Consider the following 54,017-nt stretch of genomic DNA (forward strand, 5'->3'; position numbering starts at 1 on the left):
GCCACTTCCCGACCAGGGTCAGGCTCGGGTCCACCTTGTCGGTGGCCTGGTAGCGCCTGCCGTCGCCGGAGTGCAGCCACACGTCGGACGAGCCCAACTGCAGGGGTTCCTTGTCCACGGTGCCCGACACGTCCAGGACCAGGAACACGTGGCTGGTCTGCACCTTGGCCGTCTTGCCGGTCGAGTCCCTGGTGTCCACCGCCTTGGCGGCGGTCACCTTGCTCACCCGGGCGTTGAACCGGTCGGCGGACACGATCTGGCCGACGCTCCCGTGGCGGGTCAGGAACGATCCCTTCTGCTCGAACGGCATGGCCAGGCTCTGCGCATACACGGCAGCCGCGGCGAGGGCTACCCCGAGGACGAACCGGCCGGTCCTGGTCAGGAAGGGGGCCTTCGCGGGAGCGGATTCGACGGCCGCGGCGGGCCGGACCTCGGTGGTCACCATCAGCCCTCCTCCGGGCGGACCGGCAGGGTCACCTGGGCGATCACGGCCGGTTCGACCGGGTCGCCCTCCTGACCGGCGCCCTGCGGCAGCTCGCCCTTGGGCTTGATCTGCCAGAGCTCGCGCTGGTCTCGGCGGCTGACCGTGTCCAGCACGAAGCCGCCCACGTCGATGGTGATCTGCGCGGGCGGCGCGGTGCCCGGCTTGAGGTCGTAGCGGACCACCACGGTGTGGGTGATGCCGGGGTGCAGCTGGCCGCTCTGCACGCCGTACCCGAGGACGTAGGCCTGGGGCGCGTTGTCGGCCTCGATCGGCGGGGTGACCCGGAGCAGGGTGGTGGCGAAGCCGCCGTGCCTGCTGACCTTGGGGCCGGGTTCGGGGACGAGGCCGACGATCTTGGTCAGCTCGCCCATGTTGCGCACCTTGAGGATGAGTTCCAGGACCCGGGCCCCGTTTTCGGTCTTATCGACGGCCTTGAGAAACTGGGTCCGGAACAGCGTCTGATCGACCACCACGCCCTGCGCGACGGCTGGTGGCCGTTCCTTGGGCACCTCGGTGAAACCGCCGAAGCCCGCCGTCGCCCCCAGGCCCGACACCGAGATCAAGGCCGCGACCGGGACCAGGACCGGGCGCCGTCGTCGGGTGCCGCCACGAGGGGATGACGTCATGAGAATGGATGGTAGTACGCCCACATCAGAACCATCCGCCGCATTCGTCCCTATCTTTGGCCGGAAAGCCGTCCGAATAGCGAGAACCCTGCCCTGATAGGCGATCCAGCTCCTACGCTGTGACGCAGGGCGGACATGGAGGGCTCGTGGGCGACGCGCACCCGGAGCATGCCCAGCTTCAGGCGGATCGCATCTACCTGGGCTGGCAGTACGCTCTGCTGCACCCAGATCCCGGCCCGCCGCCCAAACGACCCGCCAGGGAAGATCTGGAGCTCCCGGAGACCGATCCGGAATGGGTGCGCAAGGAGAAACTCCAGGAGGATCTGCTCAACCGCCCGGTCAAGTTATTCCGCACCTTCATGACCGGCCTCGCCGTGGTCTTCGTCCTGCTCGGCCTGGTCCGCCTGCTCGACTGGTCGTTCGTCGCCATGGGCCTGGTCGCCGCCGGAGGCGTCGCCGGGATCTGCTCGTACGCGATCCGCCAGGGTAACCGCGCCGTCCAGATCCGGGTCCAGGAACGCCAGGCCCGCACCGACAAGGAACGTGCCCGCAAGGACCGGGAGAACCTCGCCGCCCAGCAGGAACACGCCGAGAAGTACCGCGAGTGGACCGAACGTAAGACCCTGTTCGACAAGCAGCTCAGCTGGTACGCGGTGGCCGTGCCCGACGAGATCGACCGGGTCGACGTGGCCGGCGGAACGCTCCCTGGCTGGTCCGCGCTGATCACCCTGATCGGCGCCACCCGCCTCTACAGCGGCGGCCACCTGACCGTGCTGGACCTGTCCGAGGGCGCGATCGCCAAGGACCTCATCGAGCTGGCCAAGCGCGGCGGCGACGACCCGCTCGTCTGGGTGCTCCCCTCCGACCTGCCCAAGCTGGACCTCGGCGCCACGCTCAAGCCGGAGGCGTTCGCGGACGTGCTCGCGCACGTGGTCAGCGTCAGCGAGGAGACCAGCCGCGACATCGGCTTCGACAACGCCATCCTGGAACGTGTCCTGGAGGTCCTCGGCGACACCGCCACGATCAGCCAGGTGACGGCCGCGCTGCGGGCGCTGGCCCAGGTCGGGGATCCGCGCGACGACCTCAGGTTCGGGCTGCTCACCGCCACCCAGCTGGAACGTATCGGCACCCTGTTCGGCCGGGGCGTGGCCGACCGCGTGGTGATAGAGCGCGCCTGGGCGCTGGAGTCCCAGTTACGCAAGCTGGAGACGCTCGGCACCGAAGCCGTCCGGCTGCCGCCCGCCCGGCTCCGGGTGGTCAGCATGGACCGGCAGGCGGGCGTGTTCGGCAACCGGGTGCTCGGCACGTACGTGGCGACCGCGCTCACCCACATCCTGCGGCAGTCCCCGGCCTCGGAGCGGCCCTGGTATCACACGATCATCGTGGCCGGGGCGGACAAGCTCCGCGGCGACGTGCTCGACCGGCTGATGGACGCCTGCGAGACCTCGCAGACCGGGCTCGTGCTGACCTATCGCAGCCTCACGGCGACGGTCAGGGAGCGGCTCGGGCGGGGGCACGCGGCGGTGGCGTTCATGCGATTGGGCAACGCCGAGGACGCCCGGGTGGCGAGCGAGCATGTCGGGACCGAGCATCGGCTGGAGCTGGCCCAGCTCACCGAGTCGGTGAGTTCGGTGGTCAACGGGGGGAGCGGGGTCTACACCTCGACTGTGGGCGCGAGCCGTACCGAATCGGAACCGAAGGACCGGGGGGACCTGCGGGCCGGGATCACCGAATCCACTGAATGGGGGCGCAATGCGGGAACGGTCACGGAAGGGGTCATGCATCGTTCCAGGGAGTTCCTGGTCGAACCCCACCAGTTGCAGCAGCTGCCGACCACGTCGGTGATCGTCACGCACGCGACCGCCGACGGCCGGGAGGTCCGGCTCGCCGACGCGAACCCGGCGATCCTCACCTTTCCCAAGACGACGTTGCAGGAGGTCCGGGCAATCCGGCCGTCCACCACGACGCTGCCGCCCGTGGAAGCGCTGGATGAGGACGCGCCGCCGCCCAACCTGGGGCCCCCGCCTCCCCGTTTGGATTGGCGTAAGCCGGGGCGCTGATCGTCTATAGGCACGGTAACGGGTTCGCCAACATGGGCGTGGGACCATGATCAGCAAAGGACCTTTGAGAGCCTGTGAGAGAGGGGTCTCATGCAACCGTTCCCCCTGAGCGGGCCGTGGTACCGAATTCAGGCGATCACCGCACCGTCGCGTACGTCGTCGGCGGAGTGGGACTTCGTCAACGTCCTGCCGGCGGTTCTCTCCGCCGCGCAGCGGGACCGGCCGTTCGTGATCGGCTGGCTGTCCCGGGGTTCCGGGGCGCCGCTCGAACTGATCACCAACGCCGGGCCGCTGACGCCGCCACGCCCGCCGCGCCGGGCCGCCGCCACGATCGAGGTCGTGCCCACCGGGCCGCAGCCGCTGCTGTTCCCCGGCGGCGCCCGCGGCGTGGAGATCGGCGACGACTGGCTGGCCGACCTCGCCGACCTGGTCTGGACCCCCTGCCCCGGCCGCCAGGCGCCGCCGCTGGCCGGACGCCGTGAACCGGAACCCGACGACTCCAAGCAGCCGACGCTGTTCGAGTCCACCCTGACCACGCTGATGTCACGCCCGTTCGGCTGGGTGGTCGTGGCCGAGCCCACCGACTTGCTCGACGCCGAGGTCGCCCACCTGCGCACCCAGCTGAACGTGCTCCGCCAGTACGGCGACGCCTCCGAACGTTCCCGCTACGACGCCGAGCGTGCCGAACGCCGCATGCAGGAGCTGGACGCCTTCCGCGAGGCCGGGCTGTGGAACGTCCGGGTTCTGGCGGGAGCGGCGGGACCCGAGGAGCTCCGGCAGATCGCTCCGGTTCTGGTGGGTTCGGTGGAGATGAGCCACCATCCGTACCGGCTGCGCAGCGCCATGGCGGGTCCCGCCCGGCCGAACGCCGTCGAGCCCGTCTACGGCTTCAGCGAAGCCCTCAACGTCAACTTCCAGGACCCCACCGACAGCGCCGCCGCCCCATTCGCCGCCACGGCGGGCGCGCTCGCCGCCCTGGCCGGGCTGCCCCGGCGCGAGGTCCCCGGCGTCCGGGTGCTGGACACCGGCTTCTTCGACGTCACCAGCGAAGCCGACAGCACCACCGGCGAGATGATCGACCTGGGCGCGATCATGGACGGCCAGGAACGCGCGGTCGGCACCTTCCGCGTCCCCCTGGCCACCCTGAACCGCCACGCCTTCGTCACCGGCGCCACCGGCTCCGGCAAATCCCAGACCGTACGGCACCTGCTCGAACAGCTAACCAGAGCCGGAATCCCCTGGCTGGCCATCGAACCCGCCAAATCCGAATACTCCGCCATGGCCGGCCGCGTCGAGCAGTACGCGCCGCTGACCGTGATCAACCCCTCGTCCCCCGACAACGTGCCGTTCAGCGTCAACCCGCTCGCCCCCGAACCCGGCTACCCCGTGCAGGCCCACATCGACATGGTCCGCGCCCTGTTCATGGCCGCCTTCGACGCCGAGGAGCCGTTCCCGCAGATCATGTCGCTCGCCCTGCAGCGCGTCTACGAGGCCAACGGCTGGGACGTCGTCACCGGCGGCGGCATCCCCGGCGCGGCCGTCCAGCCCGCCATCCCGACCCTGGAACAGCTCCAGCAGCACGCCCTGGAGGTCATCCAGGAGATCGGGTACGGCAACGAGGTCCAGGCCGACGTGGAAGGGTTCATCACCCTGCGGCTGCGCTCGCTGCGGGTCGGCTCCGCCGGGCGGTTCTTCGAGGGCGGCCACCCGGCCGACATCGGCGGCCTGCTCCAGCGCAACGTGGTGCTCGCCATCGAGGACGTCGCCAACGACGAGGACAAGGCGTTCCTGATGGGCACGCTGATCATCCGGATCGTGGAGCACCTGCGCATGCGGGCCAGGCAGGAGAAGTCCAGCGGCCTGCAGCACGTGATCGTGATCGAGGAGGCGCACCGGCTGCTCCGCGACCGGGGCGCCCAGCGCGCCTCCACCCACGCCGTCGAACTGCTGGCCGGCATGCTGGCCGAGAGCCGCGCGTACGGCGAGGGCATCATCGTGGCCGAGCAGATCCCCACCAAGCTGGTCTCCGACGTGGTCAAGAACACCGCGCTGAAGGTCATGCACCGGCTGCCCGCCGAGGACGACCGGCAGCTGGTGGGCGCGGCCATGAACCTGAGCGAGGAGCAGTCCCGGCAGGTCGTCTCGCTGCAGCCGGGGTTCGCCGCCGTGTTCGCCGACGGGATGGACCGGCCCCTGCGGGTCCAGGTGCCGCTGGGGGAGGACCGGGAGCAGGTGCTGCTCGGGCCGACCCCGCCGATCTGCGGGCGGCGGTCGGCGGCGTGCGGGCGCGAATGCCGTACGGGGAAGGCGTGCACGCTGTTCGAGGTGCGCGAGGCCGACCTGCTGGCGGGGGCGCCGGAATGGGCGTGGCTGCGGATCTGGACGGACACGGTGGTGCTGTCGTTCGTGGCCAACCGTTCGCTGCCGGGGGTGCCGCGCATCCTCGCCGACATCTGGGCGGAGCTGCCGCCGCGGCGGCGGGAGTGCCTGCTGGCCACGCTGGTGGAGCGGAGCGTGGCGCGGCGGGCGTGGTCGCTGCGCACCTGGTTCGACCCGACGCTGCTGACCGAGAAGGCCGCCGAGGTGGCCGCCGGGCTGCTCGGGGCCGCGACCGAGACGCCGCCGGTGGCCGCGGGGGACCGGCCGGGGCCCGCCTGGGTGATCCCGCAGATCCGGTGGCTGCACGAGGTCGACCGGCTGTTCCCGTTCGGGCATCCGGCGCCGAACCTGCGCAGCCCGGCGCCGACCATGGAGTACGCGCTGTTCGGGACGGACGCGTCGGGCCGGCCGTACGCGCATCAGGGGGTGAACGGCGGGGTGGAGACCTCGGGGCGGACCGAGCTGCTCGGGCATCGGGCCAAGGCGTTGCGGCACCATCCGCTGTCCATGGAGGTGGATCGGAACCGGGCGCTGGCCTGGCGGGTCATCCTCGGCGACGACGAGCACGAGGGCATCCAGAAGGACATCGTCACGGTCGCCATCGGGGTCGAACCCCGGGAGCGGATCCGGCATGTCGCCCAGACGATGGGGGCGGGCTGGCTGGAGACCGTGCTGTCCTGGCCGCGCCGGTTCGTGCTGCCGTTCGACGGGGACACCCCCGCCGAGCTGTCCTTCGCCGAGGCACCCGTTTCTTGACCTTCTGGCGCGGCTAGGATCTCGGCATGAGTCAGCGCGATGAGGAGAGGGCCCCGTGAGCCAGTTGCCGCTGCGGGCGCAGCTCGCCAGTGCCCTCGGGCGGACGGCCGCGACCCTGTCCCGGGCCACCGGGCGCGGCGACGGATCGGTGATCGGGGGCCGGGTGGGGCTGCTGCTCGAACCCGACCTGCTGCGGAAGCTGGCCGCCGACCGGCGGCTGGCCCTGGTCAGCGCCACTAACGGGAAGACCACCACCACCCGGCTGATCACCGCCGCCCTGCGCGAGCTGGGCGATGTGGCCAGCAACGCCTTCGGGGCCAACATGCCCGCCGGGCACGTGTCGGCGTTGTCGTCGAACAAGGCGGCGCCGTATGCGGTGCTGGAGGTGGACGAGAAGTACCTGCCGGAGGTGCTCGACACGACCGAGGCCGGGGTCGTGGTGCTGATGAACCTGAGCCGGGACCAGATGGACCGGGCGGCCGAGATCTGGCTGCTGGCGCAGAAGTGGCGGCGGGCGCTGGACGGGAAACCGGCGCATGTGATCGCCAACTGCGACGATCCGCTGGTGACCTGGGGGGCGTCCACGGCGGCCCGGGTGACCTGGGTGGCGGGGGGGCAGCGCTGGCGGGAGGACTCCTGGTGTTGTCCCGAGTGTGGCGGGCCGCTGGATCGTAAGGCGGCGGACTGGGCGTGCCGGGAGTGTACGTTCCACCGGCCGGAGCCCAACTGGGTGCTCGACGACGAGGACGTGATCGATCCCCGGGGGGAGCGCTGGCGGCTCAACCTGAAGCTGCCCGGGCTGGCCAACCGGTCCAACGCGGCCATCGCGCTGGCGACCGCGGAAGCCTTCGGGCTCGCGCCGCATCAGGCGCTGCCCCGGCTGCGGGAGGTCACCTCGGTGGCCGGGCGCTATACGACGGTGGAGCGGGACGGGCGGTCGTTGCGGCTGCTGCTGGCCAAGAATCCGGCCGGGTGGCTGGAGGCCTTCGACGTGTCCAGCGCGGCGCGGCCGATCATCCTGTCGGTCAACGCGCAGGGGCCTGACGGGCGGGACACGTCGTGGTTGTGGGATGTGGACTATCGCATCCTGAACGGGCGTCCGGTGCAGGTGACCGGGGAGCGGCGGCTGGATCTGGCGCTCCGGCTTGACGTGGCCGAGGTGCCGTTCACCCTTCGTGACTCCTTTACCCAGGCGGTCGATGCGTTGCCGCCGGGGGAGATCGACGTCATCGCCAACTACACCGCCTTCCAGGCGATCCGGACGGAGTTCGGCCGTGCAGAGTAGCTTGCGAATTGTCTGGATTTATCCGGATTTGTTGAGTACTTATGGGGATCAGGGGAATGTGCTGGTGCTGGAGCAGCGGGCTCGGCGGCGGGGGATCCCCGTCGAGACCGTGCACGTGCGCTCCTCTGACCAGGTGCCCGAGCAGGGCGACATCTACCTGATCGGCGGCGGCGAGGACCGGCCGCAGATCCTCGGCGCCGAACGCCTGCGCCGCGACGGCGGCCTGCACCGCGCCATCGAGCGCGGCGCCGCCCTGCTCGCCGTCTGCGCCGGCTACCAGATCATGGGTTCGGTCTTCGGCGGCGAGGAAGGCCAGCCCGTCCCCGGCATCGGCCTCCTCGACATCAGCTCCAGCCGGGGCGAGCGCCGCTCCGTCGGCGAACTCGCCGCCGACGTCGACCCCGAACTCGGCGTCCCCACCCTGACCGGCTTCGAGAACCACATGGGCGTCACCCATCTCGGCCCCGGCGTGAAACCCCTCTCCAAGACCATCGTCGGCACCGGCAACGGCGACGGCACCGAGGGCTGCCACGCAGGCAAAATCATCGGCACCTACCTCCACGGCCCCGCTCTCGCCCGCAACCCCGGCCTCGCCGACCTCCTCCTCCGCTGGGCCGTCGGCCCTCTCCCCACCATGGACGACACCTGGTACGACCGCCTCCGCCAGGAACGCCTCTCAGCGGTCCTGCCCTAACAGGCGCGGCTTTTGCCCCACTAGACGAAGGCCGTGACGCCCTCGTATTCCCCCACCGGGGCGGCGCCGACAGTCTCGTACTGGAGCAGCAGCAGGCCATTCGCCGTCACTTCGTGGCGGACGAGTTGGAGGCCGACGGGTCCGCTCGGGTGATCGAGCAGCCGCCGTCCGGAACCGATCACGGTCGGGGCGACGACGAGCCGGAGCGTGTCGACGAGGCCCGCCGCCAGCAGGGCGTTGCCGAGTCGCGCGCTCCCGTGGATCTGGAGTTCCCGTCCTGGCCGCGCCTTGAGTTCCCCGACGGTCTGAATCGGGTCGCCGCGGAGCACGGTCGTCGGGTGCCAGCTTCCCTCGGTGAGGGTGTTGGTCACCACGTACTTCGGTAGCGAGTTCATCCGCTTGGTAAACGGATGTGCGGAACGAACTCCCTCCCGTCCTCGCTCAGTCGCGTCACGAACGCGCCGCCGGGCCGGACGTCCAGCCGGTCGACGCGGCACACGGCCGGAGCCGGGACCCACCACTTCTCAAAGCGGGACGGGTCGGTCCACGCGCCCCACACAACGGCCCGGGGGGCGCGGATGACCCGCTCCAGGGCGAGGTCAAGATCGGGGTTCATCATTGCTTCTCCTTCGGATCGGTGACGAGGCGTTCGAGCCGGTCGGTTCGTTCCTCCCAGATCCGGCGCTGCTCCCCGAGCCAGTCGTCCACGAGAGCGAGCCGGTCGCGGTTGAGCACGCAGGTGCGCACCCGGCCGACCTTGACCGTGCGGATCAGGCCGTTCGCCTCGAGCGTCCGCACATGCTTCATGAAGGAGGGAAGGGTCATCGGGAACTCGCGGGCGAGATCGCCCACGCTCGTCGGGCCGCGGCCAAGACGCCGGATGACGCCACGCCGAGTCGGGTCGGCAAGGGCGACGAACACGCCGTCGATCTCCGCCGAATACTGTGCCATACGGCTAAGTATGGCCCGCCTGAAACACTTAGCGCAAAGGCAAAGTATTGAGGCCGTCCGGCCATAGCGGTGGCAAGCCATAGACCCCACCACCCCAACCACAGTGGGGAGTCGCCAGCCCATACTGGAGCTTCTGCCAGGCACCTACCCGAGGTCGTCGTTTCCGGTCAGAATGCCACTGCCGCTCTTGGCGCCGATACGGCGAGAACCGTCACCCTGCGTGAACGGCGCCGGATAACGGCGAGTAACTCGGCGGCCTGCTCATTCCGCTGGGCGCTCTCAGTACACGAGTGCTTGCGCGCCTTCCTGGAGGACTTCTTCCACGAAAGTGGGCGCGCCGGCGATTCGGACGCCGGGAAGGACGTCGTCCGGGGTGATGCCGCGGCGGGCGGCGCATTGGGTGCAGAGAGTCACCTGGCCGCCGGCCAGGACCGCGTTCAGCAGGTCCTCAAGTGGGGCCGCCTCGGGCAGGTCGAACTCTTTGGCCCGGCCCGGCAGGGCGAACCAGGCTGACTCGCCCGTCAGCCAGAGCGATACCGGAACCCCGCTGACCAGGGCCGCGGTCGCGACCGTGAACGCCTGGTTGCACCGCTCGGGTGCGTCGGTGCCCGCTGTAACCTTGATCACCAGTTGGCGTGTCATGGGGAGAGCCTACGCCCGGGCACTAGGCTTGACGTCCATGGACGTACATCCCGATCTCGAACCGATAGCCTTCCTGCTGGGCCGCTGGGAGGGCGCGGGCGTCATCGGCTATCCGTCGATCGAGAGCGCGAACTTCGGCCAGGAAATCCTTTTCGGCCACAACGGCAAGCCGTTCCTGACGTACGAGAGCCGGAGCTGGCTGCTCGACGCCGACGGCAACAAGGTCCGGCCGCTGTCCCGGGAGGCCGGGTTCTGGCGCATCCAGCCCGAACGGCAGCTCGAAGTCTGCCTGGCCCACCCGACCGGCATCGTCGAGATCTACGTCGGCGAGGTCGTCTTCCACAAGATCGAACTCCAGACCGACGTGGTCGCCAGAACCGCCTCCGCCAAGGAATACTCGGCTGGCCGCCGCATCTACGGCTTGGTCAACGGCAGCCTTATGTACGCATACGACATGGCCGCCGTCGGTCAGCCACTCCAGTCCCACGCCTCGGCCGAACTCAAGAAGGCAGCCGAGTTCACCGGCGAACCGTGACGGAAATTTAGGATCTGCCACATGAGCAACCCATTCACCGACGAGGCCATCGCGGCGATCAAACGACACATGAACGACGATCACGCCGCCGACGCCCTACTGATCGTCCGCGCCCTGGGCGGCCGCCCGAACGCCACCAAAGCGATCACCACCAACGTGGATGGCGAAGCGATCTACTTCGAAGCGGACGGCGACGAGATCCGAGTCCCCTGGAGCACGACACTGACCGAGCGCGCCCAGGTCCGCGCCGAGGTGGTCAAACTCTACGAACAGGCCTGCGCGACCCTGGGAGTGCCCACCCGTGGACCTCACTGATCCGGGCGATTTCGCTTCTGCGCAGCGTTGGCAGAGGCTGCATCGATCGACTCGGCAGCGGTGCGGCCTGGCTGTGCGCGCCGGCGAAGTCGCCGGAGGCTGCCAGGCCGCACTCACTTTTGCGGGGACTATCTGGAACGGGCCGTGTTTCTAGTTGCCGCCCCGGTTCAGCCAGGCGCGGACTGAGCCGCCGTCATAGACGACCAGATAGTCGGCTTTGCCGTCACCGCTGATGTCGGCGAACTGGACGTACTGGCGGGGGTAGTTGGACGCGTAGGCCCAGTTGTAGCGGGCCTGGAAGCTACCGTTGCCCCCGCCACCGCGGTTGAGGAAGGCGTGCACCGAGCCGTCTGCGCCGACCTGCAGGTAGTCGGCCGGGCCGTCACCGTCGCCGTCGGCGAACCGGACGGCTTCCAGCGATGACCCCTGGGTGCCGCCGGCCCAGTTGAGCCACAGCGCCCAGTCTGGGGGCTGCGGCTGGCTACTGACTTGCTCGCTGGTGGGGTCCCACATGTTCCGGTACACATGGACCGCGCCCTCCGCGCTGACCCGCAGGATGTCGTCGCGCCCGTCTCCGGTGACGTCCGCGAATCGGAGGTTGTTGCGGCTGAACGAATCCTCGCTGAAGACGGTCCCCCAGTGGACGAATTTAAGCTTGTTGTCCGGCCCGGGGAAGTTGATGTAGGCCCGTACCTTGCTGTCGGAACCGACCGCGAGGTAGTCGTCGCGTCCGTCCCCGTTAAGGTCGGCGAACCGCACCTCATCCCCATGGACATCGGTTCCCGGGGCGTACGTGCCCACGTTCACCCAGTCGGGTTGCCCGGGGGTGCCGACGGTGTTCACCGATGCGCGGAAGCTGCCGTCCGCGGCGACCTGAAGGTAGTCGGCCCGCTGGTCGCCATTGAGCTCGGCGATGATCGTGCGGCCTATCCTGGTGCCGTATCCGGGCGCGATCACGCCCAGCGCGCGCCATCCCGCGCCCAGAGCGGTCTCGCCGGACCCGACGGGATTGTCCCCCGGGTCGCTGGACCCGATGGGAGAGTCCCCCGGGTCGTCGTCGACGGGAGAGCTCGCCGGGTCGCAGCCGTTGGCTTCGTTCTCGGGCAGCGGGGTCTGAATCCAGCCCTTGGCCTCCGCGGCCATGAAGGCGTCGTACCAGGCGTCGGCCATCTTGGCGTAGCCCGCGTCCGTCGGGTGCGCGTCGTCCTGCAGTCCGTCGCTGACCAGCACCCGCCTCATGCTCACCAGAAGTACGTGCTTGCCCTCGCTTTGCAGGTCCTCCACCATGTCGGGCAGCGCCGCGTTGTATGCGTCGATGCGCGGCTGTAGCCCGGCCTTGCCGGTCGGGATGAGCTGGGCGACCAGCACCGTGGCACGTGGTGAGTGCGTCAGCGCCTGGTTGATCAGCTTCTTGAGCCGGGTGGGCGCGGACGGCAGGTTGTAGTTCTGGTTCATGTCGTTGGTGCCGGCGTGCAGGGTGATCATGTTCGGCTGGTACCGCGGCACGGTGCAATAGGCGAAGGCCGCGATCTCGCCGATCCGCTTGCCCGGGTGACCCTGGTTGTCGCGGTCGCTCATCGAGCCGGCCTGCACCGACCCGACGAAGTCAACACTGCTCGCGATGCCCTCCAGGTAGGCGTACAACTCGTCGCGGTAGCCGTTCCCGTCGGAACTCTCCACGCCGTAGGTGATCGAGTCTCCGAGCGGCATCACCCGCAGTGAGAGTGAGGAGGCGGTGATGGGGATGCCACGCCGGTGCGCCTCGCGCACGATCGCGTCCCAGACCAGCTCGGAGAGTTCCACCCACTTCTCACCGGCGCTGTTGACGAGGTTGCTGATGGTCTCGCCCGCCCATCCTCTGATGGACACGGCCAGGTCCTTCAGCGTCCTGCCGACCCTGACCGCCGTGCCGGGCAGGGCCTTGCTCATCCAGTTCTTGCCCAGGTCCCAGCCGGCTCCGGGCAGCAGCGCCGCGACCAGCCCGAACGCGAGCGCTTCGGCCCACAGTTGCGGATCATTGGGCGCTCTGCCCGCGTAGTAGGAGGCCACCATGTACGCGCTGAAGGCCGCGATGCCCTGGGAGACGGCCGAGCAGACGTTGATGAACAGCGCGCTGGCGGGCGGGGCGGCGAAGGAGACGCAGAACGCGAAGACGGCCACCCGTACGCCGACCGTGGCCATCAAGACGACGACCGATCGCCACCACCATCCCCAAGACGCCTCACCGACGTCCGCGGACGGGATGACGATCGCGAGCCCGTCACTCGTCGCCTGGAGCGTGCCGTCGACGTCGACGTCGTCATAGTCGCTGATGTCGACGATGTCGGCGATGTCCGTCGACGCGCCCTCGAAGTTCTCCCGCTGCCCGTTCAGCACGGCGAGCGCCTGGTCGCTCAGCGAGACGCCGGGCTGGTACACCTCGTCGATCGCGTCCTGCATCATCTCCTGGGTCACGCCCTCGAAGGCGAAGCTGATCACCAGGTCGTCGTCGGCGGCCACCAGCGTGGCGTCGGCGAGGACGGCGTCCTCGCCGCAGAGGACCTCCATCCCCATTGTGCCCGCCGGCGCGGTGGTCTGCAGCGCACGTGGCAGACCGCACTCGGCCGTCGCGGACCGCGGCTGGGCGGGAACGCGAACAAGACTCAAGGTCAGGACCAGGACCAACCCGCTCGCGATCGCGCGAATGGCGAAGCGGACCATGCCGCGCCGGGCTCTCGGTTTCACTCAGAGCTCATTTCCGCTGTCGCTGGGGTGTCAGGCCCCAGTGACAGAGACACCACGATGGACATGATCAAGGCCACACGGCCAGTCGTTCTTCGCGTATTCACGCACACCTCCACATTCGGGGTTGATCATGTCCAACCGAGACAAGAACGGGGTGAATCGCCCGTTAACACTCACGGGTGGTTATGACAACCGGCGGCCAGGTGGCCGGCGGCCCGCGAGAAAGCCGGATGCGACGTGACGTGTGTCGTCGATGAAGACGAACTGGCCGGGAACTGGAGACTCCTCAATGAGGAGATGGAACTGCTGACGGGGCAGTGCGTGGACGCCCGCGCTCGGCGCCGCCCCGGACACCCTCGCGGGGTCCGTCGCCCGGGTCCCTAACTGGCCAGTCTCCGGAGGAGGCCCTCCAGATCGCGCTCGCCGTCGGGGGTCTGGGCGCCGTGGGCCAGTCCGTCGCGGATCAACTTTGTGGCCGCAGGGCGCATGATCTGCCCCGCCCAGGCGTCGTTCTCCCGCAGGAGCCTGTACGACTGGACGGTCGACCACGCGGACGAGATCCAAATGCACCAAATGGAATACGACCAACGCATTCAGAGCTGAGAACTTGATTTGCACGCCCTGGACGTGCGAGTTCTGGCGCATGGCGGGCGGCGAGCGCGGCCGCGGTGACTACGAGAGCTGGCGCCAGGGACCACCGTGCATGCGGGCACTGCTCACTCGCTGCCGTGTATGGCGCGCTCACCTTCATCAGCTTTCTCGCTGGATCAGCTGAGCGTGGGAAGGTCGCCGCAGTCTGCTCGGTTGACGGTGACGCCGGGCAGGCCCTCGGTCCAGCGGGCTGTGATCTCGGTCAGGGTGGGGGCGTCTGGCGGCGTGTGGCCAAGGCCTAGCGCGAAGCGGGTCAGTTTGGGTTCGGTTTCGAATGGGCGGGGCCAGGCGTGTACGTCTGAGGCTCCTGCGCGTTCGAGGGCGGCGATGAGGGCTCGCATTCGGCCTCGGGCTTTGCCCATCTCGCCCTTGATTGTCACGATTGCCCAGGCTGCGTGGCGTCGGTGCATGGGTGGTGGCGAGAGTAGCTCGTCGGTGCTGGTCGTTTCCCAGGCGCGATAGAGCTCCTGGGTTAGTAGGTCGCGTCCGCCTATGGTCACCTGATCGCTGCATGGGCGTACGGGGGCGGTTGGGGTCATGATCTGCACGGGTGCGTCGGAGAAGGCAACTGGGCCGAGGGTGATTGGCTCGCGCCAGTCCCATGCGGCCCAGGTGGCGAAGAATGTGCGCAGCAGGTCGTCTGATGGGAGGTCGGGCGTCTCGCGTACCGTCTGGGCCGCAAGGATGGTCCAGGCCAGCCCGGAAAGACCGCCGAACGGAGCCGAGTCCAGCCCTCTGGCCCGTGCCCATGCCTTCACCTGGCGAGCAAGCCCGACAAATTCGGATTGATTTCCATCGACCGCTGTAAGGATCGCGTCCGCGTCGCTAACCGCACTCAATGCGATCGCGGAACCCTCATCCAACTCACCCCGACGAGAAACCGCCTCCTCAGGGGCAATATCCCCGACTCCGACAACAACCAGATCGATATCCAAGTCCCGCACTCGCATCCGCAGCCCCGGCACGCGCGCACCTATTACCCGCCGCATCCCCTTCACCTGCGGAAGCGCCTCCACCACACGCGCCTCCACCTGCCCAAGATCGACCACTCCAGGCAGCACCGCGACCAGATCCAGATCCGCCCCAGCCAGCTCACAGCCCAGCCGCCGCGACCCGACAACATGAACCACCCCTTCCCCCAGACAATCCCGAACCCGTGTAACCACGTCCTCAACCCGCAGCTCCCGATGAATTTCCGGCACGGGAGGATCATTGATCCACCGGAGTTCGCCGGTTCCCAAAGCGATAGCGGCGCGGGGGCGCATGGGCTCGTCGGCCCGGCGGGAAAGCAGAACTATTTCGCCGACGTGGGCGGACATGGGGTTAAGGCGAGGATGGCGGTCGGGGTTGCGAGTTTTGCCCAAGGTCAGATGGGGGGTGAAGGTCTCGTGGTGGGCTTGGTGAGCGGGGAAGGTGTGTTTGAGGGCGTGGTGGAGGGTGGCCCATGATTCGGGGGCGCCTGGGTTTAGCCAGATTGTGGTGTTGTCGCGGTGGTGGAAGGTGTGGATGCCGTGGAGGAGGGCGGTGAAGGGGGAGATGGTGGAGGCTGCGGTTGTTAGGAGGGGGGCGGCTGCTTCGAATGAGGATTCTGGGATAAATCCTGATATCAGGGTGACGTGGGGTGGCCAGCGGTCGAATTGTGGGTCATGTTTGGTGCGGATTTCCTGAATGGGGGGCCAGAGTTCTTTCGGAGGGATCCAGACGATCGCCGTTCGGGCGGTTGATGGCGTAGCGGGGGTGTCCTGGCCAGCGGTGATATGTGCCCATGTGGGCGCTCCAGTAGTGGCTTCTGTCCTTGTGTGCGGTCTAGGGGTGATTCCTGCCTGTGCGTGCGCTTCGGAGGGGGTGTCCGCAAGGGTGTTCTGGTCGATGGTGATGTCTACGGCTAGGCCGTAATGGTCGGAGATGAACAGGTTGTCGTTGGTTGCGGGGGAGTCGCCTAGGAGGGTGGCGGTGGTTGGGTTTAGGGCAGGGCTGCGGAGTAGTACGCGGTCTATTCGGGCGGGGCGGCCGCGGAGGGATTGGATGGCGGCCAGGGGGTTCTTGGTGGGGTCGAAGGTTGGGGTTTTGTCGGAAGGGCCGTGGACTTCGGTCCAGGCGTCGCGCATGGTGAGAGTTTTCTCGGGGTGGCCGTCGTCGTTGAAGTCGCCGATCAGGATCAGGTCGGCGTCCACGGGGAGTAGGCCTTCGGCGATGGTGGCGAGTTCTGATTCGCGTTTGATGGGGCCGTTCTGGGCGTAGTCGCTGGTCAGATGGGTGGTGGCGAGTACGACGCGGCCGGTGGCGAGTTCGAGGGTGATGGCGGAGAGGGCTTTGTAGGGGCCGTAGGCGTGGATGCCGGCTTCGCGGACCGGTAGGCGGCTGAGCAGGAGAAGTTTGTTCTTGGCGATGTTGTCGGCGCAGAGGGTGTAGCTGTCACGGACCCATGGGGTGCTCTGGATGAGGTCGAGTAGTTCGGTTTCGACCTCCTGGAGCGCGATGATGTCGGCGTCGGCTTGTTCCAGGGCGTCCACCAGGAGCGGCCTGCGGCGGGCTGTTTCGATCTGGTCGCTGAAATACCGGTCCCAGAGGGTGTTCCAGGTCAGAACGCGCAGCGTCGTCGGTGGCCAGGTGACCGCGACGGGTTCCGCTGGAGTCCAGCCCGAATGCGGATCCCAGGAGAGCGGCGTCGCCGCCGTGAAGAACGGTGCGTTCAGCTTGCGGGGATCCTGGGCACGACCGGCCGACGAAGTGTTGACCACATCCAGCCCGCTCGCCCGATCCCACACCGTTTCGCCGTCCGCTTCGACGAACATGATCCGGTGCCACGGGATATCTCCGCCGGGGACGAAAGCGGGCAACGGCACTCGCTTGGGGGCGGCTCCGCGCACGTTCACTCCGAGCACGAAACGCGCCGGGTCGAACCGCGGATCCCAGCGGATCTGGTGGTAGATCTCCTCGCTTGTGCGCATGGTCAATCCTCCCCGTCGAGGGTTCCGGCTGTGTCGAGTACGGTCCCCTCCTCCCCGATGTACCAGATCCGGTGTGCTTCGCCCGGAAACGGAGGGCCGAAGCGGCGAAGCTGGCTGGTGAGGACGTTCGCGGGGACGGGGTACGGGCGATTGGCGTTACGCTGCACGACCACGTCCTCGCGAACCAGCATGACCGCATAAGTCGTCAACGCGTCCCGGCGTTGGGCCGCCTTCAGAAGCACCGAACGCTGGCGACGATTCAGCGCGGTGGCGTCCCAGATGACCGTTCCGCCACCCGCGAGGAGCGTGTCCAGCCGCCGCAGGGCGTCACGGTAGACGGCGGGGTTGGCCTGCTGATCGGAGCGTGACCCGCGGGCTTCGCGGAGATCGTCGAGTGAGACGATCGGGTCTCCGCGACCTGCGGCGAAGGTGCTCTTTCCGCTGCCGGAAGGCCCAACGGTGACGATCAGCCGGGGGAAGTCGCCGGAAAGCCGGCGCCAGTTACGCGCGATGCCTTCCTCGGGCGTGCTGATCCGTCCCATTGCGTACGCCTCCCGAGTCTCCGCCCAGCATCGGTCCGCGATGTCGCCCTTTCCGCCGAGCTTTTCGCGCAAGCCCGTACGCAATGCCGCGAAGGGTGCTTCACCGAGGAGGCCGGATTCTTCGGTGTGGAGTTCTGACCATTCGACCTGTTCGCGGGCTTCCAGGGTGGTCGCGAGAGTGGCGGCGATGGCGTGGAGGATTCCCAGGTCGGTGGCGAAGGCCAGCCGTACCAGGCCGGAGCGGCGGGATTCGTCCGGGAAAGGGTCGTGGAGTTTGGTGTGCAGGCCGACGAGGTCGGCGATGCGTCGGGCGAGGGGCATGCCGAGTGGTGCCACCAGGTGGGGGGCCAGCCAGGCTCGGCGGGTGGCGTGGAAGAGGGTCGCGAGGACTCCCGCCAGGCGGGCGTCGCCGGTGCGGCCCAGCACGTCGAGCCGGGTGGAGATCTCGGTCAGGTCGACGGGTTCGGGGACGTCTATCCCGGTCGCGGTGAGCAGGGCTTGCGCGTCTGGGGATGATCCTGATCGCAGGTCCCAGAGCGCGGCGGTAGGGCTCAGGCCGTTCTCGATGACGGGTGCGAGCATCCAGTGCGCGTCTGTTTGCACGTGGTTGGGGCGGACCCATTTGGCGACACGATCGGCGAATTCGTCGCGGGTGAAAGCGTCGGCAGTCCGTACCACATAGCCTTCCTGGCGACTTTCGTCCAGGCGGAGAGTGTGTAGGGCCCGCTCGTCGAAGATGCCACGCCAGAGCACGCGTGGAACGGGGATGCCGAGCTTTCTGGTGAAACGTACGGTCTGGTCCCAGTCCAGGCATTGGTTGCCGTTCCAGACGGAGAAGGCGTAGAACCAGCTTTCCAGGCCCTGGTAGGGGATCGAATGCCGGGCGAAGAGGTTCTCTCCGCAGATGCGCCAGCCTGGTGGGATTGATCGGGCTATCCGGGCGTGCAGGCTTTTGATCCACGTTCGGGAGGGGTGGTGTGCGGAATCCAGTGAGCGGGCGTGCAAGCCGTCGGAGTACATCGTCGTGTTCTCGCCGTCGAGTTTCTCGGTGACGACGATCTCGCGGCCTTCGAAGCCTGTCAGGCGGGGGATTCGGACGTCGTCGGTGACGACTCCCGGGGACCAGGGGAGATGAGGGGTCCGGGGGTAGGGGATTCGCATGACCATTCCTGCGCGTACCGTACATGACTGGATACTGAGCGGGATGGGTGCGAGGCAGAGAAAACCCCGGGCGCGCTCCGCGTCGCGGCTGGTTGCAACCTGTCGACGTGGGTCGGCTGGACCAATGGCGGAGGATCATGTCCTCGGCCGCCGACCGCCCGGGGTTCCGGTGTCTGTCTGGATTTACGCTGGTTGGCGTAATCCGGAGCTGGTCCGGTTCGCCAGTCCTAGCGGACAGCCACCTCGCTAGCCCAACTATGATCAACCATTGTTCGGACCACCTCCTCTCTGCGTGATTCGCAGGCTATGCGAGCTCTGCGAGTCGGGCAAGCGAATAAACTCGCTGCTATGACCGAGACGTGGCACGAAGAACTGCGGGCTAAGGGGTACAGGGTCACGCCGCAGCGCCAGCTCGTTCTGGAGGCGGTGAGCGCCCTCGGTCATGCGACCCCAGAGGACATCTGTAGCAAGGTCCAGCAGACCGCTCGGGGTGTGAACATCTCCACGGTCTACCGGACGCTCGAACTCCTCGAAGAGCTCGGCCTGGTCACGCACACCCACCTGAGCCACGGCGCGCCCACCTACCACCTGGCCGCCGACGCCGACCACGTGCACCTGGTCTGCCGGGGCTGCGGCGAAATCGTCGAAGCGCCTCCTGGCCTGGTTCAGGGCATGGTGGACGGTCTGCGCACCGAACTCGGCTTCGACACCGACGTCCACCACCTCACAATCTTCGGCCGCTGCCGCGACTGCCGCTGAGATTGGCCGATGCTCGGCCCACGACGCGCCCAAACCGCCGACTTCGAACAGGCTCTAAGCGCGCTTGGGCCAGATGAGGCCCTGGTCGGTCCAGATGACACCCTTGTTGTGGCAGAGGCAGAAGGGGTGGCCGACGGGGTCGGTGTAGACGCGCCAGCCATAGCCGTCGGAGCCGATGGAGTCCTGCTGCAGGGACGCCCCGAGGGCCAGGACGCGGCTCTGTTCGGCCTCGATGTCGTCGACCTCGAAGTCGAGGTGGAATTGCTTGGGGTGCTCGCTGTCGGGCCACTGCGGGGCGTGGTAGTCCTCCACCGGGTTGAAGGCCAGCTCGATCTCGCCGAACTGGATACCGGCCCAGTTCTCGTGGCTGCCCTCCTTGACCGGGCGACCCGTCACCTCGGAGTAGAAGGCCGCCAGTTTCATCGCGTCCGGGCAGTCGATGATGAAGTCGGTGAGTCGCAGCATCCCGGAATCTTGTCACAAGATCAAATAAGCCGGGACGTTGAGACAGGCCCTGGGCCGATCCGTAACCCGTGCCTTTCCTGGTCACTACGGCCACTTCAGTCTTGTGTCTTTCCGTATCACTACGGCCGCTTCGCGGCCCGCGCTCCTCAGTCGAGACACAGGCGGCGGTCGAGCCGTAATTGGCTGCCCTTGGGCGCGGCCGGATGCTCTGTGGACATAGCCTTGGAGGTATGCGCAGCCCGTTGCTGAACACTCCCGGAGCCGTCCCCGCCCTTGCCCCTGACGACTCGGTGGCCGCCCACTACGGCGACCCATACGCGGAACAACGCGCTCTCCTCCAGGGCACGGCACTGGTTGACCGCAGCAACCGCGATGTCCTGCGTGTCTCGGGCGTCGATCGGCTGTCGTGGCTCAACGACCTGAGCTCCCAGAAGGTCGACACCCTTGCGCCCGGCACGGACACGCAGACCCTGATCCTCGACCCCCAAGGCCGAGTTGAACACCACCTGACGCTGGTTGACGACGGCGATGCCACCTGGATCCACGTTGAACCGGGCACCGGCACCGAACTGGCGACTTATCTCGAAAAAATGCGCTTCATGCTGCGGGTCGAGATCACTGACCTGACCGCCGAATACGCGGTCGTCTCCACCGCACCGACGGCAGCGCCTTCCGCGCTATCAGCGGCTGGGCCTTCTGCGGGGCCCGCGGCGGTGCCCTCCGCGGTGCCCACGGCTGGGTCCTCCGCAGGCACGAACGCGGTTTCGGACGCTTCCCCTGGTGTGATCGCTCTCCGCGCTCTCGCCGAGAACACCCCCGGCGCGGTTGTCGTCGGCACCGACCTCCTCGTTCCCCGCCCTGCCCTCACCACCGTGATCACCCACCCCGCCGGCCTCTGGGCCTACGACGCCCTTCGCATCGAAGCCCACCGCCCCCGCCTGGGCTTCGATACCGACCACAAGACCATTCCCCACGAGGTCGGCTGGATCGATTCCGCCGTCCACCTCACCAAGGGCTGCTACCGAGGCCAGGAAACCGTCGCCCGCGTCCACAACCTCGGCCACCCGCCCCGTCGCCTCGTCTTCCTCCACCTGGACGGCAGCGTCGACACCCTCCCCCCACACGGCACCCCCGTCACCCTCGGCGTCAGCACCCCCGCCGAAGGCGACCCCACCGCCTCCATCGAAGGCGCGACCGAAGGCACCGCCACCCCTGGCCAGATCGGCTTCATCGGCTCCTCAGCCCGCCACCACGAACTAGGGCCCATCGCCCTGGCCGTCGTGAAACGAACCGTCCCGGTAGACATCCCCCTGCTCGCTGGAAACGTCGCCGCCACCCAAGAGGTAATCGTCCCTCCCGACGCGGGCCGTAACGTGACCATCGACCCCGCCCTACGCCGCCGCCTCCGCTAGAGACGGCAAAGCCTGAACCTCATAGCGGAACGTAGTTCATCATGAGCGGATGGTGTAGCTGAGACACCCCGAAATCGGGAGGTAGCGTCCGTAGGCGTACTACCTTTCAGGGGGAAAGATGAGCGTTCACACCGAGCAGCACCGCACGCACGCAGCCCATGATCACGCACACGGAGTGGGTTGCGGCCACGTCGCCGTCCCGCATGGCGACCATGTCGACTACGTTCACGACGGGCACCTCCACCGCACGCACGAGGATCATGTCGATGAGTGCTCCTTGGCCACTCATGTCGTGCATGAGGGCCACGTCCACCAGCATCGGGAGGGTTGCGGTCACGTCGCCGTCCCGCATGATGACCACGTCGACTACGTTCACGACGGACACCGTCACGCCTCGCACGACGGACACTGGGACGATCACTGAGAATCCCGTGGATGACCGACCGCTAGGGCCATGGTCGTCAGATAGGCGGCGATGGTCGTAGAACGCCACTGGTCCGCAGCGGCCGTACGTCCGATGGACGCTGCCGTCCGCCCAGCCGCTGCGACCGCTTCCGCCGACGGATCGGGTGTTCCCGAGGCGCCGAGCAGGGTGTGCCCCGGCTGGGTCAGCGCGCTCCGGATCAGCGCTAGACGTCGATTACCAGGGTGATCGGGCCGTCGTTTACGAGGGAGACCTTCATGTCGGCGCCGAATTTGCCGGTTTCCACGTGGGCACCGAGGGTGCGGAGGGTGGTGATGACGGTTTCGACCAGGGGTTCGGCGGTGGGGCCGGGGGCGGCGGCCTGCCAGGTGGGGCGGCGGCCTTTGCTGGTGTCGGCGTAGAGGGTGAACTGGCTGATGACGAGGAGGGGGGCGCCGGTGTCGGAGCAGGACTTCTCGCCGTCGAGGATGCGCAGGTGCCAGAGTTTGGTGGCGAGTTTGGCGGCCTGAGCGGGGGTGTCGGTGTGGGTGACGCCGACCAGGACGAGGAGGCCGGGTTCGTGGATGGCTCCGATGGTGGTGCCGTCCACGGTTACCGAGGCTGAGCTGACTCGTTGGATCACCGCGCGCATGGGGTGGATTCTGTCATGAGGCCACGAGGTTCGTAGACTCGCGGGCATGTCCGAATTGATCGTCGAGGTGGTCCGTTCCGGGTTCGTCGAGTCGACGCACCGGGCCCGGATGATCGCCGTGAATGGCGATGGCAATCCCGTCCGGGTGCACGGTGAAGTGCAGACCCCGGCCTCCCCTCGTTCCTCTATGAAACCCCTCCAGGCGCTCGGCATGCTCACCGCCGGTCTCGCCCTGGATCACGAACTGCTCGCGCTGGCCTGCGGCAGCCACGCCGGCGAGCCCTTCCACGTCGAGGGCGTGCGAGCCATCCTGGCGGGCGCGGGCCTGGACGAGAGCGTCCTGCGCTGCCCCGAGGACTTCCCCCACGACCGGTCGGTTCAGCAGCGCGCCCGCGTCTACATGAACTGCTCCGGCAAACACGCCGCCATGCTCGCGACCTGCGCGGCAAACGACTGGCCGCTGGACGACTACCGCGACCCGTCCCATCCGCTCCAGAAGACGATCCGCTCCACGGTGGAGGAGTTCACCTCGGAGCGGGTGCTCGCCACCGGCGTGGACGGCTGCGGCGCGCCGCTGTTCTTCTGCTCGATGACCGGCCTGGTACGGGCATTCCGCCGCATCGTCCAAGCCACCCCCGGCAGCCTGGAACGCCGGGTCGCGGACGCGATGCGCGCCCACCCGGAGTTCACCAGCGGCACTCATTACCCGGAGGCGAAGCTGATGCGCGCGATCCCCGGCCTGATGCTCAAGGCCGGCGCCGAGGCGTTCGACGCGTTCGCGCACGACGACGGCCGGGCCGCGGTGATCAAGATCGTGGACGGGAGCCAGCGGGCCCGGGTGCCGGTCACGATCGCCGCGCTGCGCGCCCTCGGATTCGACGCGCCGGTGCTGGACGAGCTGGCCGTCCCGGTGCTCGGCGGCGGGCGGCCGGTGGGGGAGATCCGCGTTAGAACGTCCTGAACTGGCGGGAAGAGGAGATCGCTCCGGAGGTGGTCATCGTGAAGGTGCGCATCGAGTCGGCGAACTTGGACAGGTCCCATTCGGCGGGGCCGTGGTACCAGTACAGGTTGTCGCCCTCGCCCTTGATCGAGGCCACCACCCGGGCCCAGCGATCCACGCTGTCGAAGATCACCGCGTACGGCAGGTAGCGCGAGAACAGCTCGGCCCGCTGCCCGGCCGGAATATCGCTGATATCGCCTGCGGCAAGGTATTCCCGGAAGCCCAGCGTGTGCGCCAGCGCCGTGGCCCCGCTGGCGGTCTTCGCCGGCATGAACTGCCCGCCCACGGTGACCGCCGCCCCCAAAATGATCATCGCAAGCCCCACCAGCCCGTACGTCGTGAACATCGCCAGCGCCACCGTCCCCGCCACCCCGAGCACGGTCACGACGATCCCGAGAACCGTCCACAGCGACCGCACCGAATCGGGTCGCCGAGTGAACCACCCCTGCTTGACGACATCACGGTAGAGCGCATCCCGTACCCGCCCAAGACCGGTCGTGAACCCCCCGTGCAGCTGCGACAGCAGCACTTCATCCCGCAAATCGAAGATCGAGTCATACAGCGCCCGCTCGTACGGCAGCAGGCTCGCGACCGGCGCCTTCGGCAGTTTCACCAGCAGCCAGTCCGGCGCGTCATACGTCTCCCGGGGCTGCTCATCGATCCGCATATATCCCCGCACCGCCAGATCCACGATCGTCGCGGTCACATCGATCACGTCGGCCTGCTCGTCGATGAGCGTCCCGATCTGCCCGGGACGCACCCCGTCCGGCGGCGCGAACTGCCCGTTCTCATGCCCCCCGCGCACCCCGGACTCGGCCCCGATCACCCGCGCGTCCCGCCCCCGCGTCCAGTAGACCAGCCAGAACCCCCCGAGCAGCAGCACCAGCAGCAACGCCAGCGACCCCCCGGTGATCGCGTTCACCGTGAACGCGGCACCCAGGCTGAACCGATGCTCCAGCGTCGGCGCGGCCCCGGTGGTCCCGGCCGGATACCCGACCACGACGGTCAGCACCTGCCCGGCCGCGAGCCCTTGCTGCTCGAATTCGGCGGTCTCTCCGGTCTCGTCCATAGCGGCGGTCGTGCACCCGAGCGCGGCCCCCACATCCCCGGCGAAACACGCCAGATTCTGCACCTGCCCCGGCCCGACCACCTTCACCGTGACCTGCTCCAACGGCCCGGAAGCCGCGAACCACCGCAACTCCTCGCCGCCCGCGATGGGCGACACCGCGCCGATCACGTCGTACTCCACGGTCCCGCTGGCCGAGATCGTCAGCTCGGCCCCATCGAAGGTGGCACCCTTCACGTTGGCGATCCGGTAGACGCGATCGTTGGCGTCATCGTGGCGGGTCCTGAGCACCGGAGTCCTGGTCACCGGCCCGCCGCTGAGGACGATCTCCTCCTTGACGTGCAGCACGCCGTCCTTGCGCAGCTCCATGGTGAGCGCGCTCTGATCGGCGTACGCGGGGGAGGCGAAGACGAGGAGCGTCACCACAGCGGCGACCATCGGCCCGAGCCGACGAACGAGACTCACCATGAGCCGCCACGATAGCGGTCCGACTTGTCCTGTGCGCCCCGGAGTACGCTGGTGCGATGGTCCAGCCCACCCCGGCGAACACGCGCCTCTACCGGCACGGAAAGCTCGTCGCCGAAGGCTTTCCCATCGCCGAGGTCTCCGATCACCTGGACGAGGACGACGCGGTCATCTGGTTCGACCTGTGCAGCCCGTCCGAGGAGGAGCTGGCCATCATCAGCGAGGAGCTCGGCCTGCACGAGCTCGCGATCCGGAGCGTGCTCACCCCCAACCAGCGCCCCAAACTGGACATGTTCGATTCGCACATGTTCCTCAACGTCTACACCGCCCACTTCGACGGCGACACCGGCCTGCTCGACCTGACCGAGGCCTCGGCCTTCATCACCGCCAACGCCCTGGTCACCGTCCGCACTTCGGACCGTTTCGACCTCCAGGAGATCATCAACCGCTGGGATTCCTCCTCCGGCTTGGCCGAGCACGGCGTCGCGTTCCTGCTGCACGGCGTGCTCGATTACGTGGTGGACACCCATTTCGAGGTCGTCCAGGCCATGGACGAGCAGATCGAAGTCCTGGAGGACCGCCTGTTCGACGAGCAGATCCCGGACCGCGACCAGCAGCGCCGCACCTTCGGACTCCGGCAGAGCCTGGTCACCTTCCGCCGCGTGGTCTCCCCGATGCGGGACATCGTCAACGCCCTGTTCCGCCGCAACGACGTGATCAGGGACAGCTCCATCACCCCTTATTTCCAGGACGTGTACGACCACGTGCTCCGCGCCGCCGAATGGACGGACTCGCTCCGCGACCTGGTGGGCAACATTCGCGAAGCACACATGACCATGCAGAGCAACCGGATGAATCTGATCATGAAGCGGGTGACCAGCTGGGCCGCCATCATCGCGGTCCCGACGGCGATCACCGGCTTCTACGGCCAGAACGTGCCCTACCCCGGATCCGAGCAGATGTGGGGATTCTGGACGTCCACCGCGATCTGGGCGATCGCCGCCCTGGTCCTCTACTTCCAGTTCCACAAACGTGACTGGCTGTAATCGATAGACTTCCGGCCTGCGCTTGGAGACCGGAGGTGGCATGCGCGCGCCGTTGCTGGTGTCAGGGTTGTCGATCTGCGGGCTGCTCGCCGGATGCGCGAGCGCCGCAGGAGAGGCCGGCAGCACTCCGTCGCCGCTCGTTCCGCTCCGGGCCCCCGTGGTGATGTTCATCGGCGACAGTTTCGCCGTGGGCTCGGGCCCGGTGCCCGCCTGGGAGAGCTACGCGGCGGAGACGGCCCGCCTGCTCGGCTGGCAGCTGATCACCGCCGGCGGCCGGGGCACCGGATTCGTCGCGACGGGTAAGGTCCACCGCACCTTCAGCCAGTCGTTCACGCGAGAGCTGTCCTGGCGGCCCGAGCCCGACCTGGTCGTGCTCGCGGGCGGCCACAACGACCACAAGGCGGCCAAGGAAGTCCAGCGCGCCGCGGTCAAGCTGGTCGGCCGGGTCAAACAACGCTGGCCGAGGGCCAAGGTGGTGCTGGTCGGCCCGATCTGGGTGAAATCACCACCGAAGGCCGCGTACAAGATCAGGGACGCGGTCGCCAAAGCCGCCTGGCTCATCGGGGTGCCGTTCGCCGACCCGCTCCCGCAGAAGTGGCGCAAAGGCGACGCGCTGCCCGACGGCACCCACCCCACCCTGGCCGGTCACGACCGGCTGGCCCGCTGGCTGGTCGCCACCCTGCGATCGCGCGGCGTCGCCCCGGAAGAGGGAGGGCCGAGGCCGCTGAGCGGCCCCTACCAGGGGCCGTAGGGGCCCTGGTTGCTGCCGCCGCCGCGATACTCGTTGACGGCCGGCTTCACGTCGGCCAGGTAGATCCCGGAGGCGATGACCGAGGCGATGGTGAAGATGTTCAGCATCGCGAAGCCGACGCCCAGGTAACCGCTGGCCGAGGCCAGCGTGAAGATCGTGGCCAGGCCGGTGAAGACGAGCCAGAGGTTCTTGGACAGCTTGCCCGCGGCTGGAAACGCTTTGGCCGGTGTCTTGATCGCGTGGACCAGGGCCCACACGGACATGCCGAACGCCGCGATGGCGAGGCCCCAGAAGATGTAGTCCAGCAGGCCGTAGAGCATCGTCACTCCAGCGTGGTCTAGGACGGACGCCTCCAGCCTAATGCGTGCGCGGGAGCCGTACAGAAGCAGAAAGCGGCCCACGGTGAACGCGGGCCGCTTTCTGGTGGATCAGGCCTTGGTCTTGGCGCGCGGCGTGACCGGCTTCTTGGCCGGGGCACGGCGGGCGCCCGCGGACTCGGCGACCTCTTCCAGCTCGATTGCGGCGCCGCCGCTGACCTTGCGAACGACCTTGCGGCCGCGCTTGGCGAGGTCGTCGTAGAGCTCGTTCAGCCGCGAGCTGATCGTCTCCGCATACTCCCTGGTCTTGCCGGGGAGCTCGCGGGCGTAGCTCCCGGCCCGGTCCTGGACGCGCTCGGCGTATTTCTTCGCGTCGCCCTGGCGGTCCTGCAGCTTGGCCAGCTGCTCCGGCAGCTCGCGGATCTTCTCCATCGCGAAGTCGCCGGCGCCGGTGATGGCGTAGAACGGCTTCGACTCGGTGAGCTTCTTCACCTCGGTGGCGAGGGTCATGATTGGCGTTACCCTTCTGGTGTGGCGTGACCGTTTTGCGAGTTGACCGCCCCCAGAGGCTCAGCCGGTGTCGTCGGCTGGGCCTCGTCGGTTGATGCCGCACGGTTCTCGCGCCGGAACGATTCGTAGATGTCGATCAGCACTTGACGCTGCCTTCCGCTGATCGTCACATCGGCCCGGATCGCGCTCAGGACGTCGCTGTCCGGCTCGCGCTCCTCGATCAGACCGGCCTGCACGTAGAGCGCCTGAGCGGAGATCTGCAGACCTTTGGCGATCTGGTTGAGGATCTCCGCGCTGGGCTTGCGCACCCCGCGCTCCACTTGGCTCAGGTAGGGAAAGGACACCCCCGCCTGAGCGGCGAGCTGGCGCAGGGAGATCTTCGCCTGCTGCCGCTGCTCGCGGATGTACGAGCCGATCTTGGGCAGTTCCATACCCCCCAGTCTGCCAAATGGTGTATGCAATTGCAAACGGGGTGGATAACGGCGGCTAACTCAGTTGGGAAGCAACCAGAGCATAGGGGCGGACGCGGTAAGGATCACCGATCCGGCCACGATAGCGAACCGCACGTGGGCCGGGAGTTCGGCACGTGGCTTGACCAGGCGATTCACCCGCGCCATTACATTCTCACCCGTGGACGCGGGCAGGGCGCCATAGGGGGTGGCGAAAGCGGCCGCCGTACCGAACCGGAGCAGGGCGGTGGCCAGGCGCTTCGGCGAGCACTGGCGGCGGGCCCGGTCGTCGGCGGCCATCTCGATCAGCAGGGCCACCGAGGCATGCGCGTCGTGCACGGTCTTGGACCAGGGCAGCACCCAGCGCAGCGCCGCGAACGGCAGCAGCACCAGATCGTGCCGCTCCCGGACATGAGCGGTCTCATGCGCCAGTACGGCCGTCAGCTCGTCGGGGCTGAGCAGGCGGAGCGTGCCCGCGCTGACCACCACCTGGGAACGCAGCCCGGGCAGGCAGTAGGCCGCGGCCCCCGGGTGATCGACGACCCGGACGCCCGGCACCCGGGGCTCGTCCCGCGCGATCAGTGCCAGCAGCAGCCGATGCCGCCGCCGCGCGCTCAACGTCTGCGCCCCCGCGGCCACCAGGACCATCGACAACACCGAGAACAGCGCCAGACCGGCCATCAGCGCCCCGATCCGCAGGAAGTCATGCGGTTCCCGCAAATGCAGCCCGATGTACGCCAGGCCGTGCACGACCCCGCGCCCGAACGGCTCCAGCGCGTACGCCAGCAGGGCGCCCGTGCTGGCCAGGCCCCACGTCACGCCGAGGGACTGCCATAGCAGGATGGCCGCGCGCGGGGCGCGCCAGGTCCAGCGGGCCGCGGTGAGCCGCCAGGCGCCGAGGGCACAGACAGTGGCAAGCGCCGCGAGGGTCGCCGCCGCGATCATTACTCCTCCAGTTCGGTGAGCGCGCGGCGAAGGATCTCGGCTTCCGAGCCGGACACCGCCTGGGCGAAGCGTTGCAGGGCGGCGCTGCGGTCGCCGGTCATCTCCAGGGCTTCGAGCATGAGCTCGGCCACATACGCATCACGGCTGGCGGCGGGTTCGTAGCGCCAGGCGCGGCCGTCGCGGACACGGGTGAGGAAACCCTTGCGGGTGAGCCGGTCCAGGACCGTCATGACCGTGGTGGGGGCCAGGTCGCGGTCCGCGATCAACCGGCCGACCTCGCGCGCGGTCATCGGACCGCGCTCCGCCCAGAGGATGTCCATGATGCTGCGTTCAAGCTCGCCAAGACCCTTCACGACATCAGCCTACCTGGCGTAGTACTACGTCTTGTAGAGAGGTACCCGCCCCCGACGCCAGGCCAGCAGTTCAGCTTAGGCCACGGCTGACCAAGGGAGGGTAAGTTCGCCCAGCCGCCATCGGGTTGGTCCGCCGAAGGGGGGTGTGGTGTGGACCGGCCAGGTTTGGGAGAGCAGGTGGGCGGTGCGGATCCAGCGCTGGCGGGTGCCGTACGCGGCGAAGGGGGCGCAGGTCGCCCAGGCGCGATCCCAATCGGCGAAGAGACGATTTATCGGGTGGCCGGGGATATTTCGGTGGATGAGGGTTTTTGGGAGGCGGGGGGCGAGGTCGGAGGGGCGGTCGAGGCCACTGAACCGCGCGGCGAAGGTGATGATTTTTGGTGATTTTTCGTCCAATGTTGCCCAGACTGCGCGGTGGCCGGCTTCGGAGCAGGTGCCTTCGACGAGGATGCCCCTGGGGTGGAGGCTCTGGCGCAACATTTCCCAGTATCGCCAGGCCTCGGGCTCGCCGTACTGGCGCAGGACGTTGAAGGCCCGCACCAGCATCGGCGGGCGGGTGACGGGCAGTTCGAAACCGCCTCTGATAAAGGTCAGTCCTGGCCGTTCGAAGGGCTTCGCGGCGGCGACCCGGGCCGGGTCGATCTCCACGCCGACCACTTGAACGTCTCGGGCGACACGTCTCAGCCTGGTGAAAAGTTCATATGTCGTGATGTGGGAGGCGCCGTAGCCGAGGTCCACCACCAGTGGTTCCGCCACCGAGCGCAACAATCCGCCATATCCGGCGGCGATCCAGCGGTCGGCGCGGCGCAGCCGGTTGTGGCCGGTGGTGCCGCGGGTGATCTCCCCGACCGGCCGCCTCACACCCGATGGACCTTGTGCTGCGCCGCCTGCGCCCGCGGCCGGATGACCAGCCGATCGATGTTCACATGCGCCGGCCGCGTCACCGCGAACGCGATCACGTCCGCCACGTCATCGGCGGTCAGCGGATCCGGCACGCCTTCATACACTTTCGCCGCCGCGCTCCCATCCCCCCGGAACCGGGTCAGCGAGAACTCCTCCGTCCGCACCATCCCGGGCGCGATCTCGATGATCCGCACCGGCTCGCCGCACAGTTCCAGCCGCAACGTCTCGGTCATGGACGTCTGCGCGTGCTTGGCGGCGCAGTAACCCCCGCCCCCCTCGTACGAGACGAGCCCCGCCACCGACGTCAACATCAGCAGCACCCCGTCCCCCGATTCGATGAGCTTGGGGAGCAACGCCCGGGTCATCCGGAGCGAGCCGAGCACGTTCACCTCGTACATGCTCTGCCAGTCCTCGACCCGCCCGGCCGACACCGGCTCAAGCCCGACCGCGCCACCCGCGTTGTTGATCAGCACGTCACAGCGGTCGAGCGAGGCGGCCAGCGCGTCCACGGACTCCGCCGACGTCACATCCAGCGTGGCTGGGCGGATCGACGGCACCTCGGCCGCCAGCCGGTCCAGCCGGTCCCGCCGCCGGGCCGCCGCGACCACGTCATACCCCTCGGCCGCGAGCCGCCGCGCGGTGGCCTCGCCGATCCCGCTGCTCGCCCCTGTCACCACTGCTGTCCTCGCCATGGGGGTCATCTTAGGGGTGGGAATCTGTCGTAGTTATTCGTGGTTAATACCCGCTTGGAGGTGGTGTGGGTGACGCTCGGACGGCGACGACTGAACCGGGTCGCGACGATCAGCATGCATACGTCCCCGTTGGACCAGCCGGGCACCGGCGACGCGGGCGGCATGAACGTCTACATCGTGGAGGTGGCCAAACGACTGGCCGAGCTCGGGGTCGAGGTGGAGATCTTCACCAGGCAGACCGCGCGCGATCTGCCTCCCGTGGCGGAGATCGTTCCGGGCGTGTCGGTGCGGCACGTGACCGCGGGGCCGTACGAGGAACTTGACCGGGGCGACCTCCCCGGCCAGATGTGCGCCTTTCTGTCGGGCGTGCTGCGCACGGAGGCCATGTACGACCCCGGCAGGTATGACGTCATCCACTCGCATTACTGGCTTTCCGGGCAGGTCGGCTGGCTGGCCAAGGAACGCTGGGGACTGCCGCTGATCCACACCATGCACACCATGGCCAAGGTCAAGAACCTGCTGCTGGCCGAGGGCGACCGGCCGGAACCCCCCGTCCGGGTGATGGGCGAGGAGCAGGTCGTGGACATCGCCGACCGCCTGGTCGCCAACACCGTGGCCGAAGCCGACGAGCTCATCTCGCTCTATTCCGCACCGCCGGAGAAGGTCTCGGTGGTCAATCCCGGCGTGAACCTGACCGTTTTCCAACCGGCCTCCCAAGGCGCGGCCCGGCACCGGCTCGGCCTTCCCCAGCACGCGGTCGTCCTGCTCTTCGTCGGCCGGATCCAGCCCCTCAAAGCCCCCGACATCCTGCTCAAAGCCGCGGCCCGGATGATCGCCGCCGACCCCTCGCTCCGCGACCGCCTCGTCATCGCCTGCGTCGGCGGCCCCAGCGGCAACGGCCTCGCCCGTCCTTCCCTGCTCACCGACCTCGCGCACGAACTCGGCATCTCCGACGTGGTACGGCTCGCGCCCCCCGCGCCCCAACACGAGCTGGCCGACTGGTACCGCGCCGCCGACCTGACCGTCGTGCCCTCCCACAACGAATCCTTCGGCCTCGTCGCCCTGGAGTCCCAGGCTTGCGGCACGCCCGTCGTCGCCGCCTCCGTCGGCGGTCTCAGAACCGCCGTCAAGGACGGGGTCTCGGGCGTGCTCGTCGACGGCCACGACCCCCAGAACTGGGCGAACGCCCTTTCCGGCCTGATCAGGCAGCCCGCCTGGCGGGACTTACTGGCCGCCGGGGCACCCCGGCACGCGACCGCTTTCGGGTGGTCCGCCACCGCCGCGCGGCTGGTGGAGGTGTATACCGGAGCTATGGCCAAGCTGCATCGTGTGCCCGTGGCGGTCAACCTGTGATCGCCGCGGTCGAGGAGGCTTTGAAGGCCGGGGATCTGCCGTACGAGCAGCCCCGGCCGGGCGCTTTCCTCGTCAAACTGCCCGGCCAGCACAAGCTCGCCACCATGACCTGGCTGATCGTCGGCGACCAGGCGCTGCACGTGGAGGCGTTCTTCTGCCGCCGCCCCGACGAGAACCACGCCGACTTCTACCGCTGGCTCCTCACCAAGAACGGCTCGATGTACGGCGTGCACTTCGCCCTCGACCCGATCGGGGACGTCTACCTGGTGGGCCGCATCCCGCTGCAGGCCATCTCCGAAGAGGAGATCGACCGCATCCTCGGCTGCGTCCTGACGTATGCCGACGAGTGGTTCGATCGCGCGCTGGAGCTGGGATTCGCGTCGTCGATCCGGCGCGAGTGGGAGTGGCGTCTCAAACGCGGCGAATCCACGGCGAACCTCGCCGCGTTCGCGCGTTTCGCGGATCCCGGGCGGGAATCCGCGTAGCCGTGCGTGATTTCGCATAGCGTTCGCCAGCGGTTCGCGGACCGGGCGGAAGTCGGCGGAGCCGTACCCCGTTAGGATTGCGGCCATGGCGACTTTGGTGCTGCTGCGGCACGGCGAGAGCGAATGGAACATCAAGGGCCTGTTCACCGGGTGGGTGGACGTCACCCTCTCGGCGACCGGCGAGGCCGAGGCCCGACGCGGCGGGCACCTGCTCATCGAGGCCGGAGTGCGCCCCGACGTGGTGCACACCTCCCTGCTGACCCGGGCGATTCGCACCGCCAACCTCACCCTCGAAGCGGCCGACCTGCTCTGGCTGCCGGTCCAGCGGTCCTGGCGGCTGAACGAGCGCCACTACGGCGCGTTGCAGGGCAAGGACAAGGCGCAGACGCGGGCCGAGTTCGGCGACGAGCAGTTCATGTTGTGGCGTCGTTCCTACGACACCCCGCCGCCGCCCATCGCGGACGACGACGAGTTCTCCCAGGCGGGCGACGCGCGTTACGGGCTGCTTCCGCCGGAGCTGCTGCCCCGGACCGAGTGCCTGAAGGACGTCGTCGACCGCATGTTGCCGTACTGGTATGACCAGATCGTCCCCGACCTGGCCGCGGGCAAGACCGTCCTCGTGGTCGCCCACGGCAACTCGCTCCGCGCCCTGGTCAAGCACCTGGACGGCATCAGCGACGCCGACATCGCCGCGCTGAACATCCCCACCGGCATCCCACTCCGCTACGAGCTGGACGCCGACTACAAGCCGATCAGCTCCGGCTACCTGGACCCCGAAGCCGCCAAGGCCGCCATCGAAGCCGTGGCAAACCAGGGCAAATAAGGGTTTACACGTAACCCCCCGGCCCCCCGAGGACCGGGGGGTTACGCGTGTTCGGGTCAGGCCTCCTGGCGGGAACCGGTCACCAGATAGACGACATCGTGGGCGACGCGGACCGCGTGGTCGGCGTAGCGCTCGTAGTAGCGGCCCGCGAGGGTGATGTCGATGGCGGCCTCGATGCCGTACTTCCAGTCAGGGGAGAGCAGGATCCGGAAGAGGCGGCGGTGGAGTTTGTCCATCGCGTCGTCGTCGGACTCCAGTTCCTTGGAGAGCTCGACATCCCTGGTGGCGATGCAGGTGCCGGTCTTGGTGATCAAGCGCTCGGCGATCTGGCCCATTTCGAGGATGATGTCGCGCAGTGACGCGGGGATCGCCGACTCGGGGTGGCGCAGTCTGGCGATCTTGGCGATGTGTTCGGCCAGATCGCCCATGCGCTCCAGGTCCGCGGCCATCCGCAAGGCGCTGATCACGGTGCGCAGGTCGACCGCGACCGGCTGCTGGGTGGCCATGACCTCGTAGATGGAGGTCTCCACCTCCGCGTACAGCCGGTTGACCTCCTCGTCCTGGGAGATGACGCTCTCCGCCAGGTGCAGGTCGGAGTCGAGCAGCGCAGTGGTCGCCCGCGACATGGCCGACCGGACCAGGCGGGTCATTTCGACCAGTCGGTCGGTGAGGGTATCCAGCTCTTCGTGATAAGCGTCGCGCATGCCGTTACCGTATGCGCGCGACTATGAACGAACCTCGACCGGCGAGTGAACTCTTCCGGAAAGGCCATGGTCATGCCCTATCAGGCAGTCGGGCGCACGGAGATTCCCACCTAGCATCTAAGTCGTGAACGAGTTGCTGGCGAGTTTCGCGGCGATGGGTGGCTTCCTGGTGGGCACCCTCGTCATGATGGCGATCCGGCGGCAGTCGGAGCCGGTGCGGGAACCGGAACCCGTCGATGACAGCCTGGCCCCCGGGGTGGCGTCGGTGCTGGCCGTGCTGCCGTCCTCGGCGGTGGTGCTCGACCGGGAGGACCGCGTGTTGCGGGCCAGCTCGGCCGCGAGGGCGTACGGGCTGGTGCGGGCGGATGCCCTGATGGCGGCGGAGCTGCTCGCGCTGGCGCGCAAGGTGCGGCGGGACGGCGAGATCAGGGAAGGCGAGATCGAGGTGCCGGGCCGCAAGTTCGGCCAGGAGTCCACCACGTTCGCGGTCCGGGTGGCACCGCTCGGCTCCACCGGCCAGGTGCTGGTCCTCGCCGAGGACCAGACCGAGCGGCTCAGGGTCGAGGCGGTTCGGCGGGATTTCGTGGCCAATGTCAGCCACGAGCTGAAGACGCCCGTCGGCGCGCTCAGCTTGCTGGCCGAGACCATCCAGGACGCTGCCGACGACCCCGAGGCGGTCACTCGGTTCGCGGGCCGCATGCAGCATGAGGCGGCCCGGCTCACCTACCTGGTGCAGGATCTGATCACTTTGTCCAGGATTCAGGGGGCCGAGGCGATTCCGACCCCCGGGCCCGTGCCGGTGGACGAAGCCGTGCACGAGGCCATCGACCGGTGCAACACCAAGGCGGCGTCCAAGGACATCACCCTGGTCGCCGGGGGCACCGAAGGTTTAAACGTCTGGGGCGACGACGAGCTCCTCGTCACCGCGCTGCGCAATCTGATCGACAACGCGGTGGCGTACAGTCCCGAGCACACCAGGGTCGTGGTGAGCGCGCGCCCGGCCGGGGAAGCGGTCGAGGTCAGCGTCAGCGATCAGGGGATCGGCATCCCCGAAGGCGCGCAGGAGCGCATCTTCGAACGATTCTTCCGGGTCGACGCGGCCCGGTCGAGGGCGACGGGCGGCACCGGACTCGGGCTCGCCATCGTCAAACACGTCGCCGTCGCGCATGGCGGCGAGGTCACGGTGTGGAGCAAAGAAGGCTCCGGATCGACCTTCACCCTCCGTCTCCCCGCCTTCGGCGGCGTGGCGGTGGCGGTACCACGCACCACGTCAACCCCCCTGGAGGCGGCCACATGACCCGGGTACTCGTCGTGGAGGACGAGGAGTCGTTCTCCGACGCCCTGTCCTACATGCTTCGCAAGGAAGGCTTCGAGGTTGCCGTCGCGGCCACCGGGCCCGAGGCGCTGGAGACCTTCGACCGTAACGGCGCCGACCTGGTGCTGCTTGATCTGATGTTGCCCGGGCTGCCTGGCACGGAGGTGTGCCGCTCGCTGCGGCAGCGCTCCAAGGTTCCTGTGATCATGCTGACCGCGAAGGACAGTGAGATCGACAAGGTGGTCGGGCTGGAGCTGGGCGCCGACGACTATGTCACCAAGCCGTTCTCGTCGCGGGAGCTGGTGGCCCGGATTCGGGCTGTGCTGCGCCGGCAGGGGGATGTCGAGGAGCTGGAGTCCGCGATTCTCGCGGCGGGGCCGGTGCGGATGGACGTGGATCGGCACATCGTCGCGGTGCGCGGGCAGCAGGTTCAGCTGCCGCTCAAGGAGTTCGAACTGCTGGAAGTACTGCTCCGCAACGCCGGCCGTGTCCTCACCCGGGGCCAGCTGATCGACCGGGTCTGGGGCGCCGACTATGTGGGTGACACGAAAACCCTCGACGTCCACGTCAAGCGACTCCGGGCCAAGGTCGAATCCGACCCTGCCAACCCGCGCTGCATCCTCACTGTTCGCGGGCTCGGCTACAAGTTCGATCCCGTCGTGGAGGACTGAGCCGGTCTCGCGCTAACGACCCCTGTTCCAGCACTGGAACAGGGGTCTTTGTTTATCTGCTGCCCGTGGGATTACGGGCACGGGGCGACCGTTCGCTTAGTGAGTCGATTCGCCCTATTTCTGGCATTGCCTCTGCTGATTGCCGGACGCAGTGCCACGGGGATGGCCGTGCGTTCGAGTCGAAGAACTTTCCGGGCACGGAGAAGTTGGCCTCCGGCGCTGCTCGCGGCAGCGCCGGATCCCGATGTCGTGTTTTAGTGGCCGGGCGTCGCGGCGGGGGAGGCGGAGGCGACGGGGCTGGGGGCGGGGAGGGCGCCGGGGACCGGGGGCAGCGTGGCGTATTCGCGGCTGCGGGTGATCACGGGGACGTCCATGGTGATGTCGCCCGCGGTCTGGAACTTCAGGGTGAGCCGCAGGGTCTCGCCGCCGCGCAGCGCGTTCTTGAGGCCTTCGACGGTGAGCTGCGGCGTCGGCTGGCCGGTGTTCACCAGCGTGTGCGGGGGCACCTGGACGGGCGCGGTGACCTTTACCGAGGTGGCCTGGTCGGGGAGGGGGGTCACGCTGACCAGGCTGTCGGGGGCCGGGTTCTCGTTGGTGAGGACCAGGTAGAGCGGAGCCGCGCCGCCGGAGGGGATCTGGCCGCCGGAGTCGGGGCCGAGGACGAACGCTTGGCTGACCCGCATGCCACGCTCGCCGTACACACTGTCGGTGATGAGGACCTGGGCGTCGGTCGGCGCGTAAGGCTGCATTGTGTTGGCCTTGTCGCCGGCGCCGCACGCGGCCAGAACAGGGGCGGCGGCGAGGAGCGCGGCAACGGCGATCACCCTGCGGCGGCTGGTGCTGGTCACGGCTCGGGTCTCCTTGTTACGCGGCTAGATAGAGCTGGGGATCACCCTATCGATGGGGGGCACCACTCCCCGCACCGGGCCGGTTTCCCCTGATTCGGCAGGTCATCCGGTATGTCGGAGTTGCTCATTCACAGAGTCGACTGCTTGTCAAGTCCCAAAATGAGGCTTTGACCTGCAGTTATGGTGATTTCACTGTTCCGGGAGGCTGTTGGCGCGTGGTACCCTGGAGTACAGCGGAAGGGGTACTTGTCACATGACTTTCCAGGTCGGCGACACGGTCGTCTACCCCCATCACGGGGCTGCTCGGATCGAAGCCATCACCACTCGGACCATAAAGGGTGAGGAAAAGACCTACCTGGTGCTCAAGGTCGACAAGGGCGACCTTACCGTCCAGGTGCCAGCGGAAAACGCCGAACTTGTCGGTGTGCGCGATGTTGTCGGCCAGGAAGGCCTTGAGCGCGTCTTCGACGTGCTCCGCATGCCGCACACCGAGGAACCAACCAACTGGTCCCGCCGCTACAAGGCCAACCTTGAGAAATTGGCGTCCGGTGACGTCAACAAGGTGGCCGAGGTCGTTCGTGACCTCTGGCGTCGTGACCGGGAGCGCGGTCTCTCGGCGGGTGAGAAGCGGATGCTCGCCAAGGCTCGGCAGATTCTGGTCAGTGAGCTCGCTCTGGCGGAAAAGACCAACGAGGACAAGGCAGAAGCACTGCTCGACGAGGTGCTGAACTCCTGAACACGTTTTTTCCAAGGGTGGGCGTCGGAGTCGACGTCCACCCTTTCGCTTCCGGCCGGGAGCTTCATCTGGCGGGCCTGCACTGGCCAGACCAAACGGGTCTGGCTGGGCACTCCGACGGTGACGTCGCCGCGCACGCCTGCTGCGACGCGTTACTTTCGGCCGCCGGTCTGGGCGACCTCGGCGGCCTGTTCGGCACCGCCGACCCGCGCTGGGCGGGCGCGTCCGGCACGACTCTGCTCACGGAAACCGCCAGACGGGTACGCGAGGCGGGCTTCGACATCGGCAACGTGGCTGTTCAGATCATTGGAAACCGGCCAAAGCTGGCGCCACGCCGTACCGAGGCGGAGAAGGTGTTGAGCGCGGCGATCGACGCGCCGGTGAGCGTGAGCGCGACCACCACCGACGGGTTGGGCCTCACCGGGCGCGGCGAAGGTGTCGCGGCGATGGCCACCGCGTTGGTCGTTGGCCCGTTCCAACGGGGTTCGAACACCTCGCCAACCTGATCGGCCGGCCGCGCGTCTCACATACAGGCGGCGGCAATCTGTGACCAGGCGCGGTAACAGATTGCCGCTGTGCTTATTTGGCGATCCTCCGGATCAGCGCGCTTGCAGTGGCATGGCCGATCTTTCGGATTGGCGGGCTTGGCCGCCTTCAGCCTTTGTCTTCTCTCGTCTCTCCGGCCGCTGCGCCACCTGCGTTCCTCAGTCCAGGCTGTGAAGACTGTCTTGGAGCAAGGGAGTCAGGCGGACTTGCCGGTCAGCAGGAATACGCTCGGGAAGCCGCGCTTCGGGTCGTGATGCCCGGGGAAGACCAGCCGGGCAGTCTCGACGATGTTCCGCTCACGGAGCATACCGGCGATCATGTCGGTGGACCATCGGTAGGCCAGCGAGACGGCATGGTCGTACGGCTCGGCCAGCTGCGACGGCTCTTCAGTCGCGGCGAAGGCAAGCAGGACATGCCCGCCGGGTGCGAGCACGCGGGTGAACTCGTCGAACAACTCGTGCACCCGCTCGGGCGGAGTGTGAATGATCGAGTAGTGGCTGAAGACGCCACCGACACTGCCGTCCGCCAGCTCCAGGGCGAACATCGAGCCGACCTCGAACCGGAGGTCTGGATGCTCCTGGCGGGCCTGTTCGATCATCCCCGGCGACAGGTCGATCCCGAACACGGGGAGTCCTCGCGCGTGGAGGTAGGCCGTGAAGTGTCCTGGCCCGCACCCGAGATCAGCGATCGGCCCGCCGCCCGCTGCCTTCACCAGGTCGGCGAAGGTGTCGATGAGTGCCCGGTCCAGCGGCTTGTCCGCCAGAGGATCGCGGAATAGCTCGTTGTACTCGGCCGCCCTCGAGTTGTAGGCGCTGCGGGTCGCTTCGAGAAAACCGGCGTCGGTCATAGTCGATCAAAGTAGCCGAACCGATCTCGCATCGTAATCCACAGGGGAAACCGTCGGCCATCGCGATCGGCGTGGGGAAGGGCGAGGGCCCGGGCCACCCGCTGAACGGTGACCGGCGCGGTGGACGGGCGCGCGGGCGGTCCTCCGCGGGCGGCCGGCTGGGCCAGGTCGGCTTGGGACAGATGCGAACGGAAGCTCTTGATCCGCACTCCGGCGACCAGCAGGTGAATGACGTCAAGGTCGGCCCAGAAGGTGACGGTGACCCCGGTCCGGGCCGAGCCAGAACTGACAGCCCGGCAGCTTCCGAGGGTGATATAAGTCCTTTTATGGTGACAACTATCCGTATGTTCTGATTACGGGTTGCGACGACGCTTGTGGGGTATTTCTTCCTTCAAGGGGGGAATATCATGATCGGATCCATCATCAGCGCCGTGATTATCGGGGCGATCATCGGGGGGTTGGCGCGGTTGATTCTGCCGGGGCGGCAGCACATCAGCTGGTCTCTCACGGTCATCGTCGGTATCGTCGCCGCCCTGATCGGGACGCTGATCGCGCACTGGCTTGGCTTCGCCAACACGCGCGGCATCGACTGGTGGGAGCACATCCTCCAACTCGTCCTCGCCATCATCGGCGTGGGGGCCGTCGCGTCCAGGCGACCGAGCAGCCAATGACACGAAATTTCGGGTGCTGAGGACTAATTTTCCAGCACGGGGTATTTGCCGTCCCTTGAGGGTGCAAGTGACACCCTCAAGCGGAGGTCGATATGTCCATCGAGACCATTCTCGGCGCCATCGTCATCGGTGCGGTCGTCGGCGCGCTCGGACGGCTGTTCCTGCCAGGTCGCCAGCCGATCGGCTGGATCCTGACCGTCGTCGTCGGCATCATCGCGGCCCTCATCGGTACGGCGATCGCCCAGGCCCTCGGCGTCGCCACCACCCCCGGCATCGACTGGATCGAAATCGTCATGCAGGTCGTGCTGGCGGTGGTCGGTGTGGGTGCCGTCGCCGCGCTGCGTGGCCGAACGCGCGTATAGCAGGATTCAGGGCGAGCGCACGGTCCCCGTGACCTCGCCAAGCCCGACTCCGAGGGCGGACTTCGCGGTGATCGTCACCGTGTCACCGTCCTCAAGGAAGACCCGCTCGGCATCCTTGGGAAGCCGCAGCGGGTTCTTCCCGTTCCAGGTCATCTCCAGGAGCGTGCCCGGATCGTCTGGGCCGGAAATCGGGCCTGATGTCAGTAGATCTCCCGTCCGTAGCTGAGCGCCGCTCACCGTCGTGTGGGTGAGCAACTGCGGGCCGGTCCAGTAGTGCAGGCCGTACGGCGGGCGGGAGATCACCTCGTCGTTCAGGGTCACTTCGAGCGCCAGATCCAGTCCCCAGGGTTCGGTCACCGTGAGGTAGCCCGGCGGCGAGGGCTGTTGCGGCGGCTGGGTCGTCCTGGCGTGCTCCAGGGCGTCCAGCGGCACCACCCAGGGCGAGATCGTGGTCGCGAACGCGCGTCCGGTAAACGGTCCCAAGTCCTGATATTCCCAGGCCAGCAGGTCCTGCGCCCGCCAGGTGTTCACCAGCACCACGCCGAACACATGATCGCGGAAGGCCTTGGTCCCGACCGGATGGTTGGCCGGCACCCCGACCACATATCCGATCTCGGGGCCGATATCCAACTTCATTGACGGCCCGACATCCGCCTCACCCCGCTGGCCGCTGGGCCGCACGATCGGCGTCCCGGACACCACGACACTCCCCGCCCGGCCATGGTGCGCCACCGGCATCTGCCGCCAGTTCCGCCGGACGGGATCCATCGTGGGCGGGCGGAACATGCGTCCCATATTCGTGGTGTGATCCAGGGACCCTTGGAAACATGCCAGGTCGGCCACCGCGAACGGCAGATGGAGCAATACCTCGCTCATCGGTACGAGCGCGGGCATCACCGCCGGTCGATGTTGCTCATCACTCAGCAACTCGATCAGCCGTTCCCGAGTGGAACGCCACGCCTCCGGCCCCGCCGCCAGAAACCAGTTCAACGTCCCCGCCGCGAACCAAGCCGAATTGGGAAGTACGCCCGTCGCGCGCAGAAGGTCCAGATCTACTACGTGATCGCCAATAGCGACCCCCACCCGAGGCAACTCCCCGCGCCTCGAAAACACCCCAAAGGGCAAGTTCCACCCAGGAAACCCGCTCCCACCAGGAACCCAAACCCAGGACGTGATCGCCATGCCTCCCCCCTTCCCCTGTTCGAGTCAGGAGGCGGCACGTCCATGGTCATTTTTCTCAACGGTGCAGGTCAGCGAAGGGTTTAGGGGGTGGTGGGTCCGAGGTGGTGGGTTGTCGTCGGGCTGGGTGGAGAGCCACGGCGATATGACCGTCGTTCCTTTGGGCAACCACAGTGACTGTCCATTGGGCAGCCGCGGTGATGGCGGGGTCGGGCGGAGCCCGAGGGGAACAAACGGGTTGGGTGGGTGGGAGACCCACGGCAATGCGACCGTCGTTTCCTTCGGGCAGCCGCGGTGATGGCGGGGTCGGGCGGAGCCCGAGGGAATCAAACGGGTTGGGTGGGTGGGAGACCCACGGCAATGCGACTTCAGGTGGGTGGGAGGGGTGTGCTTCGCATTCTTCCCGAAGGAGGGGCTGGGGGTTCTTCGCCGTGATGGAGGCGGCGGGCGGTGGTGTTCAGTTCTTCGGGGTCGGCGGCGTCGATGCCGTGCTCGGGATCAGGGGAGTCGTGGAACTTGCGCATCGGCTGGGTGTCGATGCCTGACTCCTCGTTCTCGTCGAGTTCGCTCTGTACCTGGCCGGAGTATCGTTCGGCGATCTGGGCGGCGGCCTCGTCGTAGCGGCGGGAGAGGGCTTCGGATGCCGCGTCATCCGAGGCGACCAAGGGGACGATTGGCGGGATCGTCTGGGCGGAATTGTCGCCTTCGGAGGCTTCTTGGGCTTCAGGCGTGCTGATCTCGTCCGATGTAGCCGCGCTCGGGGAGATCTCGTCCGCGGTTCCTGCCCAATAGGAGACGTCCGGATCGTCCTGAGCCTGGCTTGGGGCTTCGGCGTTGTCGGTTCGGCTCGATGTCTCGATGGTCTGGGCTTGGTCAGACGCATCCTCGGCCTGGTCTGTCGTCCCGACGCTCTGTTCCGGCGTTTCCGACGCTCCAATTGCCACGTCATCGTCGGTGGACGGATTGCTGGGTTGGGTGTCGCTCTGGCCGGAGTAGTCGGCGAAGGCCGGGTCGTCCGGAGTCGCCTCAGGGTCGTCGTCGAGTTCGGGGGCCGTACGCGATGGCTCGCCTGGGCGTGGATGGACGAGGACGTCGCCGACGTTCGGGCGGATCAGGTCGCCCCAGCGGGTCGGGCGCTTCGGTCGTTCCGCGGTAGGGGCCGGTTCCGTGTCGTGGGGGAGTGGAGGCGCGAGTTCGGGTGGAGCGACGGTCTCGGTCACCGGGCTGACCGGGACCGGAGGCGTGTAGTCGGGTGGGGCCGCTGATTCGGCGGATTTCTGGGGTTCCGGAAGCGCATGCCGTACCGACGGGAGAATGACCGGGTAGGGGTCGGTGGACACGCCGACCGGGTCGATGGTTCTGGGCGCGGCCGAAACAGGACGGGAATGTTCCTCATCGAAGGGAACGAGTTCTTCCACGTCATTGTCGCCGTTCAGGTCGGCGCGCTTGTTCTGCGTGTGTTTGACCAGGACCAACAGGAGCCACAGACCGATCACCAGCATGACCCATGGAACCAGCGCGACCGTGATCGCGGCCTGCCGTGGCTCGAAGGTGGCGCCGGTAGCGGTGGCCACAGCGGCGGCGGCCGCGGCGGCCAGGAGCAGCGCGAGAATGAGGCCCACCTGCAGGCGCACCAATAATCGCCCCGACCGCAACAGCGGCACGCCGATCAGCGCGACGATCAGAAGCGCGTCGAACCCGGCCGGGTAGAGATACCCCAGACGCGGCTCGACCTGGCCTTGAACGGCGAGTCCACGCAGGTCGTCGAAGGATAGTACGCAGGCGGCACCCGCGAGGATGGCAAGCGCGAGCCCGGCCAGGCCAATGGCCAGCCGGCGCAGCACCAGCGGAATTCCGGCCGGGCGGGAAGCCGGGGCGGTACGGATGGCTGACGGGCGGGAGGTCGGACCTGCCGCCGCGGGGGGAGTCGCGTCCATGGCATTTCGAGCCTACCGACTCACCCGCCGCACATTGATTTATGACACGGGCGAAATGGCATGATCGACACATGGGGAATACATCATTGCCGGAACGGGTCCGCGACCTGTTCGACGGCGTCAACTTCGCCACCGTGTCCAGCGTGAACCAGGACGGTAGCCCGCAGACGTCGGTCGTGTGGGTGCGCACCGACGGCGACGACATCCTGTTCTCAACGGTCAAAGGCCGCCGCAAGCACCGCAACCTGGAGCGCGACCCCCGCACCTCGATCTTGATCGTCGACCCGTCCGACCCCTATGTGTACGCCGAGATCCGCGGCCGGGTGACCCTCATCGACGACCCCACCGGCGCCCTGATCCAGGAACTTTCCCAGAAGTACTACAAAAGGCCCTTTGTCGAGTCAAACCCGGACAATGAACGGGTGATTGCCCGCATCACTCCGGAGAAGGTGTATCTCCGGGGTTAGTGTGGCGTGCACCACGGTCGAAATGGCGGGGTTCACGCCCCGCCAAGTCGGCCTGTGCTGGCGCGGAAGGCGTTAGCCTTGCATTCGTGAGCCTGAACCTCTATGACACCAGCACGCGTACGGTCCGTGAATTCGTGCCGATCGAGCCCGGCCGGGTCTCGATCTACCTGTGTGGTGCGACTGTTCAAGCTCCTCCCCATATCGGGCATATCCGCTCAGGCGTGAACTTCGACGTGCTCCGCCGCTGGCTGACCCGCGACGGCTACGACGTCACGTTCTGCCGCAACGTCACCGACCTGGACGACAAGATCATCCGAGTCGCCGCCGACGAGGGCGTGCCCTGGTTCGTCGTCGCCGAGCGTAACCAGCGCGCCTTCACCTGGGCCTACGACCAGCTCGGCTGCCTCCCGCCCACGGTCGAACCGCGCGCGATGGGCCACGTGCCCGAGATGACCGAACTGATGCGCCGCCTGATCGACAAGGGCCACGCCTACGCCTCGGGCGGCGACGTCTACTTCGACGTCCGCTCCTACGCCGACCATTACGGCAAGCTCTCCAACCAGAAACTGGAGAACATGCTCGCCGCGGGCGACACCGACATCGACTCCGCCAAACGCGACCCCCGCGACTTCGCCCTCTGGAAGGGCGAGAAGCCCGGCGAGCCCACTTGGCCGACCCCGTGGGGCCGCGGCCGCCCCGGCTGGCACCTGGAATGCTCCGCGATGGCCACCAAATACCTCGGCGGCACCTTCGACATCCACGGCGGCGGCGTCGACCTGATCTTCCCGCACCACGAGAACGAGATCGCCCAATCCCAGGCGGCCGGCGACGGCTTCGCCCGCTACTGGATGCACAACGGCATGCTCCAGCTCGGCGGCACCAAGATGAGCAAGTCCCTCGGCAACTCGCTCCTCATCCCCGAAATGCTGCGCAAAGTCCGCCCCGTCGAGCTGCGCTACTACCTGATCGCCGCCCACTACCGCTCCTCGATCGACTACTCCGACGAGTCCCTGCAGGAATCGGCCGCCGGTTACCGCCGCCTCGAAGGCTTCGTCTCCCGCGCCGCCGAGGTCATCCACGACGTCGACGCCACCGCCCCCCTGCCCCAGGCCTTCGTCGACGCCCTCAACGACGACCTCAACGTCTCCCAGGCCCTCGCGGTCATCCACGAGGTCGTCCGCGAAGGCAACGTCGCCCTCGCCCAGGGCAACAAGGAGCAGGTCGCCCGCCACCTCGCAGAAACCCAGACCATGCTCGGCGTGCTCGGCCTCGACCCCCGCTCCGAGCAGTGGCGCAACACCGGCGACTCCGGCCTCCGCGAGGTCGTCGACGCCCTCATCGCCGTCGCCCTCGAACAACGCCAGGCCGCCCGCGCCCGCAAGGACTACGCCGCCGCCGACGCCATCCGCGACCAGCTCGCCGCCGCGGGCGTCGTCGTCGAGGACACCCCGACTGGGCCGCGCTGGGAGCTCGCCCGCTGACGGTTTGTATACGGGATTCGAGCTGGTCAAGCGGTTGCGCTTTCTTTTGCTGGGGAGAGCGTCTCGTACATACGGATAGGCTTGTCGTCATGGGTGCTGGGGGACGGGCTTCGGGAAAGCCCGCAAAGAAGCAGGGCGCGACCAGAGGCACCGGCGGCAAGGTCCGGCGATCCCTTGAAGGCAGGGGCGCGACCCCGCCCGCCGAGATGCGTCACTGGTACAAGGACAAGGCACGCGCCGAACGAGTCGCCCGCGAGGAGCGCGGCGGCACGTCCGGCCGCCGCCCCGCGCCCCGCCCCCGCAAGAGCGAGGACGCCCCCGAATACATCGGCGGCCGCAACCCCGTCGTCGAGGCCCTCCGCGCCGGCGTCCCCGCCTCCGCTCTGTACGTCGGCCAGCGCCTCGACAACGACGACCGCGTCAAAGAGGCCATCAAAATCGCCGCGGACAAGGGCATCGCCCTCCTCGAAGTCTCCCGCGAGAAACTGGACCGCCTCACCGACGGCGCCATCCACCAGGGCCTGGCCCTCCAGGTCCCGGCGTACGACTACCGTCATCCCGACGACCTGATCGGCTACGCCCAGGAAGCCGCCGAAGCCCCCCTCATCGTCGCCCTGGACAGCGTCACCGACCCCCGCAACCTCGGCGCCATCGCCCGCTCCGCCACCGCCTTCGGCGCCCACGGCCTCCTCATCCCCTCCCGCCGCTCCGCAGGCGTCACCGCGGGTGCCTGGAAGACCTCCGCGGGCACCCTGGCCACCCTTCCGGTCGCCCGCGCCAGCAACCTCACCCAAACCCTCCAGGCGTACCGGGAATCCGGCCTGTTCATCATCGGCCTGGACGGCGACTCCCGCCAGGACATCGCCACCACCACCCTCGCCTCCGACCCCCTCGTCATCGTGGTCGGCTCCGAAGGCAAAGGCCTCTCCCGCCTGGTCCGCGAAACCTGCGACGAAACCGTCCGCATCCCGATGACCACCACCACCGAATCCCTCAACGCCGGCGTAGCCGCAGGCATCGCCCTCTACGAAATCTCCCGCCTCCGCCGTCAGTGACGCCCCACCGCCAGGCCCGCTAGACTTGTCAGGCTTGACAAGCCGCCTTAGCTCAATCGGCAGAGCATCTGTCTTGTAAACAGAAGGTCTGGGGTTCGATTCCCCAAGGCGGCTCTCGTGCGAAAGCCCCTGACCAGCTCAGATATGGCCAGGGGCTCTTTGTTTGTCCGGACAATGTCCCGATCTTGCTAACACCTCTGCTAACAGGTCCTCATGCCGCCTTGATTGCGTTAGCGAAGACGTCCGCCGCGCTGGCCATCTGTTCACTGATCACGTGGGCGTACACCCGGAGCGTGATAGCGGGATCGGAGTGGCCGAGGCGGGCCGCGACGACGTGGACAGGGACACCCGCGAGCAGAAGCGTGGTCGCGTGGACGTGGCGCAGGTCGTGAAGCCGGGCGCGCGGAAGTGGTTGCTTCGGATTGGTGTCGTTGTACGTCTTGATCAGGTTCGGCATGAGCGAGCTGACAGTGTCCGGAAAGATCGGCTCACCCCAGCCGGTCGTGAACACGTAGTCGCCAGTCCCCTTCCACGCTTCCCCGACTTTGAGCTTGTCGGCCGCCTGCTGCCTGTGGTGCTTCCGGAGGACCTCGGCGGTGTCGGAATCCAGGCTCACCACACGAGACCGTCCGCTCTTAGTAGTTCCTTCGACTCGTTGCCCCTCTATGACGGCGGAGGAGCCAGAGACGCGGATCTGGGGTGTGTCCAGGTCGACGTCAGCCCAGCGCAGATTGCAGAGTTCTCCTCGGCGAGCTCCGCTGTAGGCGGCCAAGTGAAAGAAGGCCGACAGCCGATGAGTGCCGGCCGCGTCGAGGAACGCGCGGAGTTGAGCGGGTGTCCACACGCCGCCCGCTTCCTGGCTCTGGATACGGGGGAGCTTGGCACGTTCGGCGGGGTTATTCGGAAGGATCTCGTCGACGAGCACGGCGTCAGTGAGCGCCTTCCGGAGAACGGTGTGCACATTTTTGACGGTGTTGGGTGCCAGGCCCTTTCCCTTCCGGCCGCCCTTGGTCAGCAGGTCACGGTAGAGCTTGGTGATTGCGGCGGGTCGGAGCGCCTGGAGACGTAGGCGGCCGATGTTGGGTACGAGATAGAGCCGGATCATCACGCGGTAGCCGTGCAGAGTCTTGGGCTTGATCTCGACCGCATGCCCCTCGATCCACTCGTCGAGATACTCGGCAACGGTGATCGTGTTGCGATCGATGTACTCACCACGCCGGGCTTTGACGCGAGCCTCGTCGCGGGCCGCTTTGGCGTCGTCCTCAGTGGTGAACCCTCCGACCCACTTGGGCTTGCTCTCGCCAGTCTCCGGGTGCTTGACCCGGATCACGTAGGACCAGGTGTTTCCGCGCTTCACGACGCCGTCCCTGACTTTGGGCGTGGCCTTGCTGTTCTTCGGGGTGTTCGTCATTTGGTGGCCTCCTTGTCGGTCAGGCGGACGATGTAGAGGTGGAGGGCGGATAGGGGGATGCGGCGGCAGCCGTCGATGCGCACGGAGTCGACCGCGCCGGAGGCCATCAGTTGGTAGAGCTTGCTGCGGGAGATCGCTAGCGCTTCTGCTGCTTCCGGCACTGTCAGGAGGAGCGGCGTCATCGCTGGCCCCTGCCGACCGTGTTGGGGGTTCCAGCGATGGCGGCAGCCAGGAGCGCGTCAGTCGGTGTGAAGCTCTGGCCGACGTAATGCCAGTCAGAGACGACGAACACCGTTTTGTCGTCGAAAGCGGGAAGCCGTCCGTTGGCGACGTTGTCCTGTTGCGCGTGCGCGGTTCGTTCGGCGCGGAGGGCATCGAGGGTGGTCGAGTAGTACCGGGATCGGGTGGAGAAGTGGCCGCGGAAGCCGAGCATGTGTGCCCACTGGATCAGGCGGAGGTCGGCCAGTTCGTCTTGTGCGCCGAGGCGCACGCATGTGGCGACGAGTTGGCGTGCGTGTTCACGCACGGGAAGTGAGGCAAGATCGGTGGTCGGCAGGATGCGCCGGTCGAGGATGCCGACGCTCTCGGCGCCCTTGACGGCGTACTTTGCGACGTATGCGGCGACGGCTTGTTCGGTGAGTTCGCCGGTCAGGGTGATGGGGCGGATGTCGAGTTGGTCGCCCCAGCGCAGCATGCGATCCGGATCGTCGCCGTGGGAGGGAACGGTGGCCTGGACGACCTTTACGGCATGGTGCACCGCAAGACTCAATGTCTCGATGGTCGCCCAGGCGGGTGGAGGCGTCTGGGGACCCTTCGGTCCGTCCAAGCGCATGATGGCGTGGAAATGGACGAGGCCGCGCCGCTGGTATTCGGCGACCTTGGCGAAGGAGACGACGAGCTGCTCGCGCAGGGTCTTAAGCGTGCCGCCACTGCGTTTGGCGAGGTTCCGCCGTAGAGCATCGGTGAACCGCTTCCACAGCAGCGGAGCGCAGGCGTTGAAGAGGACCGAACCGATGTAGTCGTAGCAGGCGCCGCATAGGGGTTCGCCGAGACATTCTTCATTGGTTCCGTGCCGGGCGGTGCACGACATGACCCGCCCATGAGGGCAGGTGATCGGCTTTCGGCGAGGGTGGCAGGGACGCAACTTGCCGTTGTTGTCCCGCCGGGTGTGGACGGCGCCGAAGGAGGGTGCGGTGAGGGTGATGAACAGGCATGGATGGGCAGTCACTGAGGTGGGGACGCCCTTGCCGCCGATGAGGCCGGCGCGGATCAGATGGTAGGTGTCGGCACGGTAGATCTCGGCGCAGGCCGGGCAGCGGGAGGCGCGGCGTGTCTTGCACGGGAGGCGCAGGACGCCGCCGGGTTCGAGGTAGGTGCTGTAGCGGTGAAGCAGCGCGCCGGTTGTACGGTCGCGGTGTTCGATCTTGCCGCGTAGGTGGATGGGTTGTCGGCACCCGCCGGTACGCCTGATCTGGTCAGCCCATCGTTGGTAGCCGGGGTGGTTGAGGCGGGTGATCGTGCCGCTGATCGCGTGCGCGTTGGTCGGGTTTGTGGGCAAGATGGGTACCTCCTTTCGCTCGTTCGGGTGGGGGAGGGCCTCCGACCTGGCGTGTGTCTTGGCGGATGTGCGGCCAGGCCGGGGGCGTTGACGGGTCAGCAGTTGCCGAGCCCGTCACAGTGGCGGCAGGTGTCGCCGTAGGAGTCCGAGCCGGTTCCGCCGCAGTGGCAGCACTGCCAGCGCTCGGGCGGAATCTCGGGGAGTTCGTCGAGTTCGGCCGGTTCGGGGTCGTTCATGGGTGTCCTCCTTTCTGTGGTCATGCGGGTTCTGGGTGGGCGCGGATGTCGCGGAGGAGGTCGGAGGCGAGTTGGTTGGACACGCCGAGGCGGGTGCGGAGCATGTCGCGGGTGATGGGTTTGCCGTGGCGGGTGTGGTGTTCGTCGGCTACGCGGCGGGCGTAGGCGAGCAGGGACGAGGACGGGGCAGGCCGACCGTCCTTGCCGTCCCGGACGGCGGGGACGGGCGCGAGTACTGGGGACGGGTCGAGGATGGGCAGGCCGATGTTCTCGGTCTTCATGTCCTGGGGTGCTGGGATGGGGTCGGATGCTGGGGACGGGTCGGGTCGTGGGCTGGTGGTGCGGCGTTCGAGCATGGAGACGGCGATCAGGAACGCGCCCGCTGGGGTGGCCGCGGTGAGCCATCCCCAGGGGGTGGGTTCGGCTTGGTGGAGGTTGGCGGCCAGGGACAGGACGATCCCGGCGACTAGGACGAGGGTGGGCCATGAGGCCCATCCCTGCTGTTGCCGGCCGGTTTTCTTGTCGCGTTGGCGTTCGCGGGCGGCCATGACACAGGTGAGGTCGATGCAGACGGCCACGGCCCAGGCCATCCAGCCGTCTTGTCCGTTTTCGGTGGCGGTGTCGCGGATGTGGGTGAAGGAGCCCGTACCGGCGATGAGCGCCAGGACCAGGACGGGGCCGGTATCGATCAGCCAGGCGGACAAGGCACGCATGATGGGCTACCTCCCTTCGTTGATCGGGTCAGGCGGGGATCTTCTGTTCGGCGCGGATGGCGGCCCAGTCCGGGGTGAGGTGGGCGTAGGTGTGCGCGGCCTGTTCGGCGGTCTTTTCGGAGATGTAGAAGGAGCGGGCGCGGTACCACTGGCCGTCTTGGTTGGCGACGATGGCGACGCCGGGCTTTTCGGCGGGGATGGCGCGGGCGGAGTCCAGGGCGGACGGGTCGAGGTCGCCGAGGGTCATGGTGGCGGTTTCGGGATCGTTGACCCGGTGGCAGATGCGTCCGGAGCATTGGGCGCGCAAGGCGGTGACGCCGGGGCCGAGTTCGGAGCTGATGCGCTGGCCGGAACAGAACAGGTAAATGCCGAAGGCGCGGCCGAGCTGGGCGATGCGCAGGAGCGCGGTGGAGATGCGGGCGATCTCGTCTTTCTCGCTCTTGTCGGCCATCAGGTAGAGCTCGGCCAGCTCATCGACCAGGACCACGATGGGAACCGGCCGCTCATCCGCCGGGAGTTGCCAGATGTTCCGGGCGCCAGCCGTACGGCACCGGCCCATGCGGCCGATCATCAGGCCGATCAGATCGGCCAAGAGATCACTGCATTCGCTACGGGAGGTGGCGAGCGCCGACAGGCGAGGCGCGTAGGGGGTGAATTCGACGCCGCCTTTGAGGTCGAAGCCGACCAGCGCGACCGGTTGGGGTGCGAGGCCGACGAGCAGGGCGTTGGCGAGGTTGGACTTTCCGGATTGGGTGGCTCCGGCGTTGATCCAGTGCGGGACGGTGAAGTCGATCAGCCATGCGCCGCCGGTTTCCAGTCGGCCTACCGTGACCTTGAGGAGGTCGGGAGAGGGTGGGACGTGGTCGACTCGGATGAGCGGGTCATGGGTGGTGACGTTGAGGCGGATTCGTCCTGGTTTGTCGGAGGAGACCCTGACGGCGTGGACGCCCCAGGAGTGGGCGAGGCGTTCGGCGACCTCGGAGTAGTCGGCGGGGATCTGACCTTCCAGGAGGCGCAGGGTGACGCGCCAGCCGTACCGGGTGGGAAGCGGAAGCCACATCCACGGCTTGGTGTCGACGGCGACGCGGCGGAAGGTGCGTCGGACTTTCACGGTCCCGGTGGAGACGATCGCAGCGGGGGTGATCGTCCACCAGAAGCGCTGGCGTTTCTTGGACAGGCCGCAGCCGAGGGCGACCTTGCGCCAGCTGGCGCGGATCTGGATTGCGGTGAAGGGGTAGGCGAGGACGTACCAGAACGAGGTGTGATGGAAGTGGCGCCAGGCCCAGAGCCCGGCCGCAAGGACGGCCAGGCCTGCGGGTAAGGCGAGAAGCTCCGGCAGTATGTCAGGCACGATCGCCGTCCACCGGCACAGCGTGAGCGGGCCGGAAGGATGCGGCGCGGTAGGCGATGCCCCACTTGCCGGAGGTCTCCCAGACGTAGCCGATCATGTCGACCGGGGTTACCTCCGCTCCGGCGGGGACGCCGGGATCGCCGGAGGTGCCGATCTTGACGAGTTCGATGCGGCCGAAGGTGTCTTCGACCGACAGGACGGTTTCGTAGATGGCCTGGCCGGTCTTGTCGAGCTTGATTTCTCCGGTGTCGCGGTTCAGGACGCGGGGGTGAGGGGCCTTCACGCAGGTGAAGACGAGTTTGGTCGTGTCGACCGGGATGGGGATGGTTCGCATCGGGAGACCTCCTTTGCTCACATAGCCAACATGGTTAACCTGGTTGGCTTGGTTGTCAATGTGCTCGTGGTTGGCTTGGTCGGTTTCTCGTGGTGAGATGAGGGGCGATGGTCAAGAAGACGGGCAGGCCCGGGTACCTTCAGATCGCCGATGAACTGCGGGAGCGGATTCGCGGCGGGCTTCTCGCGCCGGGAGAGGCGCTGCCGTCCACGGCCCGGCTGGCCGAGCAGTTCGACGCCTCGTTGTCGGTGGTGAAGATGGCGATGGGGATCTTGCGCAACGAGGGCCTGGTCGTCGGCCAGCAGGGCAAGGGGGTGTTCGTCCGGGAGGACGACCAGTCCGAGCAGTCCGAGCAGGATGCGGACCTGCGCGCCGAGGTCACCGCCCTGCGTAGTGCCGTGCAGGACTTGACTCGACGCCTGGAGCAGGTGGAAGCGGCGTTGCCCGCAGCCGATCGGAAGGCCGGCGCCTAGAACCGCCGTCGCGGACGTGGCAGCCGGACACCCGCCGGGCGAACGCGGCCGAGACGGTCGGGGCGTCGGTGGGCAGGTGCCGACGGTTGTCCTCCTGCCGCATTCCGACCAGGACCACGACAAAGCTGACCAGGACGACGGCGGCCAGGAGCGCAGCGACGATCAGCGGCAGCCAGCTCACGGGGTGACGCCCTGGACGGTGGTGCGGTGCGGGTCGCGGGGAGGACGGCGGTTCAGGTTGCGACGCCGCTTGACGCGCAGTCGGGCCGCCTGACGTTTGGCCCATCGTTCGCGCGCCGCGCACTTGCGGCAGAGTTTCTGCCCTTCGGCGAGGGCCGCGCCGCAGGCGCAGGCCGGGGGTTCCTCCGCTGGGGTAGCAATCGTGTTGGTCATGATCACTCCTCCTTTCCTCGATCGGTTCGGTGTTCCTTACCGAGGGTGCGAGGAAGTGTCAGGACGAGATCACTACATGACCGGACGTGTTCAAGACGTCCGGCTTAGGATGAACGAGTCCCCGGACGTCCCCGAACGGGCAGGTGAGATGGCGAACGAGCGACTGCGCGCGGCTCTGCTCGAGCGCGGGGTGAGCGTCGCGGAGCTGGCGGCAGCCATCGAGGTGGACCCCAAGACCGTTGAACGGTGGATCACCAAAGGCCGCGCACCGTACCGAAGGCACAGGTACGCGGTTTCCTCGCATCTCGGGATGGACGAGTCCTATCTGTGGCCGGAGGCGCTGACGCGGGAACAGGTGGCCTCAGCCTCAGAGAGCGAGATCGTCACCGTCTATCCGCATCGCTGGGCGGTCCCTCGTGACACCTGGGGACGTCTGTTCTCCGGCGCGGAGGAACAGATCGGCATCCTGGTCTACAGCGGCATGTTCCTCGCCGAAGATTCCGGGTTGGTCCGGGTTCTCGGCGAGAAAGCTCGCACCGACGTTCGGGTACGGATTCTGCTCGGCAACCCGGACAGTACGGAAGTCGCCCAGCGCGGTTCGGATGAGGGTATCGACGAGGGGATGGCGGCCAAAGCCCGTAACGCCCTGGTTCTCTACCGGCCCATCCTCCGGATCGAAGGCGTTGAAATCCGGCTGCATGACACGATTCTGTACAACTCGATCTACCGCGCCGATGACCAGCTTCTCGTCAACACGCATGTCTACGGCGCCCCCGCGGCCAACGCCCCGGTTCTGCATCTACGCCGGGTCGCCGGCGGCGACATGGTGGCCACCTACCTGGAGAGTTTCGAGCGCGTCTGGTCCGAGGCCGCCCCGGTAGAGTCCTGAGTATGGGCAAACGGATCGATTTCTACGATGACCCGGACGCGCCCGCACCCAACAGTCTTGTCCCCTCGGTCAACGTCGTGGTGACCAACGCGGCCGGGGACATTCTGATGATCCGCCGCAGTGATAACGGGAATTGGGCTGTACCCGGGGGCGCGATCGATCTGGGCGAGTCCCTTCCGGATGCGGCTGTTCGCGAGACTCTTGAAGAGACCGGCATCGTCTGCGAGATCACGGG

General features: G+C 67.6%; 59 protein-coding genes and 1 tRNA gene (2 of these 60 running past the window's edge). 27 read left to right on the top strand and 33 right to left on the bottom strand.

From position 1 onward, the window contains the following. A protein-coding gene (locus ABGB08_RS07130; protein WP_347587559.1) for a hypothetical protein crosses the window boundary here: on the bottom strand, positions 1-445 show its 5' portion. The gene continues 218 nt to the left of window position 1, outside the view; the window shows 445 of its 663 coding nt (coding positions 1-445); the start codon lies at positions 443-445; the stop codon falls past the left edge of the window. Then, a complete protein-coding gene (locus ABGB08_RS07135) occupies positions 445-1,110 on the bottom strand; it encodes a hypothetical protein (protein WP_347587561.1) in 666 nt (221 codons plus the stop codon). The genes ABGB08_RS07130 and ABGB08_RS07135 overlap by 1 nt, the downstream gene beginning before the upstream one ends. 146 nt (positions 1,111-1,256) lie before the next feature. On the opposite strand from ABGB08_RS07135, the gene ABGB08_RS07140 reads away from it, so the two are divergent. The 4 genes from ABGB08_RS07140 (at position 1,257) to ABGB08_RS07155 (ending at position 8,284) form a co-directional block, all read left to right on the top strand. Continuing rightward, positions 1,257-3,170: a hypothetical protein gene (locus ABGB08_RS07140; RefSeq protein WP_347587563.1), complete on the top strand. Its 1,914-nt coding sequence runs from the start codon at positions 1,257-1,259 to the stop codon at positions 3,168-3,170. A gap of 90 nt (positions 3,171-3,260) precedes the next feature. Continuing rightward, positions 3,261-6,305, top strand: a complete 3,045-nt coding sequence (locus tag ABGB08_RS07145; protein WP_347587565.1) for a helicase HerA-like domain-containing protein — start codon at positions 3,261-3,263, stop codon at positions 6,303-6,305. 55 nt (positions 6,306-6,360) lie between these two features. After that, positions 6,361-7,590, top strand: a complete 1,230-nt coding sequence (locus ABGB08_RS07150; RefSeq protein WP_155343227.1) for a MurT ligase domain-containing protein — start codon at positions 6,361-6,363, stop codon at positions 7,588-7,590. Next, the gene (locus ABGB08_RS07155; RefSeq protein WP_155355574.1) at positions 7,580-8,284 is read left to right on the top strand and encodes a glutamine amidotransferase; all 705 of its coding nucleotides are present in this window, start codon (positions 7,580-7,582) and stop codon (positions 8,282-8,284) included. The genes ABGB08_RS07150 and ABGB08_RS07155 overlap by 11 nt, the downstream gene beginning before the upstream one ends. Before the next feature lie 20 nt (positions 8,285-8,304). On the opposite strand, the gene ABGB08_RS07160 is transcribed toward ABGB08_RS07155, so the two are convergent. From ABGB08_RS07160 to ABGB08_RS07175, 4 genes are all read right to left on the bottom strand, one after another. Continuing rightward, a complete protein-coding gene (locus tag ABGB08_RS07160) occupies positions 8,305-8,679 on the bottom strand; it encodes a dihydrofolate reductase family protein (RefSeq protein WP_347587566.1) in 375 nt (124 codons plus the stop codon). Further along, positions 8,676-8,903, bottom strand: a complete 228-nt coding sequence (locus tag ABGB08_RS07165) for an SRPBCC domain-containing protein (RefSeq protein WP_347587567.1) — start codon at positions 8,901-8,903, stop codon at positions 8,676-8,678. Before ABGB08_RS07165 ends, ABGB08_RS07160 begins: the two co-directional genes overlap by 4 nt. Continuing rightward, complete coding sequence (locus ABGB08_RS07170) at positions 8,900-9,235, bottom strand: metalloregulator ArsR/SmtB family transcription factor (protein ID WP_347587568.1); 336 nt, start codon at positions 9,233-9,235, stop codon at positions 8,900-8,902. The genes ABGB08_RS07165 and ABGB08_RS07170 overlap by 4 nt, the downstream gene beginning before the upstream one ends. Before the next feature lie 279 nt (positions 9,236-9,514). Then, on the bottom strand, positions 9,515-9,877 hold the full coding sequence (locus tag ABGB08_RS07175) for a DsrE family protein (RefSeq protein ID WP_347587569.1): 363 nt from the start codon (positions 9,875-9,877) through the stop codon (positions 9,515-9,517). Between the two features lie 37 nt (positions 9,878-9,914). Here ABGB08_RS07175 and ABGB08_RS07180 point away from each other — a divergent pair, with 37 nt between their 5' ends. Beyond that, a complete protein-coding gene (locus tag ABGB08_RS07180; RefSeq protein WP_347587571.1) occupies positions 9,915-10,412 on the top strand; it encodes an FABP family protein in 498 nt (165 codons plus the stop codon). A gap of 21 nt (positions 10,413-10,433) precedes the next feature. Then, positions 10,434-10,727: a DUF2470 domain-containing protein gene (locus ABGB08_RS07185; RefSeq protein ID WP_347587573.1), complete on the top strand. Its 294-nt coding sequence runs from the start codon at positions 10,434-10,436 to the stop codon at positions 10,725-10,727. Between the two features lie 150 nt (positions 10,728-10,877). Here the strand turns inward: ABGB08_RS07185 and ABGB08_RS07190 are convergent, their stop codons facing one another. From ABGB08_RS07190 to ABGB08_RS07200, 3 genes are all read right to left on the bottom strand, one after another. Next, positions 10,878-13,451 (bottom strand): GDSL-type esterase/lipase family protein, encoded by a 2,574-nt coding sequence (locus tag ABGB08_RS07190; RefSeq protein WP_347587575.1) that lies wholly within the window; start codon positions 13,449-13,451, stop codon positions 10,878-10,880. A 767-nt stretch (positions 13,452-14,218) separates the two neighbouring features. Further along, positions 14,219-17,053 carry a poly(A) polymerase gene (locus ABGB08_RS07195; protein ID WP_347587577.1) on the bottom strand — a complete coding sequence of 945 codons (2,835 nt, stop codon included), beginning with the start codon at positions 17,051-17,053 and terminating at the stop codon, positions 14,219-14,221. Positions 17,054-17,055: 2 nt separating this feature from the next. Beyond that, positions 17,056-18,756, bottom strand: a complete 1,701-nt coding sequence (locus ABGB08_RS07200) for an RNA ligase family protein (RefSeq protein ID WP_347587579.1) — start codon at positions 18,754-18,756, stop codon at positions 17,056-17,058. A gap of 348 nt (positions 18,757-19,104) precedes the next feature. On the opposite strand from ABGB08_RS07200, the gene ABGB08_RS07205 reads away from it, so the two are divergent. Then, complete coding sequence (locus tag ABGB08_RS07205) at positions 19,105-19,515, top strand: Fur family transcriptional regulator (protein WP_155355564.1); 411 nt, start codon at positions 19,105-19,107, stop codon at positions 19,513-19,515. Positions 19,516-19,569: 54 nt separating this feature from the next. Here ABGB08_RS07205 and ABGB08_RS07210 read toward each other — a convergent pair whose 3' ends face one another. After that, entirely contained in the window at positions 19,570-19,980 is a 411-nt protein-coding gene (locus ABGB08_RS07210; protein WP_155355563.1) for a VOC family protein, read from the bottom strand. A 230-nt stretch (positions 19,981-20,210) separates the two neighbouring features. On the opposite strand from ABGB08_RS07210, the gene ABGB08_RS07215 reads away from it, so the two are divergent. Then, positions 20,211-21,392 (top strand): folate-binding protein, encoded by a 1,182-nt coding sequence (locus ABGB08_RS07215; protein ID WP_347587582.1) that lies wholly within the window; start codon positions 20,211-20,213, stop codon positions 21,390-21,392. Positions 21,393-21,498: 106 nt separating this feature from the next. Here ABGB08_RS07215 and ABGB08_RS07220 read toward each other — a convergent pair whose 3' ends face one another. Further along, complete coding sequence (locus ABGB08_RS07220; protein WP_347587584.1) at positions 21,499-21,768, bottom strand: hypothetical protein; 270 nt, start codon at positions 21,766-21,768, stop codon at positions 21,499-21,501. A gap of 253 nt (positions 21,769-22,021) precedes the next feature. Further along, positions 22,022-22,447 carry a D-aminoacyl-tRNA deacylase gene (gene dtd / locus ABGB08_RS07225; RefSeq protein WP_347587586.1) on the bottom strand — a complete coding sequence of 142 codons (426 nt, stop codon included), beginning with the start codon at positions 22,445-22,447 and terminating at the stop codon, positions 22,022-22,024. Between the two features lie 46 nt (positions 22,448-22,493). Here dtd and ABGB08_RS07230 point away from each other — a divergent pair, with 46 nt between their 5' ends. Continuing rightward, a complete protein-coding gene (locus ABGB08_RS07230; RefSeq protein ID WP_347587588.1) occupies positions 22,494-23,408 on the top strand; it encodes an asparaginase in 915 nt (304 codons plus the stop codon). Here the strand turns inward: ABGB08_RS07230 and ABGB08_RS07235 are convergent. Further along, the gene (locus ABGB08_RS07235) at positions 23,395-24,981 is read right to left on the bottom strand and encodes a DUF2207 domain-containing protein (RefSeq protein ID WP_347587590.1); all 1,587 of its coding nucleotides are present in this window, start codon (positions 24,979-24,981) and stop codon (positions 23,395-23,397) included. The genes ABGB08_RS07230 and ABGB08_RS07235 overlap by 14 nt on opposite strands. 56 nt (positions 24,982-25,037) lie before the next feature. Here ABGB08_RS07235 and ABGB08_RS07240 point away from each other — a divergent pair, with 56 nt between their 5' ends. Then, the gene (locus ABGB08_RS07240) at positions 25,038-26,024 is read left to right on the top strand and encodes a magnesium transporter CorA family protein (RefSeq protein ID WP_347587592.1); all 987 of its coding nucleotides are present in this window, start codon (positions 25,038-25,040) and stop codon (positions 26,022-26,024) included. 40 nt (positions 26,025-26,064) lie between these two features. Then, a complete protein-coding gene (locus ABGB08_RS07245) occupies positions 26,065-26,775 on the top strand; it encodes an SGNH/GDSL hydrolase family protein (protein ID WP_347587594.1) in 711 nt (236 codons plus the stop codon). On the opposite strand, the gene ABGB08_RS07250 is transcribed toward ABGB08_RS07245, so the two are convergent. The 7 genes from ABGB08_RS07250 to ABGB08_RS07280 form a co-directional block, all read right to left on the bottom strand. Beyond that, complete coding sequence (locus tag ABGB08_RS07250) at positions 26,760-27,095, bottom strand: DUF2516 family protein (protein WP_347587673.1); 336 nt, start codon at positions 27,093-27,095, stop codon at positions 26,760-26,762. The two genes, ABGB08_RS07245 and ABGB08_RS07250, sit on opposite strands and share 16 nt — an antisense overlap. A gap of 108 nt (positions 27,096-27,203) precedes the next feature. Beyond that, positions 27,204-27,602: a hypothetical protein gene (locus ABGB08_RS07255; protein WP_347587596.1), complete on the bottom strand. Its 399-nt coding sequence runs from the start codon at positions 27,600-27,602 to the stop codon at positions 27,204-27,206. 8 nt (positions 27,603-27,610) lie between these two features. Further along, positions 27,611-28,033, bottom strand: a complete 423-nt coding sequence (locus tag ABGB08_RS07260; protein ID WP_347587598.1) for a helix-turn-helix transcriptional regulator — start codon at positions 28,031-28,033, stop codon at positions 27,611-27,613. Positions 28,034-28,093: 60 nt separating this feature from the next. Continuing rightward, positions 28,094-28,996 carry a M56 family metallopeptidase gene (locus ABGB08_RS07265; protein WP_347587600.1) on the bottom strand — a complete coding sequence of 301 codons (903 nt, stop codon included), beginning with the start codon at positions 28,994-28,996 and terminating at the stop codon, positions 28,094-28,096. After that, positions 28,996-29,349 carry a BlaI/MecI/CopY family transcriptional regulator gene (locus tag ABGB08_RS07270; protein WP_155355552.1) on the bottom strand — a complete coding sequence of 118 codons (354 nt, stop codon included), beginning with the start codon at positions 29,347-29,349 and terminating at the stop codon, positions 28,996-28,998. Before ABGB08_RS07270 ends, ABGB08_RS07265 begins: the two co-directional genes overlap by 1 nt. A gap of 75 nt (positions 29,350-29,424) precedes the next feature. Then, positions 29,425-30,210 carry a class I SAM-dependent methyltransferase gene (locus ABGB08_RS07275; RefSeq protein ID WP_347587603.1) on the bottom strand — a complete coding sequence of 262 codons (786 nt, stop codon included), beginning with the start codon at positions 30,208-30,210 and terminating at the stop codon, positions 29,425-29,427. Continuing rightward, entirely contained in the window at positions 30,207-30,944 is a 738-nt protein-coding gene (locus ABGB08_RS07280) for an SDR family NAD(P)-dependent oxidoreductase (RefSeq protein WP_347587605.1), read from the bottom strand. Before ABGB08_RS07280 ends, ABGB08_RS07275 begins: the two co-directional genes overlap by 4 nt. A 69-nt stretch (positions 30,945-31,013) precedes the next feature. Here ABGB08_RS07280 and mshA point away from each other — a divergent pair, with 69 nt between their 5' ends. The 3 genes from mshA (at position 31,014) to ABGB08_RS07295 (ending at position 33,605) form a co-directional block, all read left to right on the top strand. After that, complete coding sequence (gene mshA, locus ABGB08_RS07285; protein ID WP_347587607.1) at positions 31,014-32,297, top strand: D-inositol-3-phosphate glycosyltransferase; 1,284 nt, start codon at positions 31,014-31,016, stop codon at positions 32,295-32,297. Beyond that, positions 32,294-32,782, top strand: coding sequence for a YbjN domain-containing protein (locus tag ABGB08_RS07290; RefSeq protein WP_155355548.1), 489 nt, complete (start codon positions 32,294-32,296; stop codon positions 32,780-32,782). Before mshA ends, ABGB08_RS07290 begins: the two co-directional genes overlap by 4 nt. Before the next feature lie 85 nt (positions 32,783-32,867). After that, complete coding sequence (locus tag ABGB08_RS07295; RefSeq protein ID WP_347587609.1) at positions 32,868-33,605, top strand: phosphoglyceromutase; 738 nt, start codon at positions 32,868-32,870, stop codon at positions 33,603-33,605. 56 nt (positions 33,606-33,661) lie between these two features. Here ABGB08_RS07295 and phoU read toward each other — a convergent pair whose 3' ends face one another. Further along, positions 33,662-34,309, bottom strand: a complete 648-nt coding sequence (gene phoU, locus ABGB08_RS07300; RefSeq protein WP_347587611.1) for a phosphate signaling complex protein PhoU — start codon at positions 34,307-34,309, stop codon at positions 33,662-33,664. A 184-nt stretch (positions 34,310-34,493) separates the two neighbouring features. Between phoU and ABGB08_RS07305 the strand changes: the two genes are divergently transcribed. Further along, positions 34,494-35,606, top strand: coding sequence for an ATP-binding protein (locus tag ABGB08_RS07305; protein WP_246268457.1), 1,113 nt, complete (start codon positions 34,494-34,496; stop codon positions 35,604-35,606). Beyond that, positions 35,603-36,295, top strand: a complete 693-nt coding sequence (locus tag ABGB08_RS07310; protein WP_155355545.1) for a response regulator transcription factor — start codon at positions 35,603-35,605, stop codon at positions 36,293-36,295. Before ABGB08_RS07305 ends, ABGB08_RS07310 begins: the two co-directional genes overlap by 4 nt. Before the next feature lie 254 nt (positions 36,296-36,549). Here the strand turns inward: ABGB08_RS07310 and ABGB08_RS07315 are convergent, their stop codons facing one another. Continuing rightward, positions 36,550-37,143: a copper chaperone PCu(A)C gene (locus tag ABGB08_RS07315; RefSeq protein ID WP_347587614.1), complete on the bottom strand. Its 594-nt coding sequence runs from the start codon at positions 37,141-37,143 to the stop codon at positions 36,550-36,552. A 253-nt stretch (positions 37,144-37,396) separates the two neighbouring features. Between ABGB08_RS07315 and ABGB08_RS07320 the strand changes: the two genes are divergently transcribed. Both ABGB08_RS07320 and ispF read left to right on the top strand, forming a co-directional pair. Then, entirely contained in the window at positions 37,397-37,879 is a 483-nt protein-coding gene (locus ABGB08_RS07320) for a CarD family transcriptional regulator (RefSeq protein WP_030451583.1), read from the top strand. Positions 37,880-37,896: 17 nt separating this feature from the next. Continuing rightward, positions 37,897-38,385 carry a 2-C-methyl-D-erythritol 2,4-cyclodiphosphate synthase gene (gene ispF, locus ABGB08_RS07325; RefSeq protein ID WP_347587616.1) on the top strand — a complete coding sequence of 163 codons (489 nt, stop codon included), beginning with the start codon at positions 37,897-37,899 and terminating at the stop codon, positions 38,383-38,385. Between the two features lie 236 nt (positions 38,386-38,621). On the opposite strand, the gene ABGB08_RS07330 is transcribed toward ispF, so the two are convergent. Beyond that, positions 38,622-39,272 carry a methyltransferase domain-containing protein gene (locus tag ABGB08_RS07330; protein WP_347587618.1) on the bottom strand — a complete coding sequence of 217 codons (651 nt, stop codon included), beginning with the start codon at positions 39,270-39,272 and terminating at the stop codon, positions 38,622-38,624. Between the two features lie 407 nt (positions 39,273-39,679). Here ABGB08_RS07330 and ABGB08_RS07335 point away from each other — a divergent pair, with 407 nt between their 5' ends. Then, positions 39,680-39,943: a GlsB/YeaQ/YmgE family stress response membrane protein gene (locus ABGB08_RS07335; protein ID WP_347587620.1), complete on the top strand. Its 264-nt coding sequence runs from the start codon at positions 39,680-39,682 to the stop codon at positions 39,941-39,943. Positions 39,944-40,035: 92 nt separating this feature from the next. After that, positions 40,036-40,305, top strand: a complete 270-nt coding sequence (locus tag ABGB08_RS07340; protein WP_347587622.1) for a GlsB/YeaQ/YmgE family stress response membrane protein — start codon at positions 40,036-40,038, stop codon at positions 40,303-40,305. A gap of 6 nt (positions 40,306-40,311) precedes the next feature. On the opposite strand, the gene ABGB08_RS07345 is transcribed toward ABGB08_RS07340, so the two are convergent. Both ABGB08_RS07345 and ABGB08_RS07350 read right to left on the bottom strand, forming a co-directional pair. Then, on the bottom strand, positions 40,312-41,487 hold the full coding sequence (locus ABGB08_RS07345) for a fumarylacetoacetate hydrolase family protein (RefSeq protein ID WP_347587624.1): 1,176 nt from the start codon (positions 41,485-41,487) through the stop codon (positions 40,312-40,314). Between the two features lie 365 nt (positions 41,488-41,852). Next, positions 41,853-43,421 (bottom strand): DUF2637 domain-containing protein, encoded by a 1,569-nt coding sequence (locus ABGB08_RS07350; protein WP_347587626.1) that lies wholly within the window; start codon positions 43,419-43,421, stop codon positions 41,853-41,855. 71 nt (positions 43,422-43,492) lie between these two features. Between ABGB08_RS07350 and ABGB08_RS07355 the strand changes: the two genes are divergently transcribed. From ABGB08_RS07355 to ABGB08_RS07370, 4 genes are all read left to right on the top strand, one after another. Next, positions 43,493-43,888, top strand: a complete 396-nt coding sequence (locus tag ABGB08_RS07355) for a PPOX class F420-dependent oxidoreductase (RefSeq protein WP_155355539.1) — start codon at positions 43,493-43,495, stop codon at positions 43,886-43,888. Positions 43,889-43,974: 86 nt separating this feature from the next. Further along, entirely contained in the window at positions 43,975-45,369 is a 1,395-nt protein-coding gene (gene cysS / locus ABGB08_RS07360) for a cysteine--tRNA ligase (RefSeq protein ID WP_347587629.1), read from the top strand. Between the two features lie 89 nt (positions 45,370-45,458). Beyond that, complete coding sequence (gene rlmB / locus ABGB08_RS07365; RefSeq protein ID WP_347587631.1) at positions 45,459-46,424, top strand: 23S rRNA (guanosine(2251)-2'-O)-methyltransferase RlmB; 966 nt, start codon at positions 45,459-45,461, stop codon at positions 46,422-46,424. Positions 46,425-46,465: 41 nt separating this feature from the next. Then, positions 46,466-46,538: transfer RNA gene (locus ABGB08_RS07370), tRNA-Thr, on the top strand. Between the two features lie 97 nt (positions 46,539-46,635). Here ABGB08_RS07370 and ABGB08_RS07375 read toward each other — a convergent pair. The 7 genes from ABGB08_RS07375 to ABGB08_RS07405 all read right to left on the bottom strand — a co-directional run bounded on the left by ABGB08_RS07375 (position 46,636) and on the right by ABGB08_RS07405 (position 52,027). Continuing rightward, entirely contained in the window at positions 46,636-47,835 is a 1,200-nt protein-coding gene (locus ABGB08_RS07375) for a tyrosine-type recombinase/integrase (RefSeq protein ID WP_347587633.1), read from the bottom strand. After that, on the bottom strand, positions 47,832-48,017 hold the full coding sequence (locus tag ABGB08_RS07380; protein ID WP_347587635.1) for a helix-turn-helix domain-containing protein: 186 nt from the start codon (positions 48,015-48,017) through the stop codon (positions 47,832-47,834). Before ABGB08_RS07380 ends, ABGB08_RS07375 begins: the two co-directional genes overlap by 4 nt. Beyond that, on the bottom strand, positions 48,014-49,393 hold the full coding sequence (locus tag ABGB08_RS07385) for a replication initiator (protein ID WP_347587637.1): 1,380 nt from the start codon (positions 49,391-49,393) through the stop codon (positions 48,014-48,016). The genes ABGB08_RS07380 and ABGB08_RS07385 overlap by 4 nt, the downstream gene beginning before the upstream one ends. A 95-nt stretch (positions 49,394-49,488) precedes the next feature. Next, complete coding sequence (locus tag ABGB08_RS07390; protein WP_347587639.1) at positions 49,489-49,629, bottom strand: hypothetical protein; 141 nt, start codon at positions 49,627-49,629, stop codon at positions 49,489-49,491. Positions 49,630-49,649: 20 nt separating this feature from the next. Continuing rightward, a complete protein-coding gene (locus ABGB08_RS07395; RefSeq protein ID WP_347587641.1) occupies positions 49,650-50,342 on the bottom strand; it encodes a DUF2637 domain-containing protein in 693 nt (230 codons plus the stop codon). Positions 50,343-50,370: 28 nt separating this feature from the next. After that, a complete protein-coding gene (locus ABGB08_RS07400; protein WP_347587643.1) occupies positions 50,371-51,693 on the bottom strand; it encodes an FtsK/SpoIIIE domain-containing protein in 1,323 nt (440 codons plus the stop codon). Further along, complete coding sequence (locus ABGB08_RS07405) at positions 51,686-52,027, bottom strand: hypothetical protein (RefSeq protein ID WP_347587645.1); 342 nt, start codon at positions 52,025-52,027, stop codon at positions 51,686-51,688. The genes ABGB08_RS07400 and ABGB08_RS07405 overlap by 8 nt, the downstream gene beginning before the upstream one ends. Positions 52,028-52,134: 107 nt before the next feature. Here ABGB08_RS07405 and ABGB08_RS07410 point away from each other — a divergent pair, with 107 nt between their 5' ends. Beyond that, a complete protein-coding gene (locus ABGB08_RS07410) occupies positions 52,135-52,500 on the top strand; it encodes a winged helix-turn-helix domain-containing protein (RefSeq protein ID WP_347587647.1) in 366 nt (121 codons plus the stop codon). A 177-nt stretch (positions 52,501-52,677) separates the two neighbouring features. On the opposite strand, the gene ABGB08_RS07415 is transcribed toward ABGB08_RS07410, so the two are convergent. After that, complete coding sequence (locus tag ABGB08_RS07415; RefSeq protein ID WP_347587649.1) at positions 52,678-52,893, bottom strand: hypothetical protein; 216 nt, start codon at positions 52,891-52,893, stop codon at positions 52,678-52,680. Positions 52,894-53,041: 148 nt separating this feature from the next. Between ABGB08_RS07415 and ABGB08_RS07420 the strand changes: the two genes are divergently transcribed. Both ABGB08_RS07420 and ABGB08_RS07425 read left to right on the top strand, forming a co-directional pair. Next, the gene (locus tag ABGB08_RS07420; protein ID WP_347587651.1) at positions 53,042-53,782 is read left to right on the top strand and encodes a DUF5919 domain-containing protein; all 741 of its coding nucleotides are present in this window, start codon (positions 53,042-53,044) and stop codon (positions 53,780-53,782) included. 2 nt (positions 53,783-53,784) lie between these two features. Then, positions 53,785-54,017: the start of an NUDIX domain-containing protein gene (locus ABGB08_RS07425; RefSeq protein ID WP_347587653.1), read on the top strand. Its footprint extends 244 nt past the window's final position; the window shows 233 of its 477 coding nt (coding positions 1-233); it begins with the start codon at positions 53,785-53,787; the stop codon falls past the right edge of the window.

Origin of the sequence: Acrocarpospora sp. B8E8, from assembly GCF_039871605.1 — a bacterium.
Lineage (GTDB): Bacteria > Actinomycetota > Actinomycetes > Streptosporangiales > Streptosporangiaceae > Acrocarpospora > Acrocarpospora macrocephala.

What these genes read in the sequence shown, in the direction of transcription:
- ABGB08_RS07230 (WP_347587588.1), top strand. Translation starts at nt 22,494, where the DNA reads ATGTCCGAATTGATCGTCGAGGTGGTCCGTTCCGGGTTCGTCGAGTCG.
- ABGB08_RS07345 (WP_347587624.1), bottom strand. Translation starts at nt 41,487, where the DNA reads ATGGCGATCACGTCCTGGGTTTGGGTTCCTGGTGGGAGCGGGTTTCCT.
- ABGB08_RS07410 (WP_347587647.1), top strand. Translation starts at nt 52,135, where the DNA reads ATGGTCAAGAAGACGGGCAGGCCCGGGTACCTTCAGATCGCCGATGAA.
- ABGB08_RS07390 (WP_347587639.1), bottom strand. Translation starts at nt 49,629, where the DNA reads ATGAACGACCCCGAACCGGCCGAACTCGACGAACTCCCCGAGATTCCG.
- ABGB08_RS07165 (WP_347587567.1), bottom strand. Translation starts at nt 8,903, where the DNA reads ATGATGAACCCCGATCTTGACCTCGCCCTGGAGCGGGTCATCCGCGCC.
- ABGB08_RS07415 (WP_347587649.1), bottom strand. Translation starts at nt 52,893, where the DNA reads ATGACCAACACGATTGCTACCCCAGCGGAGGAACCCCCGGCCTGCGCC.
- ABGB08_RS07305 (WP_246268457.1), top strand. Translation starts at nt 34,494, where the DNA reads ATGATGGCGATCCGGCGGCAGTCGGAGCCGGTGCGGGAACCGGAACCC.
- ABGB08_RS07405 (WP_347587645.1), bottom strand. Translation starts at nt 52,027, where the DNA reads ATGCGAACCATCCCCATCCCGGTCGACACGACCAAACTCGTCTTCACC.
- ABGB08_RS07350 (WP_347587626.1), bottom strand. Translation starts at nt 43,421, where the DNA reads ATGGACGCGACTCCCCCCGCGGCGGCAGGTCCGACCTCCCGCCCGTCA.
- ABGB08_RS07240 (WP_347587592.1), top strand. Translation starts at nt 25,038, where the DNA reads ATGGTCCAGCCCACCCCGGCGAACACGCGCCTCTACCGGCACGGAAAG.
- ABGB08_RS07330 (WP_347587618.1), bottom strand. Translation starts at nt 39,272, where the DNA reads ATGACCGACGCCGGTTTTCTCGAAGCGACCCGCAGCGCCTACAACTCG.
- ABGB08_RS07340 (WP_347587622.1), top strand. Translation starts at nt 40,036, where the DNA reads ATGTCCATCGAGACCATTCTCGGCGCCATCGTCATCGGTGCGGTCGTC.
- ABGB08_RS07175 (WP_347587569.1), bottom strand. Translation starts at nt 9,877, where the DNA reads ATGACACGCCAACTGGTGATCAAGGTTACAGCGGGCACCGACGCACCC.
- ABGB08_RS07395 (WP_347587641.1), bottom strand. Translation starts at nt 50,342, where the DNA reads ATGCGTGCCTTGTCCGCCTGGCTGATCGATACCGGCCCCGTCCTGGTC.
- ABGB08_RS07185 (WP_347587573.1), top strand. Translation starts at nt 10,434, where the DNA reads ATGAGCAACCCATTCACCGACGAGGCCATCGCGGCGATCAAACGACAC.
- ABGB08_RS07320 (WP_030451583.1), top strand. Translation starts at nt 37,397, where the DNA reads ATGACTTTCCAGGTCGGCGACACGGTCGTCTACCCCCATCACGGGGCT.
- ABGB08_RS07265 (WP_347587600.1), bottom strand. Translation starts at nt 28,996, where the DNA reads ATGATCGCGGCGGCGACCCTCGCGGCGCTTGCCACTGTCTGTGCCCTC.
- ABGB08_RS07280 (WP_347587605.1), bottom strand. Translation starts at nt 30,944, where the DNA reads ATGGCGAGGACAGCAGTGGTGACAGGGGCGAGCAGCGGGATCGGCGAG.
- ABGB08_RS07195 (WP_347587577.1), bottom strand. Translation starts at nt 17,053, where the DNA reads ATGCGCACAAGCGAGGAGATCTACCACCAGATCCGCTGGGATCCGCGG.
- ABGB08_RS07295 (WP_347587609.1), top strand. Translation starts at nt 32,868, where the DNA reads ATGGCGACTTTGGTGCTGCTGCGGCACGGCGAGAGCGAATGGAACATC.
- ABGB08_RS07235 (WP_347587590.1), bottom strand. Translation starts at nt 24,981, where the DNA reads ATGGTGAGTCTCGTTCGTCGGCTCGGGCCGATGGTCGCCGCTGTGGTG.
- ABGB08_RS07420 (WP_347587651.1), top strand. Translation starts at nt 53,042, where the DNA reads ATGGCGAACGAGCGACTGCGCGCGGCTCTGCTCGAGCGCGGGGTGAGC.
- ABGB08_RS07260 (WP_347587598.1), bottom strand. Translation starts at nt 28,033, where the DNA reads ATGGAACTGCCCAAGATCGGCTCGTACATCCGCGAGCAGCGGCAGCAG.
- ABGB08_RS07250 (WP_347587673.1), bottom strand. Translation starts at nt 27,095, where the DNA reads ATGCTCTACGGCCTGCTGGACTACATCTTCTGGGGCCTCGCCATCGCG.
- ABGB08_RS07375 (WP_347587633.1), bottom strand. Translation starts at nt 47,835, where the DNA reads ATGACGAACACCCCGAAGAACAGCAAGGCCACGCCCAAAGTCAGGGAC.
- ABGB08_RS07335 (WP_347587620.1), top strand. Translation starts at nt 39,680, where the DNA reads ATGATCGGATCCATCATCAGCGCCGTGATTATCGGGGCGATCATCGGG.
- ABGB08_RS07215 (WP_347587582.1), top strand. Translation starts at nt 20,211, where the DNA reads ATGCGCAGCCCGTTGCTGAACACTCCCGGAGCCGTCCCCGCCCTTGCC.
- ABGB08_RS07210 (WP_155355563.1), bottom strand. Translation starts at nt 19,980, where the DNA reads ATGCTGCGACTCACCGACTTCATCATCGACTGCCCGGACGCGATGAAA.
- ABGB08_RS07170 (WP_347587568.1), bottom strand. Translation starts at nt 9,235, where the DNA reads ATGGCACAGTATTCGGCGGAGATCGACGGCGTGTTCGTCGCCCTTGCC.
- ABGB08_RS07245 (WP_347587594.1), top strand. Translation starts at nt 26,065, where the DNA reads ATGCGCGCGCCGTTGCTGGTGTCAGGGTTGTCGATCTGCGGGCTGCTC.
- ABGB08_RS07160 (WP_347587566.1), bottom strand. Translation starts at nt 8,679, where the DNA reads ATGAACTCGCTACCGAAGTACGTGGTGACCAACACCCTCACCGAGGGA.
- ABGB08_RS07205 (WP_155355564.1), top strand. Translation starts at nt 19,105, where the DNA reads ATGACCGAGACGTGGCACGAAGAACTGCGGGCTAAGGGGTACAGGGTC.
- ABGB08_RS07145 (WP_347587565.1), top strand. Translation starts at nt 3,261, where the DNA reads ATGCAACCGTTCCCCCTGAGCGGGCCGTGGTACCGAATTCAGGCGATC.
- phoU (WP_347587611.1), bottom strand. Translation starts at nt 34,309, where the DNA reads ATGCGCGACGCTTATCACGAAGAGCTGGATACCCTCACCGACCGACTG.
- ABGB08_RS07355 (WP_155355539.1), top strand. Translation starts at nt 43,493, where the DNA reads ATGGGGAATACATCATTGCCGGAACGGGTCCGCGACCTGTTCGACGGC.
- ABGB08_RS07380 (WP_347587635.1), bottom strand. Translation starts at nt 48,017, where the DNA reads ATGACGCCGCTCCTCCTGACAGTGCCGGAAGCAGCAGAAGCGCTAGCG.
- ABGB08_RS07200 (WP_347587579.1), bottom strand. Translation starts at nt 18,756, where the DNA reads ATGCGAATCCCCTACCCCCGGACCCCTCATCTCCCCTGGTCCCCGGGA.
- ABGB08_RS07310 (WP_155355545.1), top strand. Translation starts at nt 35,603, where the DNA reads ATGACCCGGGTACTCGTCGTGGAGGACGAGGAGTCGTTCTCCGACGCC.
- ABGB08_RS07255 (WP_347587596.1), bottom strand. Translation starts at nt 27,602, where the DNA reads ATGACCCTCGCCACCGAGGTGAAGAAGCTCACCGAGTCGAAGCCGTTC.
- ABGB08_RS07135 (WP_347587561.1), bottom strand. Translation starts at nt 1,110, where the DNA reads ATGACGTCATCCCCTCGTGGCGGCACCCGACGACGGCGCCCGGTCCTG.
- rlmB (WP_347587631.1), top strand. Translation starts at nt 45,459, where the DNA reads ATGGGTGCTGGGGGACGGGCTTCGGGAAAGCCCGCAAAGAAGCAGGGC.
- ABGB08_RS07180 (WP_347587571.1), top strand. Translation starts at nt 9,915, where the DNA reads ATGGACGTACATCCCGATCTCGAACCGATAGCCTTCCTGCTGGGCCGC.
- dtd (WP_347587586.1), bottom strand. Translation starts at nt 22,447, where the DNA reads ATGCGCGCGGTGATCCAACGAGTCAGCTCAGCCTCGGTAACCGTGGAC.